Below are 57,671 nucleotides of genomic sequence, written 5' to 3'. Positions count from 1 at the left end.
GGCACGCGCGGAGCTCAGCTCCCGACGCAGGTTCAGCTTGTCCACAGATACCTCCACTAGGGTCTACTCATGGCTGACTTCGACCCTGTGACGAAAGCCGTCGTGCCCGCCGCGGGTCTGGGCACCCGGTTTCTTCCGGCGACCAAGGCGACACCGAAGGAGATGTTGCCCATCGTCGACAAGCCCGCGATCCAGTATGTCGTCGAGGAGGCCGCGTCCGCGGGGCTCCTCGATGTGCTCATGGTCACCGGCAAGAATAAACGGTCCATCGAAGATCATTTTGACCGCGCATTCGAGCTGGAAGAGGCCCTCGAGGCCAAGGGCGACGAACACCGGCTGTCCCAGGTGCGCGAGCCGGCTTCGCTGGCGACCCTTCACTACGTACGGCAGGGCGAGCCCAAGGGGCTCGGCCACGCGGTGCTCTGCGCCAAGCAGCACGTCGGCGACCACCCCTTCGCCTGCCTGCTCGGCGACGACCTGATCGACGGCCGCGACCAGCTGCTCAAGCGCATGATCGAGGTGCGTGACACGTTCGGGGGGAGCGTGATCGCGCTGATGGAGGTGCCCAAGGAGCAGGTCTCCCTGTACGGCGTCGCGACGATCGAGGCCACGGCCGAGGACGACGTCGTACGCGTGACCGACCTGGTGGAGAAGCCGCCGGCCGACGAGGCGCCGTCCAACTGGGCGATCATCGGGCGTTATGTGATCGATCCCGCGGTGTTCGAGGTGCTGGAGAACACACCGCCGGGGCGCGGGGGCGAGATCCAGCTCACCGACGCGCTACGCACGCTCGCCGCGCGCGGCTCTGCGGAGGGCGGGCCGGTGCACGGGGTGCTGTTCAGAGGGCGCAGATACGACACCGGCGACAAGCTCGACTATCTGCGGACGGTGGTGAAGTTCGCGGCGGATCGGGAGGATCTGGCGCCGGATTTCGTGCCGTGGCTGCGGGAGTTCCTCGATGAAATCGGTTGACGAGCATCTGGCCGAGATCCTGGCCACTGTTCGTCCGCTGGCGCCGATCGAGCTGGAGCTGGAGCAGGCGCTGGGGGCGACGCTGGCCGAGGAGGTCTCGTCGCCGGTGCCTCTGCCGCCGTTCGACAACTCGGCCATGGACGGATATGCCGTACGCGCCGCCGATGTCGCGGACGTCCCGGTTACCTTGCCGGTGATCGACGATGTGGCGGCCGGATCCGTGGAGCTGCGGGCCGTGGGCCCCGGGCACTCCGTGCGGATCATGACCGGCGCTCCCATGCCTGCCGGGGCCGATGCCGTGGTGCCGGTGGAGTGGACGGATGGGGGGACGGTCTCCGTACGGATCACGCGTTCTGCAACCGCCGGCAACGCGATCCGGCGGGCAGGGGAGGACGTGGAGGCCGGTGAGGTCGTGCTCAAGGCCGGCACGGTGATCGGGCCCGCCCAGCTCGGGATCATCGCGGGGGTGGGGCGGCGGCGGGTCTGGGCGCGGCCCAGGCCTCGAGTCGTCGTCATCTCGACGGGCGCGGAGCTGGTCGAGCCGGGCAGCCCGCTGCTCCCCGGGCAGATCTGGGAGTCCAACAGCTTCACGCTGACCGCGGCCGTGCGGGAGTCGGGAGGCGAGGGGTTCCGGGCAGGGGCTGTCGGGGACGATCCGGCGGTGCTGCTCGATCGGCTCGACACACATCTCGTGCGGGCCGACGCGATCATCACCAGCGGTGGGGTGTCCATGGGGGCGTACGAGCCGGTCAAGGAGGCTCTGTCGCCGCTGGGGACGGTTCGGTTCGAGAAGGTGGCGATGCAGCCGGGGATGCCGCAGGGGTTCGGCGTGCTGGGGGAGGATCGGGTGCCGATCTTCGCGCTTCCCGGCAACCCGGTGTCGTCTTTCGTGTCTTTCATGCTGTTCGTACGCCCGGCGCTCGACAGGATGCGTGGGCTTCCCGCGGGCATGCCCGAGCCGGTCACCGCTCGCGTCACCGGGCCGTTGCGGTCGCCGGCGGGGCGCCGGTCGTTCCTGCGCGGTGTGCTGGCCTCCGACGGCACGGTGTCGCCGGTGCACGGGCAGGGGTCGCACCAACTCGCCGCCCTGGCCTCGGCGAACGCGCTGATCGTGGTGGACGAGGACGTGACCGAGGTGCCCGAGGGGACGTCGGTGGAGGTGATCCCGCTGTGAGTGAACAGGGTGGGCTGACCCATGTCGATGAGACCGGGGCGGCTCGCATGGTCGACGTTTCCGCCAAGGACGTGTCGGCCCGGACCGCCACGGCAACGGGGCGGGTGCTGCTGTCCAGCGACGTCGTGTCGCTGCTGCGCTCCGGCGAGGTGCCCAAGGGTGACGCGCTGGGGGTGGCGCGGATCGCGGGGATCATGGGGGCGAAGCGGACGCCCGATCTGATCCCGCTCTGCCATCCGATCGCGCTGCATGGGGTGAAGGTCACGCTGGACGTCGAGGACTGGGGCGTGGCGATCACCTGCCGGGTGAAGACGGCCGACCGCACCGGGGTCGAGATGGAGGCGTTGACGGCGGTCTCGGTGGCGGCCCTGGCGCTGTTCGACATGGTCAAGGCGGTGGATCCGGGCGCGTTGATCACCGATGTACGGGTGGAGGAGAAGCTGGGCGGCAAGACCGGCCACTGGACCAGGGACGCGGAGTGATGCGAGCACTCGTGATCACGGTGTCGAACCGGGCGTCAGCCGGGATTTATGCCGACAAATCCGGTCCACTCCTCGCTGACCTGCTGCGTCGCGAGGCGGGCTGCGAGGTCGTTGACGGCCCCCTGGTGGTGCCCGACGGGGAGGCGGTCGAAGGCGCCCTTCGAGACGGGTTGGCGGAAGGGTACGACGTCATCGTGACCACCGGGGGGACCGGGCTGACGCCCATGGACCTGACGCCGGAAATGACGGCCCGGGTAATCTCCCGGGAAATTCCCGGGATAGCCGAGGCCATACGGCTGGCGAATCGGGAAAAGGTTCCTGCCTCGGTGTTGTCCAGAGGTCTGGCAGGCCAGGCAGGCGACACGTTGATCGTTAATTTGCCCGGATCGTCCGGTGGCGTACGCGATGGCGTCGCCGTACTCGCGCCGATTCTCCAGCACGCGGTCGATCAGATCCGAGGCGGCGATCACCCGCGCTGACCTCGATTCCGTGATCCGTGGCGACATCATGCCCGATGGGGGGATGATGAGGGTGTGGATCGACTTCGTGGCTGGCCGGCGACACTGAACGACGGTCCGGTAGGCCTCCGGCCGCTGCGGCTCGGCGACGTGCGGGTGTGGCGCGAGACCCGGCTGCGCAATGCCGACTGGCTACGTCCCTGGGAGCCGAGCAATCCTGAGACACCGCTGTTCAGGACCGGCCTCGGCCCCTACATCTCCATGGTCGGCACCCTCCGCCGCGAGGCCAGGCAGGGCCTGGCGATGCCCTGGGTGATCACGTACGGAGGGCGCTTCGCGGGACAGCTGACCGTGGGCGCGATCGTGTGGGGATCTGCCCGTTCCGCTCAGGTCGGTTACTGGATCGACGGCGCGCTGGCCGGACAGGGCATCACCCCCACCGCCCTCGCCATGGCCGTCGACCACTGCTTTTTCACCACGGGGCTGCATCGGCTGGAAGCGAACATCCGCCCCGAGAACCAGGCCAGCCGTAGGGTGGTTGAGAAGCTCGGATTCCGGGAAGAAGGCATTCGGCGGCGCCAACTCCACATCGACGGGGCCTGGCGCGACCACATCTGCTACGCGTTGACCGTCGAGGACGTTCCCGGCGGGCTGCTCGTGCAGTGGCGTCGCGCGCGTGAGTCAGCCGCTCATGGAGGGTCTCCCGTCGAAGAGGTTTGACGATCTCGCGACACACCGCACCGAATGCTCGTCAATTAGTGACACGCGGTCTTACGGTGCGTGACGTGAGCACATTGAAGGCGCGACGAGCACACTCGCGTCTTTGTGCTGCCCGGAGGTGGTCGTGAGCAGCGTCCTCCTCTATCTGGCGATCGTCGTGATGTGGCTCTGCGTCCTGATCCCGATGTGGCTGCGCAGGGACAAGACGAACCTCGCCGAGCTGGCCGAACTCGAAGAGCACTACACCGGCGAGCACCAGCTTCCCGACCTCGACAACCTGGACCCTTCGGACGCGGACGAGGACGACGGGGCCGAGGTGGAGAAGGTCGACGTGCGCCAGTTCCGGTTCCGGCGCCGCGCCATCATCGTGGCCCGCCGGCGTCGGCTCCTGTTCTTCACGGCCCTGCTGGTCCTGGCCTCGATGGTGACGGCCGCGGTCGAGATGATCCCGTGGTGGGGCGTGGCTCCCTCCGTGGTCATCATGTTCTCTTACACGGCCTTTCTCCGCATCGCCGTACAAGTGGACAGGGAACGCCGCGAACGAGCCCGCAGGATGCGTGCGGAGCGCCTGCGGCGAGCCCGGGAACAGCAGCGGGCCGCGGAGGATGCCGCCCAGGCCGAGATCATCGATCTCACGTCGCTGCAGACGGACGTCCTGTTCGATCAGTACGCCGAGCCGCCCAAGCGGGCGGTGGGCGACTGAAGGGTGGCGCGAGGACCCTCCGGAGTTTGCTAATCTGGTCGAGTCCTTGGGGATGTAGCGCAGTCCGGTAGCGCACTTCGTTCGCATCGAAGGGGTCAGGGGTTCGAATCCCCTCATCTCCACAAGGGGCCGTTCTTGAAACGGCTGGACTGAAGTTGACGGGATCCCGTCTGATCATCGCGATCAGGCGGGATCCTGCCGTTTCAGGGGTTTCCGAATCGGGTTCGTCCTGGTTTGGGGGCCGCGGAGCGGGTGTCCGGTGAGGCCCGGGTGGTGTCAGGCCACTGGTGGAGGAGCGAGATCCGGCCGTTGGGCATGGCGAAGCCGGCGGTGGGTGGGGTGCTGCGACGGGGTGGTGGGTTTTGCGGCTTATGGGGTGGGTGGTGGCCTGCTCTGGCCTGCGGGTGGTGTGCCGTCGAAGGTCCCGGCTGGAGTCTGCGGAGTGTCGGCGAGTGTGAGGGGCTCGTCTGCGGGCTCGTGGATGCGGCGCCATTGGTCGAGGAAGTGGTCGTTGGCGACGGTGACGAGCAGCGCGACCAGGATGGTCTGGGCGACGCGTCCGTGGGCGAGCCGGGTTTTGGGGTCGCCCAGATCGAGGTCGTGTCCCTTGAGTCCGTCGTTGAGGCCCTCGGTGTTGGCCCGGACGGACTTGTAGGTTCCGATCCAGGCGGGACTGAGGTAGGGCACGTCCTGGCGGAACTTGTCGAGGTGGCCGAGGTCGTCCTTGCGGACGGTGATGGTGTGCTGGTGGCAGATTTTCGGCAGTTCGTCGGCCTTCAGGTCGGGCTGTGGGGGAAGAACGCGAGGTTTGGCCGCCGAGTGAGCGGCTCGTTGCCGGGCGTCGGTGAGGTCGACCGCGGTGGGCCGGCTGGGTTCGCGCTGGTGGAGGCGGTCGAAGCGGGGGCAGGTCAGCGAAGGGGAGGTGCCTGCTGCCGGGCACTGGAAGCGGACGGTGCCGTCGGTGTTCGGGCTCTGTTTGAGGCGCAGCAAGTACGGCTCTCGCGCGCTGATGAGCGCGGTGAGTTCGTCCGAGGGAGTGCGGATAGAGCTGTCGTCCAGACCGGTGGTGGCCTGCGCGAGCCGGTCGGGCATCAGCGGGCAGGCCAGGGAGCCGTCGATGTGCAGGGCGCCGTGGGCGCTGCCCTGCACTCCCCGCTGATCCACTTTGTAATCGAGAGCGAGCTTGTAGCCGAGTTCGCGTGCGGGTTTGGCGAAGTGGCCGGGTTGTTGGTCGGTGTAGGCGCGGTCGACGACGGCGAAGGCGGCGGGCAGGCCGAGCCCGGCCAGTGGGCGCAGAGTGGTGATGGCGTTGGCGCCGATGCGTTTGTGTGGGGTGTCGAGGACCAGGCCGAGCGCCAGTTGCGGGAAGGAGCCGAGCGCCGGGCGGGTGCGGGCGGCGACGGTGAGGGTGGCACTGTAGCCGTACTCGGGTGGGCCGTTTCCGGCCGAGTGATGCCAGCCTGCGGTGATCTCGGTGGAGGCGATGAGTTCTCCGGTGGAGCGGCGGGCGTGGGGTGGGCGGGCGAAGACTGGGGCCGCGGTGGTGTCGATGCCGACGTTGCCGCGGAAGTGACGGAGGTAGCCCCGGCCTTTGGCCCAGCGCACCGGAGTGAGCACCAGCGCGGTGACGATGTCCTGCAGCAGTTCCCGCTTATGCGAGTGTGCGGGGTCGTCATCCTCCCACGCGGCGGCCAGGGCGTCGGCCTGATGCTGGGGCAGACGGGCGCGCCGATCGTGGCGGGCCGGATCCAGCACGGTGGTCAGCCGGTCGAAGGCCCGGTAGAAGCGGCGGGAGGAGGCGAGCACCTGGTGGATATCTTCGGGGTTGATGTCGGGCAGGCAGAGCCGGTGGCGTGCGGTGGCGGTCAGACAGAACGCGGCGATCCGCCAGGCCTCGACGAGAGTGGCCTTGCCGGTGTGGTTGATGGACAGCAGCAGGCAGGTCAGCACCGCGGCGATGGGCAGCCCGGGCGGGCCAGGTCTCGGGCCGAGTTCGGCGTCGATCAGCGGCATGATGCCGGAGTCGTCCAGCATCCGGGCGTAGTGGCTGTGACGGCGTCGGGGATCTGTGCCGTCTGCTTGGCAGGTGGCCGGGGTCGGGTGGCTCGGGCTCGGGTGGTGCGCGGCGGCCAGGCGCGTGGCTTCGCCGTACTCAATTGGCGCGGCCGCGCAGCAGCGCGACCGCGGTAGGCTCGTCCAAGGCGGGGACGAAATGTTGGTAGCGGGCCAGTGCCGAGGCGCTCATCCCGGCCGCGGCGGCCACTACGCCCAGGTCGATGCGGGCACTCAGCAGTTCGACGAGCCAGGAGGAGCGCAACCGGCGCACCGACAGGGCTGGCAGGCCGCCGGTCGGCTGGTGACGGGCTGTCCAGGAGCTGAACAGGTTCTTGGCGTGCCGGGCGGCGCGCCGGGGCCGGAAGATGAAGGCGTCGTCGGGCTGGTCGGCGGCGTGGGCCAGGACGTTCTCCCAGGAAGCGCGGCAGACGATCAACCGGTCTGTGCCGGGGACGGCGACCACGACTGCGCCGCAGGACAGGCGGCGCAGATGCCCGGTGCGGACGGCGGCCACCTCCCCAGAGGTCAGCCCGCAACCGAAGGCGAGCGCCATCAACGCCAGCGCGTCGCCTCTGGCCTGGCCGGGCAGGCGTTCGGCCCAGCCGCGAAGGCGGCCGAGCTGCGCCGGCGAGTACGGCGGGCTGACCGTCTTGGGCGCCTTCATCGGCGGCGGCACCTGTTCGCCACGTTCCAGCCAGGCCAGCGTGGCGCGCATGTGCCGCAGCCAGCTGCGGTAGGTCTGCACCGAACTCGGTGCCAGATCGGTGCAGCCGGTCAGGACGAACGCGTCGATCGTCTCATGCCGCAACCACACTTCCGGGTCATCCGGCAGGCCGGAGCGGTGACACCACACGGCCAGCCGGGTGGTCGCGGTGAGCAGCCGTTGCACCCGGTAGGGGGAGCGGTCGGCGCTGGCGGCGACCAACATCCGCACGTGCCCGGCGATCTGTTCCCATTCCGGCGGGGCCTGTTGTGGCCGGTAGCTGGTGATCGTGGCGGAGGTTTCCGCGTCGAGGGTCACACCCCATCCATAGCGGCAGAACAATCTGCCGTTACGGAGGGCGACGACATCTACCGAAAGGAGCCGTTTGTCATGGTCGGAGGACGTGGACGTTCCCGCTCTCCCCGGGAGTTGGCCGACGACCCGGAGAACTGGCCCCACGCGGACCTGTCCGGCCATCCGGCCACCGCCGTCGTCCAGGCCATCGCCGCGGCTCTGCAAGGAGTGATGGCCGAGCGAGGGCTGAGCTTCCGCCGTCTGGCCGAAGTTAGTGGGGTGAACCGGCAGACCGTCAACGACGTGGTCGTCGGGCGTTGCTGGCCGGATGTGGCCACCATCGCCCAACTGGAGGTCGGCCTGGCCGTCCGGCTGTGGCCCACTTCGCCCACCGGGACCGGTGGAAGCTGACCCGCGCCGGATCCCTTCTCGCCCTGGTGAGGGCATCGTCGATCCTTCCCCGCCCCTGCCCTGCCGATCGCAGGGCAGGCGAAATCCAGGCTCGACGCCTCCCCAAGAGGCTCCATTCGAGTTACTCTCGGGAGTGCGCGAGCCACTGTCAGTTAGAACCTGGAGGGTGCTCACGCAACCTCGGGTGCCGCCGAGGGCCTAATCTCGGCGGCACCCTGCTCGTCCGGTCCCGGCGCCCACGACCGTCGTTGAGCGTCTGACCTGCGATGTGTCTCTTGCTCTATGCCTCGTCGTTGGCGACTCCCCCCAGTGCGTGGCCATTGATGCCCGGGGCGATGGAGAACAGGCCCGGCTCGTGCTGGGTCAGCCAGCCCAGCGCCGTCAGCCGCTTGAGCCGTGCTCGGGTGGTCTCCACTCGCCCCCGCACGTCGGGCTCGCCCAGCGCTTGAGCCACTTCCTTGGCACGCATCGTCCGCCCGGAACTCGCCATGATCACAACGACCTGCTTGTCGAGCCCGGCGACCGGTTTCGGCGCCGGCGCGGCCTTCTCCGGCGAGGCGTGCGTCGGGGCGTCAGGCGTTCCGCCAGAAGGCGCTTGCTCGGGCCGGGAACGCCCGGCCAGCATCGGCGCAACCACCCTTCGGGCGGTGGCCAGGTCGCTCAGTCGCTCTTCCAGGGCCGCCACCTGCTCACGCAACGACTCAAGTTGCCCGCGGACGGACTCCTCGTCCGCAGTCAGCTGCTCTAGCAGCGATGCTTCGCCCAACGTCATGCCCGACCTCCACGTACTGGCGCCGTGCGCAACCCGCAGAAACCTGTGATTGCAAAGAGTCACGTAGTGCCTGCAAACCGTAACTGTAGATGGCTTTGCGGCTCACGTGAAGAGACACATCTGCAGCGGCCCCTCACAGCCGAGCACAGCTCTCCCTTTGCGACTACAGAGCCGCCGGGTGGCTGCCGTTGACGTCGGCTTGTAAGCCTTTGATCGCTTCAAACCAAGTATGGGTGTAGATCGACGAAGGGAGCATGGCCGGTGCGTCGCAAACAGGCGGAGTTCGCCACAGACTCCGTGGCGTTCGAAGCCTTCTACCGGCGGCACGTCGAGGGAGTCACGCGATTCCTCGCCCGCCGGGTCGATGACCCCCATGCGGTCGCGGACCTGGTGGCGGATGTGTTCCTTGCGGTGATGGAGTCCGCTCACACCTACCGGCCGGGACGGGGCAGCGAGGTCGCGTGGCTGTACGGCGTAGCACGCAACACGCTCTCGGCCGAGCGGCGCCGGGCCTTGAGGGAGTCCCAGCTGACCGACCGAGTAAGCAGGCGGCGGCCGCTGGACGGCGACGACATCGCCCGGCTGGAGGAGCGGATCGACGCGGAGCAGCCCGCTCGGCGGGCCTTCCAGGCCATGGCCGACTTACCTGAGGGGGAACGCGCCGTACTGGAGTTGGTCGTCCTCGACCAGCTCACCGTTACCGAAGCCGCGAGCTCCCTCGGTATCCGGTCAGGGACCGCCATGGTCCGGCTGCATCGCGCGCGCCGAACGCTCAAGGAAGTGCCCTTCGTCATGGAAGGAAACGGCAAATGAGTTTCGAGGAGCAGTTGCTGATGGATCTGAAAGTCGAATTCGCCGCGCGGGCCGAACGCCGTCGCCGGACCGTTCGTCGTATTTTCGTGGCAGCGGCGATGGCCGGCCTCGCCGCCGCGGCGGCCGTCGCCGTACCGCTGGTGACCGGCACGGAGAGCCCGGCGTACGCGGTGAGCAAGAAGGCGGACGGCACGGTGGGGGTCGAGATCCGTGAGTTCAAAGACGCCGATCAACTGGAGCGGGACCTGCAGGCGGCGGGCGTCAAAGCGGACGTCACGTACCTCGAGTCCGGCCAGCAGTGCGAAAAGAACAGAGGAATGAGCTCTCTTCTGCCAGAAGGGGCCATTCACATGCGGGAGGGCGGACTGGACATCGATCCCCAACTGCTCGACAAGGACAAGACGCTGGTCCTGGAGTTCGCCGGGAACGAAGAGGAAGTTTCCGCAGCGGAGCCGCCGAAGACGGGTAAGACCTGGTGGGTGCTCACGACGCTGATGATCCCCGGCAAGGTCGGTCCGTGCGTCGTCGTCGACAAAACGGACTGGGACGACGTTGATGGCCCGCAGGGCCAACCTCCAGCGGGAAGCTAGCACTCCGATACGGCGACGCCCGCGCTACCGTCCAGTCCGGCACCACGACCCAGGGCGCGGGCTTGCTCAGAGGCGGCGACAGTGGCCCGGCCTGCGAGCGGACCGCGCAGCGCGCGGGTACGAGGATCGTCACCCGGCCGTGGCCGCGGCCAGGCGACGAGGGTGCCCCTCCTCTGCCACACGCGTGAAGTCTTCCACCCTGGGGAAAGCGGTGCGACCGAAGATTGCTAGGGGCTGGGTGGACATTCACCGTATGAGCCGTCTGGGAAGCGATCATCGTCGTGTTGGGAAGCGATCTTGACAAGCCTGTCTTATCGCAGGCCAGGCACACTCGTGAACACCCCTTGCAGGAGCGTCGTCACATGCTTTCGCCAAGGGTTGGAGCAGCTGATGAGAAGTACCACGCGCAGCGCCCCTTGCCTCGAGCGCGTCAAGCGCGGTCACGGCCTCTAAGCCGTAACCGCGCCTAGCATGCTGGGCCGCCCATTCGACGAGGGGTACATGTCGATGAACATCGCCTCGGGAAACAACGCCTGCCGATGTTCGGCCAAGAACGCGAACACGCTGCCCTCAGGGATCAACGCCCGGCAGGTCTGCCACACATCCGGCCCGACCGGCTCACCGGCCGCCATGCCCTGCATAGCACCGAGTCTGACCCCATCACCGCCAAAGCGGAACCAGCACTCAACATCTTCAGCGCACTTCTAGTGTCCTGAGTCAGTAATTCGCCGACAATATGAGGCGAGGGCGTCGAGGATCTCTTCGGCGGTCTTGGCCCAGACGAAAGGCTTGGGGTCGTCATTCCAGGAGGCGATCCAGGTGCGGATGTCTTTCTCCAGCGCTTGGACCGTCTTGTGGACGCCGCGTCGTAGCTGCTTGGTCGTCAGTTCGGCGAACCAGCGTTCCACCAGGTTCAGCCAGGATGAGCCGGTCGGGGTGAAGTGCAGGTGGAAGCGCGGGTGTGCCAGCAACCAGCGTTTGATCGCGGGCGTCTTGTGCGTGGCGTAGTTGTCGCAGATCAGGTGGACCTCAAGCTCGGTCGGGACCTCCTTGTCCACCTTGATCAGGAACTTCTTGAACTCCACTGCGCGATGCCTGCGGTGCAGGGAGCCGATCACCTTGCCGGAGATCACGTCCAGAGCCGCGAACAACGTGGTGGTGCCAGCCCGGACATAGTCATGGGTGGCTCGCTCGGGCACGCCGGGCATCATCGGCAGCACCGGCTGAGATCGATCCAGCGCCTGGATCTGCGACTTCTCATCCACGCATAAGACCAGCGCCCGCTCCGGCGGATCTAGGTACAGACCGACCACGTCATGCACCTTCTCCACAAAGAACGGATCGGCTGACAGCTTGAACGTCTCCGACCGATGCGGCTGCAGGCCAAAGGCCCGCCAGACACGCGACACCGTCGACTGCGACAGGCCCACCTGCTTGGCCATGGACCGCGTCGACCAGTGCGTGGCGTTGGCGGGCTTGGTCTCCAAGGTGCGCGCGATCAGCTCCGCCACCTGCTCATCGCTCACCGTCCGCGGCCGCCCCGGACGCGGCTCGTCGGCCAAGCCCGCCAGCCGCTCCGCCAGGAAGCGCCGACGCCACTTCGAGACCGTCTCGCGCGATACCCCGACCTCCTCCGCCACCACTTTGGTGGACACGGGCAAGCCGTCCTCACCGATCGCATCACACGCCAGGATCAGCCGGGCCCGCAACGCCATGTCCTGGGCGCCCTTGCGCCGCCGTACCCACCGCTCAAGCTCAGCCCGCTCGCCATCGGTCAGATGCAGCGGCTCGACCTTCGGTCCCGGACGTCCCATAGCCAAGAACCATAGACGAATTACTGACTCAGGACACTAGTCGATTGCGGCTTCCTCGTACGGAGTACGTGCCTCAACGGGTGGCAGCAGGTCGCGCAGTCCCTGATTGTCGGCAGGGTTGATCCACAGGCTCGTCCTCAGGACTGTTGCGGCGTTGTCAAAGTCGCCGAGTCGCCACCACGCGAGCGCGAGGCCGAGGCGGGCACGCATGAAGGGACGATTCTCGATCCGTGACCAGGGCAGGACGCCCGCCAAGCGGGTCGGCAGGCTCAACTCGCCAACGGCGACCCCGGTTTGGTAGTAGCCCAAGGCCTCCCCGGTCGCGTCGGAGCGTCGGCGTTTGGCCGTGGGAGAGGTGCCGGTGAAGGCCTCCGCGCGTTCGAGCGCTTCGTTGCCGGAGTGCGCCCAGGCGTCGATGTCCCGGTAGTTGGCGTTGCGGATTCGCTTCAGAGCCATCCGGTATGCGGCCTCGTCGCCGGTACGGCCGCGCTCGTCCAAGGCCAGATCCAGCGGGACACCGCTGTCAGCTCCGACGTACGGCTCCGGCATCCGCCAGGTCTCGCGCACGCCGGCGGCCTTCACGCGCTTCCACCAGGACCACTGCTGCGCCTCCCGGACGAGTGCCTCGTCATACTCTTCCGGGTCCAGGTCCCAGCCGTCCGTCAGCGGGTTGTAGCCGTCGTCTGGCGACCGCCGGGCCGGCATCTCTCCGGCATTGCTGACACGGATGATAACCATGCGCGTCTCCGCCGAGGCGTAGTGCGCTGTCATCTCGTGAAGCCACACATACCGCGCCGCCGGATCGGCCTCCGCGGGAGCCCCGACAGTGATCACCCGGGTCATGTCCTCAATGATCCGGCGCACGACATCTTCGGCCTCGTCATCCTGTAGAGGACAGGAGAACCGTCTCTGGATGCGGGGTCCCGCGACGTGCATGAACAGTGTGTCGTGGTTAAGCCCTGTGCGCTCGGCCAGCACAGCGATCAGCTGGTCATCCGCTGTGATCATGAAGCCGCTCCCTTCCGGCGCAGCCGCTGTTGGTGGCGAGCCTACGGGCCTGGAGGGCGTGACCGGCATCGAACTCACGATGAGGTCGTGGGTTCTGGCGGTACCTCTACTGCCCAGCCTGAGCTGAGCCCTAGGATGGGCGGCGGCAAGCCGCGCACGCCCCCGGGCCGTCGTCGAGGTCCCACGCCTTCGCCGACACCGATTCCCGGTTTCAAGGGCTTTCGAGTCCCGCGTCAGTTTGACGCTGCTCGGATTCGGTCCTGACGATCCGGCGGTCGGCGTGGGGGACCGCCGGGGACGTGAGCCGATCATGCCCAAGAACCAGTCCACCGCTGCGCAGCGCGCCCGTCGGCTGCAAGCCGCCCAGGGCGGCAGGTACACCGACCTCTTGCACGGGCTCGCCGCCCCGGCCAGCGCGAGTGCGGCGCTGCGCGCGGACGCCTGGCTGCAGACCCTCCTGCAGCACCTGCAGGAGCTGGGCTGGCCAGCCTCCCCGCTTGATCTGCAATTCGGCCAGTACCACGCTTACTGCGGCCCAGTGCAGCTGCAGGTCGGACGCGAGGTTGATGATATCGACGCCGAGGCGGACGATGCCGACCCCGACGATCCCCGGTGGGCGCAGGCACCTTTGTGGCTGGGTGTGCTCGCGCCGGATGAGGCCACCGTCGATGACCTCGAGACAGGGGCTCGCGCCGACGCCGAGACCCCGCATCAGATCGCCGCGCGCGTGGACGCCGAACTGGCCGAAGCACGCTGGCGGCGAGTCCAGGCCGCGGAGCCGTACTCGACGACGTCGTGCCCCATCTGCGGCGACCGCTACGTCGATCACCATCTGCTGGCCACCAGCGCCGAGGGGGAATACGGTCTGTCCAGCGTGCGTGTGGGACGCCGATCAACAGTGGAAGGCCGACCTGCCGTATCTGGCAGTGCAGATCGACCGGCTGCTGCGGGAGGATCTGTCCGCACCGGCCGGTTGGGCCGCGGTTGCTGCGGTGCTCGCCCTGACGTGCGGGGCGAACCTAGGCCGTCGGCTGGAGCGCGAATTGCAGCGGCGCCGCGGCTGGCCGCTGGTCATGGAGTGGTGGGACCAGCCGCTGGAGCGGTCCTGGATTTGGCTGCCGCCACACGAGCGGAGGCACCCGGCCTTCGCCCGCCTGGGTGCTGGGGCGAGCCTGGCCGCGATCATCGAAGCGCTGCAGCGCCACGACCCTACCTTGCCCCAGCAGGCCCAGCGGTTGTGCCGGGACGCGCAGGTGCGCTGGCGTCCAGCCCTGTGGCCCGCAGCCATCGCCTACGCCGCGGCGTTCACCACCCAGGCCGCCGAACGGGACCGGCACCGCAAACCCGTCCACGTCGTCGACTCCACCAGCGACGGCCTATCCCAGATCCGTCCGCCGTTCGCGGTCACCGGCGACGCGATCAACGTCGAGGGCGGGCTCCAAGAACTCCTGGAATACCTGCTGTTCCCGCTGCTGCTCGGCCACGGCCTGCGCGACGAACCACGAGAGCCGCGCTGCATCTACGGCATCGAGCCCGATGATGACCGCCCCGAGCGGTCCCGGTCGGACGCCCGCATCACACACGAGGTGGACCGGGCCAATCAGATCGCCGTTGTGCTCGGCCAGATCCCCGGTGTCCCGAACGCGCAGATGATCTGGGACGGCGCGGCCCCACCGGCCCGCAACGGCGCACCCCTGGGCGCGACCGCCCCGGTCCACGCAGGCATCAGCGAGATCCGACAGGCGGCGCGGATCCAGGTTGCCGGGCAGATGTACGACGAAGCCGGGCCGATCGCCATGATCGCCGACGAGGCCTGGGAGAGGGCTGGATGGTGGATTCCGTCTGATGACCCGGCCTACGCCGTCCGCCAAGCCCACGCCTTCCTCCGGGGCCGCCCGCTCGTCAACGTGCTCTGGGCCGGCCACCGCGGCATGTACCCCGAACCGACCTGGATCCCCGTGCGGGTGATCGCAGTCAACGAACACGGCACCGGCTTCGGAGACGTGCCAGGACTGCACGTGCTCAACGGCGAATCTCTCCTCAGCATGCGACTGTCCGACATCGCCCTGGTCCGCCGCGCCGACCCCACCCCGATCAACGCCGGATCAGCGCCGGCCGCCGCCGAAGAAGGCACCCGATACGACACCGCGTACGTGATCGATCCGACCGCCGAGCAGGCCTGGCGGCTGGTCGGCCACAAAATCCACCAGCTCGCCCACGATGATCCCCAGGCATGGCGGGCCTTGGACCACTTGGCCTCCAAGTGCCGCGAACGCATGTGGACGCTGCCCACCGAACACGGCCAGGACGTCACCGTAGCGCTGTGGCTGCGGCTGAGCGACACCGAGGTCGCCTGCGACGACCCATCCTGCCAAGCCCGCATCATGTACCTGACCGACGACGGCACGAGCGATGGCGGGCACCCGGCCTCCGGACCCCTGCCCGAGTTCGCCCGCAACAACGGCCTGGCCTACTTCACGTTCACTACCCACCCACACGAAGACGCCTGGGCGGCGTCGAAAGACCCTGCAGCCTGCGCCTGGATGTACACCGCCCTCGCCCTGTACGGCGGATTCATGCGCGTCGACTGGATGGACTTCTCCGCTTCCGATGCGGTCTCCATGGGCCGCGCCGCTTGGGAAGTGCGCGACTACCAGGAGACGGAGATCCGCCGCGTCGTGATCACGAGCAGACCTGACGGCCTCAGCCAGACCGAAACCGGCGACCCCGACTACGCCTGGCCGCCGCTGCCGCCGGAGATCGCCGCCGAGCTCGAGCAGAAATCACGAGCACGACAGGCCCGCTAGCCTGCCCGCCGCGGTTAGGACGCCCGCCCAAGCTCACCGATGCCGAATTCCTTACTCTGGCGGTGGCCCAGGCCCTGCTTCGGCATCCACTCCGAGGCCCGCTGGCTCCGCTACGTGCCCAAGCACCTGCCCGGCGCCTTCCCCTATCTGCCCGGCCAATCCGGCTATAACAAGTGCCTGCACAAGGCCCTGCCGCTGCTCAAACGGGCGATCCGGGCCCTGGCCTGCGACACCGACCTGTGGCACGACCCACTCTGGGTCGTCGACTCCACCCCCGTTGAATGCGGCCGCTCCCGCCCTACCACCCGCCGCTCGGAACTGGCCGGCTGGGCCGGCTACGGCTACTGCCGTTCCCACGCCCGCTCGTGCGGCCGAGGCTGGCCAGGTGCTGGTGGCGGCTCTTGGCCTGGAGTTCGGGCGCGCTACGGCCGGCCTCGGGGAGGTGCTGCAGGGCAATGTGGCGGAGCTGGGGCAGGGTCCAGCTGTCACTGTAGGGATCGAGTTCGGTGGAGGCGGTCTTGAACAGGTGCTCGGCGCGGGGATAGGACAGGCGGCCGCGCCTTGCGACGAGGCAGATGGCGGCGGCGGGCGCGGGGCAGCCGGAGGTGGGAGCGCGCCCGCCGGCCAGGAAGACGGGGCCGGCCTGGCGGCCTTGGCGCAGGCGGGGCAGCAGGCGGGCGGTGGCGGTGGCCCAGTGCATGTATTCGAGGGCGCCGCCCGTGGATGTGACGCGGGCGCGTCCCGAGGGCTAAGCCGGGATGAGGGTCTAATCCTTGTAGCGCCAGTCCAGGCGGCCTTTCTCCACGCCGGGCTGCCAGCCGCGCACCGGCTCGCCCCGTTCCAGGGCCCGGGCGGTGACCTTGAGCAGGGCCAGGTAGGAGGGCCAGATGTCGCCTTCGTCCGTGTGCAGGCCGTCTTCGCTGTGGAAGCTGCCGGTGCGGCCGGTGTCCGGGTCGACGAACAGGTTGCCGCCGGTGATGTCGTAGCCGAAGGGGATCAGGCGGCCGTGCCACCAGTACGGGCTCAGCTCCGGGTCCTCGAGTGTGATGTCGCAGTTCCCCTGCCAGTCGCGCTGCATGCCGCGTACCGACATGGCGTTGTAGATCGGCGGGAAGGAGAAGCCCCAGTCACTCGCCCCGTCGTGGCGTAGCAGCGAGGCCCGCAGGTCGTCGGGGAAGCGCGCGCCCATGGCGGCCTCGGCCCGCGCGATCGCCAGGGGCGTGGCCGGCGGGCGCAGGCTCTTGTACGTGCCGGGCGCGTGCCGGGCGAGCCAGCGCTCGATGCGCCGCCAGGTGGCGTTCACCTCGGCGGTGACGGCGGCTCGCGGGGTGCGCAGGACGGGGGCGCGGCGGGCGGGCAGGCAGCCGGTGGCGCGCTTCTCCGCGTTCGTGGGCGGCTGCGGGGTCGGTGTGGGGGTGGGGGTGGGGGTGGGGGTCGGACGCGGCCCGCCCGCGCACCCGCCCGGCAGCGGCGCGGGCTCCGCGGCCCAGCGCAGCTCGCAGCTCCCGCTCACCGTCGCGTACGACCCGCCGATCGCGGCGCCGCCCTCCAGCGCGGCGGCCAGCGCCTCCAGCATTGCGGCGTGCGACGGGAAGCCCATCGGGCCGTCGTAGCGGAGCCGCTCGCCGAAGGCGGCCTCCCCCACCCGGCCGGTGCGGGGCTCGACGAACAGCTCGCGTCCTGAGGCGTCGCTGCCGGTCGGCAGCAGGCTGCCGTGCCAGATGCCGTGCTCGGGGTCGGCGTCCGCCAGGTCACCCGCGATGACGAGGCTCTGGCAGTTGCCCGTGTTGATGTAGTCGATGTCGTTGACCTCCAGCAGGCCGTACCCGCCGGGGAGCCGGAAGCCGTCGCCCAGGTTGCCGTCCGCGCCGTCGTGGCGCAGGTAGGAGGCGTACAGGTCGTCGGGCAGGCGGTGGCCCGCGTAGTGCTCCCACTGGGCCAGGCGCTCCGGCTCGGCGCCGAAGCGCAGCTTGCGCAACGTGGCCGACGCGTGCGCGCCGAGCCAGCGCTCGATCCGGTCCCACGCCGCGCTGACGCGGGCGGCGAGCGCCGGGTCGGGGGTGCGGACGGCGAAGCTGGTCGGCTCGGGCTCCGGCAGCACCTCCCCGGCCTCCCGCTCCCGCTGCCGCTGCCCGACGTAGAGCGGCGGGCAGCCGACGGAACGCGCCTCCTCGGGCGTGAGCATGGCGGCCGCGATGGCGGCGTCCCGCTCCGGCGAGCCGCAGGACATCGTGTCATCGACGAAACCGCAGAAATAGCTCTCATCGTCGAGATGCGCATCGGAGGCCAGGCAGCCCAGCAGCAGGGCGGCCGCGAGCCCAAGGGCGAGAGGCCGAGGTAAGCCGATCATGAACGCGTACGATACGGCAGCGCGCCGACAGATCGCCGGGGCGCGGCCTCTGGTCTTGGTCCATGGCCTTCGTCGTAGCCACAGGCGCCACCGGCAAGCTTGGCGGGCAGCGCCGGGCGGCGAGCGGGGCGGCCTCGCCGCGCAGGCCGCGCAGCCACCAGAACCAGGACAAGGTCGCGAGCAGCCGCGACGCCGGCAGCGGGTCGGCGGTGACGGCCCAGCCCAGTGCGGCCAGCAGGTTGCCATGCTCCGCGCCCAGCCGGGCGAGCCAGTTCAGCTGGTCGGGCCCTCGCAGGTGGTGGTCGGCGGCTTCGGCCAGCGCGGTGAAGCACTCCGCGTGCGCCCGCAGGCATTCCGCCCGCTCCCCGATCTCGGCGAGCCGCTCCGCGCAGTACTCACGCACCGTCTCCAGCATCCGGTACCGGCCGTCGTGTGCCTCGACCAGCGACTTGTCGACCAGGCCGGCCAGCACACCCGCCACATCGTCGTACCCGACCGGCCCGTCCAGGCCGCAGACCTGCTCGGCGTCTGTCAGGGTGGCGCCGCCAGCGAACACGGTGAGCCGGCGCGCGAGCGCCTGCTCATGCGCGTCGAGCAACCCCCAGCTCCAGTCGACCACCGCGCGCAGCGTCTGATGCCGCGGCGCCGCGGTGCGCTCGCCGCGGGACAGCAGTTTCGCGGCTCAGCCCGGATCTCGCCCTGTTCGTCGCGCCGCAGCACGTGCGCACCTCGTGCCCGTACGCACAGGGCGCCTTCCTCGTCCCAGGAGAAGGCGCAGGTGATGCCGGCGAAGGTGGCGTCGACCAGCTTCCGTACCCGCCACGGCCGGAGGCGCAGATCGCCGCCGTCGGGGTCTTGCCAGCCGAACCCCATGCTCCCGGCGGAGGCACACGCGGCGACGACCGGCTCCCAGTTCACGATCAGTCCGACCGCATCCGCTCCCACGGTCGAGATTGTACGAACACCGGGGCCCTATCCTCACCGGCAACTATGAGCGGCGGATGCCGGATCGGAGGCCGTCAGAAGAATCCGGCAGGGCCGCCGGTGCGGGCCCTGCCGGATGCCTTCCATCAGTCTCTGCAGGGACTCGAGGACCAGCTGATGTAGCCGGCGAGCCTGCCCCAGGTCGAGACCTCACCGTCGCAGAATTCCGTCTTGACCCCCACCAAGTTGGTGCGCGCGGCGTCGGAGAAGTACTGAGTGTTGCACTCGTAGCCGGCCGGGCAGCGAGGGGCGGCCTGCGCGGCGGACGGTACGGTGGCGAGCGTGGCGGCGGCCAAGACCGTGACGGCCAGTACGCGACGGATCATGAATTGTCCTTCCTGATCGCGGGAAACGGCGGGGAATCAGCTGCAGGGGGTTTCGGACCAGTCCTTGTATATGGTGCGCACGCCCCATGCGTAATAGGAGCCGTCGCAACCCTCGACGCTGCCGCCGACGACCTGGGTGCCGATGCCGTCGGAGTAGTACGTGGTGACGCATGCGGAGCCGAGCGCGCAGGCCCTGGCCTGCGCGGGACCGGCGGGGAGGGCGACGAGGGCCGTCGCGGCCAGGGCCGCGGCGACGAGTGCACGACGGATCATCAAGAGTCCTTCCCGAACGTGGAACAGGGGGTGCCCCGACCCTCGTGACGCGGCAGGCAAACCTGCGCGGTCGGCCGGGGAGCGGACAGACGAATGTGGGTGGCTGGAGGAGCAGGCGGGGCCCATGGAGAAAGCCTTGCCGGAGGCAGACGGATGCTCGGTCAGAACGGAGAAGGTCTGGCAGGGACCGCGCATGCCCGAGTTACGGGTGATCCAGCGACTTCATGAGCGGCCCAGCCGATGATCGAAATGATGCGGCCTGTAGGACGAAAACGCAAGGGGGGCTCATATTCCACCACGCCCTGTAGAACAACGATCACGTTTATTGCATAAGCCAGGCGACTCGCCACGCGTCCCTGATTTTCGGAACACTAAATAGTGGTTTTCGGACCCGCTGGGCTGGTGATCGCCTGCCCAGCGTCAAGCCTCGCAGGGCAACGGACTGATCAAGCAGGGTCACCTGGGCCTTTCCGCAGGACACCGTGGCATGGCACGCGCGCCGATTGCGGCCTCCAAAATAGCCACTTTCTCAACGCCTCGTCGTCAACTCGCTGATTGACACCGCCATTGGCTGATTAGCTGAAGTTCGTCGTCCTTTTGCGGTAAAGCATGTTGCAAGACCGACATCTTCGCAGAGAGCACAAATGCGGCAGGCCGACCATGCTTTTTGTGGCGTATTGACCACTCGTCTTGACGAGGCCTATATTCCAGCCACTGCAAAGCAACTTGGCCGTGCCCGTCACGAGTCCGTGGCCTGCCGGGCGCGGAGAGCCCGGAGCTTGTGGCGGTTGCCGCAGCGCTCCATCGCGCACCAGCGCCGGGCGCCGGGGCGGGACGTGTCGACGAACACCAGCGGGCAGTTGTCGCTCGCGCACTCGCGGATGCGCTCGGAGAGCGGCCCGGAAAGCAGTTCGATCATCTCGCGCGCCAGCAAAGCGGATAAATGGGAGGAAGCGGCATCTTGTGGTTGATCCGGATGGGCTTCAGGTGATGGTCATGGTCACCCCGGCCGACACCCCCGACCGGGACTGCGCCCGCGAACTGCTGTTCCGGCTGCGCCTGACCCACCCCGAGATCACCCTGGTCTGGACCGACTCCGCCTATGCTGGATCGCTGATCGAGTGGGCCCGCACCTTCTTGGACCTCACCGTCAAGGTGGTCTCCCGGCCGCGCGGCGCCCAGGGCTTTGTCGTGCTGGCCAAGCGCTGGGTAGTCGAACGCAGCCTGTCATGGGTGCTACGCGCCCGCCGCAACATCCGCGACCACGAGCGACTGCCGCAGCACAGCGAAATCATGATCACCTGGTCGGCGATCAGCCAGATGACACGCCGCCTCACTCGCAGCGCCCGCGCCAGGAGGTCCTGGAGCAAGGTTTCGTGACCGCGCGATTGCGGGCTAGCCTGCCTCGGAACCCAGCAAACGAGACAGGCCGATCCGCAGCCATATGGCCACGAAACCCCTTAGTGAGCGCCCCTCATGGGATCTCGAACCGAGCAATGCCTGAACTGCGAAGCACCGCTGTCCTCGCCCACCGGCCGCGGCGGGCGGCCCCGCACCTACTGCTCCGACGCCTGCTGGTGGGACTTCGGCAGGACCCGCGCCAGGCGCTGGCGCCCGATCACCCAGCGCCACCAACGCCAAGACGACACCCGCAAGCAGCGCCGTCATCTCCGTAACCAGGCTGAACACCTCGCTCAGGCAGCCGGGAAGCTGGCCCTCGACCTGCACGCGGAAGACCTCGCCCTGCCCACCCAGCAGACTGGCTGGAAATCCGGGCCGATCGCCGGCTACGCCGCGGCCGCGCTGCCCCTGCTCGCTCAGGCCCGCGCCGTCCTGGCCGCGGCCGTCGCCGCCGATCGGGCGGCCGGCGCCACCTGGGACGAGATCGGCGCAGTTCTGGATGTCAGCCCTGACACCGCCGCCCGACGCTACCGCACCTGACGGCGAGCTGGCACCTCATCGAGCGGCGCTCACGCACTGATCGAGAAAGCCTTGGCGCGTACAGCCGTCGGGATGGTGAGATGGCACGATGATCAACCACGACGAGGCGGCTGTCCGACCGTTGACATTGGCTTGGGTGAGCCGGCACCTGGAGGTCGGCGAACGGATAGTCAAAACCGAGGCGCTACGCGGCGGCATCACTGCTGACATGCGGAGGCTGACCATCGGCACGCAGGACGGAAGCACGCGCGACCTAGTGCTGCGGAGCTTCGTCGACCCGTTCTACGTGGGGGCCGCCGAGGACTGGCTGAACAGGGAAACGGGCGCCCTGTCCCTGCTCACGAGGACCGGCGTGCCGGCTCCCGAACTGGTCGCGGTTGATCCAACCGCCGCGCATTGCGAGTATCCGTCGCTCTTGATGACACATCTAACGGGCCGGACAGTCCTCGACGATGAGGGAGTGGAGACGCGCGTCCCACTGCTGGCCCGTCAACTCGTGGCCATCCACGCGCTGCGGCCCGCCGAGCGGCCCCGGAAGTATGTGACGCTTACGACCGCCGACACCGTCGTGGTTCCGAAGGGCGCCGACGCGGCGGTATGGGCCGCGGCGATCGACGTGATCCGCAGGCCCACGCCGCCCTATGAAGGGCGATTCCTGCACCGGGACTTCCAGCCCGGCAACGTGCTGTTCGCCATGTCGCCCCCAAGCCCGGCAGGTGCCCGGATCACCGGCGTCGTCGACTGGGCCGCGACCTCATGGGGCCCGGCAGACCTCGATGTCGCGCACTGCTCCACCAATCTCGCGCTGCTGCACGGACCGGCGTGGGGTCTGCGGTTCGCTGAGGCGTATGAGGAAGCCGGCGGGGTACTGGCTGCAACCACGAGCGAGCGGCTGTACTGGCAGGTGCGGGACGCGCTGGCCTGCTCAGAAGAAGTGCAGTCGGTGTCGCAGCCATGGCGGGAGGCAGGCAGAACAGAGCTAACGACGCGATCCGTGGAGGAGCGGCTGGACGCCTATGTCATCGCCCTGATGGACGCGCTGGGCTGAGCCCTGGCGGTCCGGGTGCAGCCCGACCCCATCGGAGGTTCGAAAACAACCTCTAAGGAGCTTTTGAATATTTCTGTACTAAATAAGGGTTTTGTCCTGGTTGGGTGGCCGATAGAAACCGGCGCATGGCCACGCCTCTCCACCAGCACAAACACGCCCGCACGCGCCTCCGTGGCCCGATCGATCCGGAACTGGCCAAGAGCGTGGACAGCTTCCCCTCAGGCAAGCCCGGCCAGTGGGCCTACGAACCCAAGCTGGACGGGTTCCGCGCGCTCGCGGTCATCGACAGCGACCGCGGAGTGTATGTGCAGTCAAGGCGGGGCGCCCGCTTCAACGAGATCTTCCCTGAGGTGGTGTGGGCCGTCTACCAGCACGTCCCCGAGCGGACCATCCTGGACGGCGAGATCGTCCGATGGAACTCCGCGGGTAGGCTCGACTTCGGCGCGCTGCACCGTCGGAACGTAGCCGGGCGCCGCCGAGCCGCGGCCCTCGCCAGTTCTGAGCCGTGCCACTACGCCGTGTTCGACCTGCTGCGCCTGCACGGGCAGGACGTGACGGGTCTGTCGCTGCGCGAGCGCCGCGCTCTGCTGGAGGAACTGTTTGCGCTCATCCCGGCGGCCGGCGTTCTCGCTCTGGGCATGCAGACGCTCGTCGAGGCTGAAGCGCGAACCTGGTACGAGTCGATGCACGTGGCGGGAGTCGAGGGGCTGGTCATCAAGCCGACCGGATCCCGGTATGAGAGCGGGGTGAGAGGGTGGTTGAAACTCAAGCGCAGAGCCAGCGCGGAGGCCGTGGTAGGGGGTTACATCGGCCGTGTAAAGCGGCCGAGCGGCCTGCTGCTCGGCCGGTACGACAGCGCCGGACGGCTACGCGTGGTGGGCCGGACCACCCAGCTCACCGCGAGGGCAGCCGCCGAGATCGCCCCTCTGCTCAGCCCAGCGGCTGGTGCGCATCCGTGGCCGACGACACTGCCTCCCGGCTGGGCTGGCAGCCCCTACGGCCAGACAGACCCCATCACCTACACCCAGGTGGAGCCCGACCTCGTGGTGGAAGTCCTCGCCGATACGGCCAAGGAAGGTCACCGGCACCGACACCCCGTCAAGTACCTGCGACCTCGCACCGACCTTGATCCTTTGCAGGTGATCGAGGAGCGCGACGTCGGGGCATAAGGTGCCGCGTGGGTCATCCCTGAAGCCGGAAGAGCAGACCACCCGACGCATACGCTTCCAGCCGAGAACAGAGACGAGCCCGACCGGCATCCACACCCGGCTCTCCACAAGTCGCGAAGGTCGTGGTGACGTGTCCCCATCCCGTGGCGGCCCAAGGAGTCGGAAATGGCTGCACCCCGGAGCGGTAGCGCGTGGTGCATAGATCACATTCGCGTCGAAGATTCCCCCGCGCCGTGTTCTGTCTGGGATGACACCGTACGGGCGTGACACCGGCGATGGGCCGGGGCCGGACGTTTCGGTTCCGGCCATGGTCCTCAGCAGCAGATCTGATAGCTGCTCGGGATCCGCGCCGGTATCGTCCTGTTCAACGGTGATCCAGGAGGCGTGAGCCGCCGCGCCCAGGACTCACACGGAGGAGGCCACGATGGCCGACCTGTACACCAGGTTCCTGCGGAATGCGGTGTTTGTGCCGCAGGCCGGCGCAGGAGCGGATGTTCGCTGAGTCGACGGCCAGGCCGTCCCCGCAAAAGCCGCGCACTCCCACGCCCCTGGCTCAGAGCCCTCCACTCGCCGAGTAGGAGGCTCCCCGCTCGGGTCCGCGTCACCAGCCGCAAAGTAACGCATTGTGACTGCGGCTTTGCGGTTTGACCCTGGCTTCCCTCGTGAGCCTAGGCCGCAAAGTAGCAAAACGTTATGTGTCGGGCACATTGCGTCGCCATCACGGGTGAGACATACCGGTGGGTAGCCGAGCAGTTACAAACCATGTTTCTCCTGACCTTCGTCGAGGTCCAGGAGAAAGGGTGCGGGACATGCGGCGCGACTGGGAGTTAGAGGACCTGATCGAGTGCTGGACGCTGGATGAGGAGGAGTTCGCGCTGCTGGCGAACAAATCCGGGGCGACGCGGCTCGGGTTCGGTCTCATGCTGAAGTTCTTCGAGCTGGAAGCCAGGTTCCCTCGCCGGGAGGACATACCTCGCACGGCGGTGGAGTTCATGGCGGGACAGGTCAAGGTGGACGCGGAGCTGTTCGCCTCCTACGACTGGTCCGGGCGCACGATCGAGTACCACCGAGCGCAGATCAGAAAGTTCCACGACTTCCGCGAGCCGACGGTCGGCGATGAGGACAAACTCGCCGACTGGCTGGCCACCAAGATCTGCCCGGTGGAGATGTCAAGGGATCGGCTGCGCGGAGCGCTGCTGACACGCTGCCGCGAAGACCGGATCGAGCCGCCGAAGACGACCCGGATCGAACGCGTGCTGGGCGCGGCCGAGGCGATGTTCGAGCGGAACTTCACCGCCACGACCGTGCAGCGCTTGTCGTTCGAGTCGGTCGGCAAGCTGGAAGAGCTGATCGTTGCCGAAGCTGTCCCGGCCGGCGTCCCGGCCGGCGGACAGGACTCTCCGGAAGGAGACGTCCCGCAAGGGGACGGGCAGACTCCGGTCGCCAGCAGCGGCCGGCGCGCGTTCTTGCAGGAACTGAAGGAGGACCCGGGGCCGCTGCACCTGGAGACGCTGCTGGCCGAGATCGTGAAGCTGGAGCGGGTCAAGGCGATCGGTCTGCCGGCCGCGTTGTTCGAGGGGGTCTCGGAGAAGGTCGTGGCGGGCTGGCGGGCCCGGGCGATGAAGATGTACCCCTCCGATTTCGAGGCGGCGGCGCCGCCGGTGCGCCTCACCCTGCTGGCCGCGTTGTGCCAGGTGCGGCAGGCGGAGCTGATCGACGGGCTGGTGGAACTGCTGATCCAGCTCGTGCACAAGATCAGCGTTCGGGCGGAGAAGAAGGTCGAAGGCGAGCTCAACGCCGAGTTCCGGCGGGTGCAGGGCAAGAACGGGATCTTGGTGAAGCTCGCCACGGCGGCACTGGAGCTGCCGGAGGAGACCGTCCGCAAGGCCCTGTATCCGGTGGTCGGTGAGCGGACGCTGGAAGACATCATCGCCGAGGCCAAGGCGAATGAGAAGGAGCTGTGCACCCGGGTGCGGACCAAGCTGCGCGGCTCCTACTCCCACCACTACCGGCGCGGCCTGCCCAAGCTGCTCAAAGCGGTGCGGTTCCGCTCCAGCAACGACACCTTCAAGCCGGTGATGGACGCCCTGGACCTGCTGCAGCGCTACGACGGCTCCGACGCCGACTTCTACGCCGCCGCCGAGGTGGTACCGCTGGAGCATGTGGCGCCCGAGGACTGGCGTGACGCGGTCCTGGACCCCGACAGCGGTCTGGTGGAGCGGATCCCGTACGAGCTGTGCGTGCTGGTGGCGCTACGCAAGGCGATCCGGCGTCGCGAGATCTGGGTGGAGGGCGCCAACACCTGGCGCAATCCCGATGAGGATCTGCCCGCCGACTTCGAGGACAACCGGGACGTGCACTACGAGGCGCTGGCCAAGCCCCGTGACCCGGCCGACTTCATCGCCGATCTGCAGAAGCGGCACGTGGCGGCGCTGGACCGGCTGAACAAGGCCCTGAAGAAGGCCACCACGGGCGGGGTGAGCATCACCAGGAGGAAGGGCGAGCCGTGGATCAGCGTCCCGCCCCTAGGCAAGCAGATCGAGCCGGAGAACCTGGAGGCGCTGAAGGAGGAGATCGCCCGCCGGTGGGGCGTGATCGATCTGCTGGACCTGATCAAGAACGTCGACCACGCCACGAAGTTCACCGGCGAGTTCACCTCGGTGGCCTCGCGGACGGTGACGGATGCGAAGGTGCTGCGCCGCCGGCTGCTGCTGTGCACCTTCGGGCTGGGCACGAATATGGGGATCAAACGGGTCGCCGACGGCACCGCGGCGATCGAAGGGATGGAGGCCGACACCGAGGCTGCGCTGCGCCGGACCCGCCGGCTGTTCGTCAACCGCGACAACCTGCGCGCCGCGATCCGCACCGTGGTCAACAAGACGCTGGAGGTGCGAGATGTCTCGCTGTGGGGGCCGGGCACGGCGTGCGCGTCGGACTCGCGCAAGTTCGGTTCCTGGTCGGCGAACTTCATGACCGAATGGCACCAGCGCTACGGCGGTGCCGGGATCATGGTGTATTGGCACGTCGAACGCAAGAACGTGTGCATCTACAGCCAGGTGCGATCCACTACCGACTCCGAGGTGGCCTCGATGATCGAGGGCCTGCTCCGTCATCTGACCAGCGCGGAGATCGATCGCCAGTACACCGATACCCACGGAGCTTCGATCGTGGGTTTTGCGTTCTCGCACTTGCTGGACTTCAAGTTGCTGCCCCGGCTGAAGAACATCGGGTCGGCCCGCCTGTACCGGCCAGGCCTGACCGAGGGCGAGGCCTGGCCGCAGCTGGAAGGCGTCCTGTCGGGCAAGAGCATCGACTGGGAGCTGATCGCCAACCAGTACGACCAGATGATCAAGTACGCGACGGCGCTGCGGCTGGGCACCGCCGAGGCCCATCAGATGCTGCGCCGCTTCACCCGCGGCGGCCCAAAGCACCCCACCTACCGGGCCATCGAGGAACTCGGCCGGGTGATCCGCACCGTCTTCATCTGCGACTACCTGGCTGAGGAGGAACTGCGCCGCGAGATCCACGAGGGCCTGAACGTGGTGGAGAACTGGAATTCGGCCAACAAGGACATCTTCTACGGCAAGGCCGGTGATCTGACCGGAGACGACCGTGAGCATGTCGAGGTCTCCGCGCTGGCCCTTCACCTGGTCCAGGCCGCGATCGTCTACCTGAACACCAGGATGGTACAGATCGTCCTCGCCGAACCGAAGTGGCGAAAGAAGCTCACCGACGCCGACCGGCGCGCCCTGTCGGCTCTGTTCTGGTCCCATCTGAACCTGTACGGCAGGTTCGAGCTCGACATGAGCAAACAGCTCGACCTCGGGCCGGTGCCGGGCGCTGACGGCCTGCAGTCAGACGGTCCGCTCTGAGTGGCGAACGATCTCGGGGGCGGCCCTGCGCCAGGCGGGCCACCCTCGTCGGAACACCACGATGTTCGCCCTTTTGGCCCGGTCAGGCGCCGCCAGCCGAGCCGTTCGTAGAACCTGATCGCGTCAGCCGCTTGCGGGGCGGTCAGCAGCCAGCAAGAGTTGGTGCGGCCGCACAGGAGGTCGAGGATTCGTCCCGCGAGGCCTGTCTGCGCGCGTGTGGGCTCACCGCCAGTTCATCCACCTCCAGCGCTCCAACCAGCTGCGTTTCCACCGCGTCACCGAGTTCGGCACGGACGAGGTCGTAGGCGCGGCCCGTGGGGAAGGGCCTTGGGGTGCGCCATGCCGTACCGAAACCAGCGGGTTCGCCGTTGTCGCTGGCCAGCACCGCCGCGAATCCGGGGCGATGCGCGTCTGCGGTCAGGCGTTCGGCGAAGGCATCGGCGGCGCGCTCGTCCTCGTGCCATGGCGGGCCGCCGAACGCGGCCCGGTAGATCTCCGCCAGGTGAGAGGTGCGGGCCAGGGTCTCCTGACCGGTGAGACGTTCGAGGTTCACGCGGTCACCCGCACCTTTCCGATGCTCGGGGTGCATGTCAGTGTTCCTTGACCGGACGGAGGATGGTGCTGCGCAGGCGGGCTATGGGCACGAGCATGAGCAGGCCGAGCGCGCCCAGCACGCTGAAGGCGAGAGTGAAGTCGCCCGTGGCGTCGCGCAGTGCGCCCACCAGAAGGGGGGCCAGCGCGGCGCAGCCGTAGCCGACGAAGAACGCCATCGCGCTGATCCGTCCAGCCTCGCCGGGGTCGCGGCCGGCCAGCACGGGCAGGGTCAGCACGAGCGTGAACAGCCCGCCGTGCCCTACGCCCAGCGCCGCGATCCACACCCACGTCACCGGCACCCCTACGAGGCGACCCCCTCGTAGCACCCTTCCTGCGGCACCCGCAGCGCGATCATGGCGACGTCGTCCTCCCCCGTCACCGGCATCCCGGTGAGCAGTTCGTCGCAGAACCGGCCCAGGGGTTCGCGGGCGAGCCGCTCCGCGCACCGCCGCAGCCGTTCGAGCCCGTCGCCGAGGTCCTCTCCCCGCCGCTCGACGAGGCCGTCGGTGTAGAGCAGCAGGGTGCTGTGCGGCGGCAACGGCTCAACGGCGCTGATCCACGGCTGCTCGTGGAGGAGGCCGAGAAGGGGGTTGTCCGCGTCCTGGAGGAAGCGGGCCTCCCCCTCGCCGGTCACCAGCAACGGCGGCGGGTGCCCGGCCACCGAGTACGCCAGCCGCCACACGCCCTCGTCATCCCTTTCCAGGCGGGTCAGGACGCAGGTGGCCGTGCTCTCGCCGTTCAGGGTCTCCATAGCGGTGTTCAGCCGCCGCAGGACGTCACCGGGGGACTCGTCGCGGTCGACGGCGAGGGCCCGCAGCATGTTGCGCACCTGGCTCATGCATACGGCGGCGGCCAGGTCGTGCCCGGCCACGTCGCCGATGACCAGCTTGACGGCGCCGCAGGACAGCAGGAACGCGTCGTACCAGTCTCCGCCGATCTCGGCGGCGGTCGGGCTCGCCTGGTAGCGCGCGGCGAGTTCCAGGCCGGGGACGTGGGGCGGCTCGGCCAGCAGGCTGTGCTGCAGGGCCAGCGCCACCCGCTGGGTGCGCCGGAACCGCAGGGCGTTGCTGATGGCGTCGTGCGTGTGGTCGAGGATCTGCCCCATCAGATCGATGTCGGCCGGACTGATCGGCGGCCGGTCCCCGCAGATGCAGGCCGTGACCACAGCCCCAACCTCGCCTTCGACGACGATCGGGAGGATGACCACGTTGTGCGCCCCGATCTCGGCGATCCACGTCCTGACCGCCTCCGGGTAGAGGAACGGAGGATGTCCGCGGGGGAAGGATATGTGGGCGGGGCGGCGCTGCCCTACCGCTTGCCGCAGCACCTCGGCGGAGTGGTGCTCCTGCAGCATCGGCAGCCTTGGCAATCCCTCACGTACGGCGCAGGCGAGGCGCTCGGCGACGACGGTGCGTGCGTGCGGAAGGCCGCCGTTCGGCTCGGGAAGCAGGTGGACATCGCAGGTGTCGGCGAGCTCGGGCACGACCACCTCGGCGAGCGCCTGGCACATCTCCTCCAGGTTGGTGATGTCGCTCGCCGCGGCCGCGGCGCGGTCCAGCAGCCAGCGGCGGCGCTCCTCCTGCCACTCCTGCTCGACGTCGGTGGAGGCGCCCACCCACTCCACCACCGCGCCGTTCTCGCGCACCGGCACGGCCCGGAACCGGATGTGCCGGTAGACGCCGTCGCGGGTGCGGACGCGGTAGGTCACCTCGTGGAGCGAGACCGCCTGTTCGGCGGCCTTGTCCCACCACTCCTCGGCGTGCACGCGGTCCTCGGGGTGCAGTGCCCGCATCCAGCCGCGGCCGAGACTCTCCTCCGGCGTCTGTCCCGTCAGCCGCTGCCAGCCCTGGCTCTCTCTGGACTCGCCGTGCGGGCCGGTCACCCACACCCCGTGCACGCCCGCCCACACGATGCTTTGGTAACGGCGCAGGAGGCGGTCCCGCTCCTTCGTCAGGGCGCGGACCCGCCGGGTGGCGACCTGATCCATGATCTCCTGGACCACTGCCAGCAGCCCGCTCTCACCGTGAGGAAGGGGAATCCTCGAGAGGCTGATCCGGAAAACGCGCTCGTGTCGTCCGCCGCTTCGATCCCCGGCTCCGGAGACCTCGTCGAGGCGTACGGTCTCTCCCGTCTCGCGGACCTCGTCGAGCACGGGAAGGGAGTCCTGCCCGAGCACGTCGCGGAAGACCTCCCGGACCGGCGCTCCGATCGGCCGGTCCCCGAACATCGCCCGGAAGGCGTCGTTCGCGTAGAGCAGCCGATGGTCTTCCCCGCGGGTCGCCAGGACTCCGACGGGCGCCCTGTCGAACACGTCCAGCGCCACCTGGCTGGACTCACGTTCTTGGCCGACTTGCACTGCATCTTCCCCCTGTGGAGCCGAACGCACGCGATCGGTGGGTCCCCCGCATACGCGCCCCTCGATTCGCTTACCTGAAGAGTACACACGTTTGACCAGGTCAAAGCAGGACCTGAGGCCCTCGTGCGATCGGCGCCGCGCGCGCCGCCCAGTGCGTACTTGAAGTCGATGCGACAGCGCACGGCCTCGGTGGCATCGCGGTCGGAAAGGTCCAGCACGAATTGCAGCACGCTCACCGTGGCCAGCTGAGCAGGTGAGAGTCCCGGCCGTCGCGGGGATACCACTGCGCGAAGTCCTCATCGCTCCGTAACCCGTCCAGCCGGTCGCGGATCCACATGGCCGGGGTGCCACGGGGATTACTCGCTCGTGCTACCTGGGCGGTGAGCTCCGGGACCTCCAGCGCGGACCGGGGACGAACCGGTAGAGACACCTGACCACCTCGGGGGGAATGACCGACTTCGCCGACCCCAGAAGCCTCACAGTTACTGATCAGTCGCCCTTCGGGACATGCCGGATGTTTTCAAGATTCCCGACAGAGTCAAGCTTAGGCGTTCGTCGGGGTCGTCGCCGGCCCATACGTGCCGGGACCCCAGACGGTCGTCGCTCGGCGCCGGTACTTGCGAGCAAAGCCACGCAGCACGATGAACCGTGGAATGGCTGGGAGCAGGTGGATGACGACCTGGTACCGGACGGGATCGATGCCGTCGATCACCCAATGGGCCTCCTCACCGAGCTGCATGAGCGGCTTCGGCTTGATGTTGTGCTCCTGGTCCCAGGCATCCCACTCGGCGGCAGTGATGCTGGCAGACACGACCGGCATGGCTTCGTCCTCCTCGCGACGCAGGTGCGGTAGCACCACTTCGCACAGGTTGTCCAGGGCGGCGAGCAGCTCGGTCCGGGCGGGCGCAGCGTCGTCACTGGCATACGCGGCGGCAGCCGTGGTGACCGTCTCCATTGCGGGCGCGATGCGTGCGTGGTCGGCGTCCATCGCCTCGAGGATTGCGGCGGAGTCCGGATTACGCCGGAGCACCAGCGGCCACAGCCCGTTGTCCTCGCCGGTGTGGTGGTCATGAAGGAGCCGCATCAGCCAGGCCACGTGCTCGGCGATCGCTTTGCGGCGAGGTCCGTTCGGGTACGGCGGGGTGGCTAAGGCGTGCCGAGCGCGCTCGAAGTCACGGCGGTACGCGTCGTGGACGACGCCCATCATGGTGGTGCCGGCGGGTCGTTGCGGATCCGGTTTCATCGTGGTGCTCCGATCGGTCGGGTCAAGGAATGGTGGACGGTAGTCGGCGCGGACCCCTGGCGGTCAGGGCAGTCAGGGCGTGACTTCAGTCCGTTTCCATCTCCCCTTGTCGCGTTCGCCAGTCGAGGAGATATCTAGCTTTTTCAGAAATTCTTTTAAATATTTGTCGCCAATGTACGATTTCCGCCCTCACGCGACCAGGCCGTCGAGGATCTGTCCGAGCGAAGTCAAATCAGACTCAGAGGATGAGCGCGGCAGGCAGACAGTATGCCTTCGTGATCCAGACCAGGGGCCGCCTCGACAGGTCGTGGTCATGGATCCCTAGTAACGGCAACGCGGACAGCCCCTGGCGGGACGCGGCGTGGAGGGCGACCCCCAGTTGCCCCGCACGACGCGGTCGAGTACTTCCTGTTGTGGGCCGCGGCGAGGATCCCCTCCTCTGCGGCCCACATCATCAGATGGATCTTCCGGCCGGGTGCGACGTGCCGGTTGCGGCCGAGGCGAGTGTAGGTCGCGGACAGTTGTGGACATCGCTCCTTGCCGCGGAGACGACGACATCGGCGATCCCCGGGGCACTGACGTGGATCGCGTTGACGAGCAATCCTGCCGAGGACCCCGGTACCGGCTTTTGCTCGTTAAGGGTGATCGTCGCTGTGCCGACCCGGATGACACTGTTCGGCCCCACCGTGGTGACGGGCTGGGCAATGCCGCCGATGGTCAGCGATTCAACGGTCACAGCCCCTGTCGCCGTCGCCGTGAACGGACCGACCTGGCAGGTGCTCTGCGAGGTGGCCCGCACGTTGGTGGCGCGGATGACCGGAAGACCGGGGGCACCGATCGTCACGGCCCCGGTGGTGGCCTTCCCCGTGGACGCCCCCGCTCCTGTGGTGACACTCGCGCTGAGCGCGGACGAGGAGACGATCCCGAGGGACACGGAGGCAGCCGACTTCTCATTGACCGACTTCGCCGCCGTTGAGACCTCGCCGGTGTCGCTCACGACACTGGGCGGGAGCAGAGCGATCTTAGCCGAGAGGCCGTACGACCTGCCGGCGTAGGAGAGCACCTTGACCGTGGTGGATGCGCCGGCCGGAAAGAAGAAGTCGTCGCCGGCGAAGGCCACTTGGACACCGACGCTGGTCGCGGTGCCGGGCTGGGCCACATTCGGAATGGTGCACTGGACGTGACCGTCGGCGTCCGTGGTTCCGCTGCATGTCTGTGCCGACGAACCGCTTCCCAGGGTGAAGGTGACGGTCCGGTTCTCAAGCGGAAGGCTCCTGGCCTCCTGGGTCAGAGTCGCCTGGAACGTCGCCGGGAAGTCGTTGGCGATGTGGGACGGCCCTCTGTAGCCGACGGATGCTTTTCCTTTCAGGGCTTCCACTGTGGAGTTCACGTTCGACGCAACGTAGAAGTCGTTACCCTCGAAGGCCACTCGCATCGCGGTCTGCCCGGCGGGCTGCAGCACGCGCGAGATCTCGCACCGGGCGATGCCTGCCGGGTCCGTGTTCCCGCCGCACGTCTGTGCCGTCGCTCCCGCCCCTAAGGTGAAGGACACCGGCTGGCCCTCGATCTGGGCGCCGTCGTTCTCTGCGAGGGTGGCCTGGAACGTGACGGCCGAGCCGTTCGTCACCTTGGACGGACCGGTGTACTGGACAACCGTCTTCCGCTTGTTGATCGTGAACGTCTTCGAAGTGGTCTGCGCGTTGTAGACCAGGTTACCGGCATACGAGGCCTCGACGGAGTAGGTGCCGGGAACCTGGTCGAGGATGATCTGGCAGGATGCCCGCCCGGATGCGTCAGTGCTGCTGAAACAGCTCTGCGTGCCGAGTGACAGCGTGACCGGGGCGTAGGGGATCGGGGCGCCGGGCTCCACCGTCAGATCGGCGGTCAGCGTGAGCTGGTCGTGGTAGTCGCCGCTGGTGGGGCCGGAGTAGGCGAGTTTCGCGTTGATCTTGCAGGAGCCGAGCGTCACGACGCCTGTGGATGCCGGGGTCGGGTCGATGGAGTTGACCGCCACATAAGCCTTCTGCGCGGCGTCCGCGTAGACCCTTCCCGCGGTCATCCCGCCTGCGGCGTCCACCCAGTACGAGATGTTGTCCTTGCCCTTCAGGTGCAGGACGAACACGTCTTGGGGAATGCCTTGGTCCCAGGCCGACTTCGACCGCAGCTCGACGGTGTAGTAATCGCTGGTGGTCGTCGACGTGGTCTGTCCGCTGGCGTCCGCCGCGTTCGGAATGGTCACGCTCGCCGGGATCCGCAGCTCCAGGGGGCCGCCGGCCTCGGGATGGTTCAGGGCGGCCACGGTGTAGGTCTGCTGCCGGCATTGGCTGTTGTCGAAGGTCGTCACCCGGTTCGGCGGCAGCCATTGCGCGACGTCGAGCATGACCGCGTTCAGCCCCGGCCCGCCATCTCCTTGGTAGGAATAATTGGGGGTTCTGTAGCAGCGGAAACAGCTCATCACGTCGTACATATCGTTGTAGTCCGAGGTGGACGTGGAGAGCTTGCGGGAGTGATCCAGCCCGAACGAGTGCCCGGTCTCGTGCAGGATGCCGGAGAGTGCCTGGTCCTCTTCCGCGGCCATTCTGCCGAGCGCGGGGTACGTCTTCCCGCCGATCCGCGTGGGCGGCGCGCCTCCGAACAGAGGCCCGTTCAGGTTGGTGTGGTTGGTGAGGACCACCACGCCCGCGAAGTCCTCGAATGCGATGTCAGGATCGGCCTTGGAAGCGCACACGTCTATCTGGCTGACCCGGTCCAGCACGTTGAACTCGGCCGCGGTCTTGTCCGCCGTGTACCAGCCCTTCACGACGGTGCCGGTGAGGTCCAGGTTGCCGTACGAGACGTCCTTCCAGTAGTCGAACACGCCTTTTTTCCCCGCTCCGCTCTGGGAGAACATGTCCTCGTAGTAGGCCGCGTCGTGGGGCTCGGCCTGCTGGTCGGTGAATTTGCACAGCACCACGGCCAGCGGGCGGTTGCCGGAGATGGCGCGGGCGGGGGATGGCACCGCCCATATCGCCGCCAGGGTGAGGATGACGACCGCTAAAGCGGACGGTTTCGCCAAGGGTCTGCGCACGGGATCCCTCCTTTGTGATGACTATGGACGTGCGGCGAATCAGACGGCAACCGTCGCCACGACGGCGAGGCCGGTAAGCGATCGCGAAACTGCGCCACGCATGGGTTTCCCTTCGCCGATGCGGCATCCCTCATCGGGCGCGCCTGTCCTTTTCGGTTTGCGAAACATTGCGGGAAGCACGATGGTGGTGATCGCCCTACACCTCGTGCCAGGCGAATCCGATGCCCGTCAGTTCGGGGAGACGTAGATGTTGGTCCAGGCGGGGTTTCCGGCGGTGCACTGGATCGACGGCTCGGGCCCCGGGCCTTCGGCGCACACCTTCATCTCGACCTTGAAGACCCGGTGGTAGGAGAAGGAGAACCTCCTCGGGATGCGGTAGGTGCAGGTGCGGACGTGGTGACGCTGCCAGGTCACGTTGTTGCCGTCCGGAGTGACGGTGGCGATGCCGAACACCGCCCATCCGCAGGTGGACAGGGATCGGGTCAGGTCGGCGACTGTGCCGGAGACCGTCAGCCTGGCGGCGGAGGGGATCACCTCGTGGTCCTCGCCGGTAGCGGTGACCATACCGGCCGCCCTGGCCCGTCGGGCGCTGGGCGAGTAGAACGGGCCCCAGGACTGCGGCGCGGCGGTGGCCTGATTCGTTTGCGAGCGTCGCGTAGCGGCATGGGCGGTGGCCGGCAGGGCGGCCGCCGCGAGGAGCGCCGCCGCGGTGATCCCGATCACCTTGCGTGAGACGGTGTTCATCTGCTTTCTCCAGGTGTGAAGGGCTGTCAGAAAATGCGCGTGGTGGAGCAGAGGGGAGGTGTGGTGAGGCTCAGGCGACGATGGAGACGACCTTGGCGGCTGTGCCGACGGCCTTGAGCACCGAGTCGACCAGGCCTGAGACGCTGATCCTGACGCTGTCCTGGCAGCTCCACTTGTAGCCCTGGGAGGACTGCCGGACCGAAGCGAGCGCGGGCAGGGAGCCGCTCTTGTTCCAGTCGTGGTTGCGCGAGCCGGACTCGAGCGTGCCGTGGAGCCTGCCGGAGGTCTGGAAGACGAACGCCGTGCCGGAGGAGAAGCGCACGATGCAGACGCTGCTGTGGTTGTAGCTGGGGGCGCCGGAGTCGCGCACGTGTCCGGACCACTTGTAGGTGCCGTTGCTGTTCAGGGTCAGCGACGCCCAGCCTCCCACCGGGATGCCGCCGTTGAACCGGACGTCGCGGTTTATGACAATCGGCGGGCGGATGGCGCTAGAGGCACGGCGGCCTGCGGCGGCGGCATTGTCGGCGCGCGCCTGCGTGCGCATGGCGGGGGTGACGCAGACGTCGTCGCCGGGGAACGCTTCGCGCCACACGTACCCCTGGATGCAGGTGTGCGGGCCGAACGGGCCGGAGACCCAGCGGGAGGCCTTCACCCGGTTGTCCCGGTCGACCTGGTCGCGGACCTCGGGGGTGACGCACACGTGGTCGGAGGGTCGGGCCTCGCGCCAGACGTAGCCCGTCACGCAGGTGTCGGGCCCGTAGGCCGTACCGGTGTCGGCTGAGGCTGGGGTGGCCGTGACGGAGAGGGTGGCCGCGAGTGCCGCCATGCCCAGGGTCAGGTGCTTCACGATCTTCTCCTTGTGGTGTTCGCGGTCGATGGTTCGCCGGTCGGTATGGGCGTCAACGTGCGGTGGCGTGGCGCACAACCGGGATGGGCGCACGGCCGGGAGGGTTCCCGGCCCATCTGGCAGCCTGCGCCCAGAAGGTCTGGGAGCCCTCGTTGCTCCACCATCGGCTCCGGTGCAGTCCCGGCGACAGAGACGGTCGTCCCGGCCGGACGGGATTCGAGCGGCGGCCGGCCAACGCCTGTGGAGGCTTGCACGCAACTCGTGGCCACGGCATCACAGCACACGCGCCTGAGCCACCTCCGCCGGCGGATCCCGGCGGGCCGGGACGGTCGCCTCTGGTTCCGGGACCACGCGGGGCCCGACGGTGGAGACCGCGGTCGCGGGCGCGGCCGCCGGTCTGGTGATGGGAGGAAGACCATGGTGTCGTCGAGGGCCCGGGTGGCGGTCGGCGTGGCCGTACTGCTGGCGAGTTCCGTGGCGCAGCTGCTGCAGTTCGCGCTCACGCCGATGCTTCTGTCGGCCGGGGACGCGGGTGCGCAGGTGGAAGCGGTCGTGGGGCACGAGCCGGCCATGAGGCTGGCCATCTGGCTGGATGTGCCGATCCTGCTGCTGATCCCGGCCGTCTTGTACGTCGGGTATGTGGCTGGGGCCCGTACCTCGCGGCTGGCCGCCTCCGGTGTGGTGGCGGCGTTCACGACCGCGCTGGGCGCCGGCTACCTGTTGGGCACGGACGTGCTGGTCTATCTCGCCGCACAGGCGTCTGACCGAGCCGGGGCGCTGGAACTGCTGTCGGCGTACGAGTCGGACGAAGTGGTTGTACTCATGCTCGTGCTTTCGGTACTCGGCGGGCTGGCCGGGTTCGTGCTGCTGGGCGCGGCCCTGATGCGGGCGGGCACGGTGTCGGTCTGGGCGGGCGCGGCCGTGGCCGCCTCACCGGTGCTGGAGATCATCGGCAACGCGACAGGCCTCGTACCGGTGGGCGTCGCGGGATTTGCGCTGCGGGCGGCGGGCTTTGCGGCCTGCGCGGCCGCTCTTGTACGGCTCGGCCGGGCCGCGGCGGCCGAGCAGCAAAAGATCGCAGCTTGAGCACCCTAGGGTTGACGCGGAAGATGAGCGATAATCGCGGCACCGTGGATGCCAATCCCGTCGACGCCGCCACGACCGCCGCCTGTGGGACGGCGGTCGTGCTCACGCTGGCCTGCGCCGCGACGGCCATCGTCTACCCGGTCACGGCCTGGTCGATCGTCTTGCCGGTGGTCGCGGTCATGTACGTGTCGGTGCCGGTCGTGGGGGCGGCCATGGCACGGTCGCAACCGCGCAACCCGGTCGGCTGGATCCTCGTGGCCAGCGGCGTCAGCTTCCCGCTCGCCTGTACCGGCTACCTCCTGGCCGAGGCCGCCTACACCGCCGGAGCGGACATCCCCGTCGCGGCATGGGCAGGATGGCTGGATGGATGGCCCTGGGTGCCGGCACTGGGACTCGTACCGACAGTCGGGCTGTTGCTGTTCCCCGACGGGCGGCCGCCGTCGCCGCGGTGGCGTCTCTTCTTGTGGTTGTGTTGTGCGCAGGCCGTCGCGCTCTTCCTTGGCCTGCTGCTGTCTCCGACACTGATGGACTTCCCCGAACAGGACAATCCGACCGGGCTGACGGGAGGGTGGGGGGCGGCGGCGGCCGAGCTGTCCGCTGTGATCGTGCTCATGGCGCCGCTGTCCACGGCCGCGGCCTGGTCGGTGCACCGCAGGAGGGCCCGTACCACGGATCCGCGCCGGCTGGCCGCGCTGAACCTGGTGCAGCCCGCCGCCTGGCTGCTGGCGGCGTCCTGGTGGGGATGCATCGCGCTCATCGCCTTCGGGGGAGCCTCGGTGGGCGCCATGCCCGCCGAGGTTGCGGGCATGTTGACGCTCGCCGGCACGGCGTGGGTCGCGATCCGGCGGTACGGGTTGTTCGACGGCCGCCGGGTGCTCAGCGCGACGATGGCCTACGGCCTGCTCACCGTGCTGGTGTTCACGCTATATCTGGGTGTCGCGGCCGTCGTAAGGCTGCTGACGTCCGAGGCCGTCAGCCAGGCACTGGCCGTCGTCGGCGCGACGCTGGTGGCGCTTCCGCTGCGCGACATCCTGCAACGCGCCGTCAACCGGATCGTCTACGGCTACCGGGACGACCCGGCCGGGGCGCTCGTCCGGCTCAGCCGTCGCCTGGAGGCCGCCGCTCTCCCCGAGGAGGTGCTGCCCAGCGTCGCCCGCACGGTGCAGGCCGCGCTGCGCGTCCCGTACGTGGAAGTCCGACTCGGCCAAGCTATCAGGGCACGCGCGGGCGCTCCGTCCGGTGATCCGCCGGAGGAGTTCCCGCTGGTGTTCGCGGGCGAGACAGTCGGCACGCTGGCCGTGGCCCGGCGCGATCCCGGCGGGGCCTTCACGCCTGCGGAGCAGCGGCTACTGTCAGGCCTGGCCGGCCAGATCGCCGCCGCCGGCCACGCCGTGTCGCTCACCGCCGATCTGCTGCGCTCACGCGAACGGCTGGTGTCCGCGCTGGAGGAGGAACGGCGACGACTGCGCCGGGACCTGCACGATGGGCTCGGGCCGGCGCTGGCCGGAACAGTGCTCGGGCTCCAGCGGGCGCGTTCGCGGTTGGCCACCGACGCCGACGCCGTGGCCGGGCAGCTGGACGAGCTCACCGCTCACCTCCAGGAGGCCGTCGCCGAGATCCGCAGGCTCGTGTACGGCCTGCGGCCGCCCGCCCTGGACGAGTTGGGACTGATCGGCGCCCTGCACGAGCAGGCCAGGACGCTCGGGCCATTCGTGGTCGAGGGGCCTCGGGAAGAGCCTGTCCTGCCCGCCGCCGTTGAGGTCGCCGCCTACAGGATCGCCCTGGAGGCCATGACCAATGCCGTCCGCCACGCACACGCCGACCGCGGCACTGTACGAATCAGCGCCGACACCGCCCTACATCTGGAGATCACCGACGACGGCATCGGCCTGCCGGACGGCTACCGCGCCGGCGTGGGCATCACCTCGATGCGCGAACGCGCCGCCGAACTGGGCGGCACCTGCCTCATCGAACGGGCTACCCCGAACGGCACCACGATCCGCGCGACCCTCCCCCTCGGCCCGGTACGAACTCCCGCGGAGACGCCATGACCGATATCCGTCCGATCAGCGTCGTGGTGGCTGACGACCACCCGATCTTCCGCTCCGGCCTGCGCCAACTGGTCGAGGACAGCCCGCTGCTGGAGTTCGCCGGCGAGGCCGCCGACGGGGAGCAGGCTGTCGAGCTCTGCCGTGAGCGGCAGCCGGACGTCGTCCTCATGGACATCCACATGCCGGGCACGAACGGCATCAGTGCCACCCGCCGCATCCTCGCCGACCTGCCCTCGACCGGTATCCTCGTGCTCACCATGCTCGAGGACGACACCTCGATCTTCGCGGCCTTGCGCGCCGGAGCCCGCGGCTACGTCGTCAAGGGCTCAGGACCCGACGACATCATCCGGGCCATCACCGCGGTAGCCGCGGGCCAGGCCCTGTTCGACGCCACCGCCGCCGCCCGCATCGCCTCCTTCCTCCAGCCCGACGCGCGCAACCCCGACCACCCGTTCCCGTCGCTGTCAACACGCGAACGCGACATCCTCGACCTCATGGCCGCCGGCAGGTCCAACGCCGCCATCGCCGAGGCTCTGGCCCTCAGCGAGAAAACCGTCCGCAACAACGTCTCCAACATCTTCACCAAGCTCCAGGTGACCAGCAGATCGGACGCCATCGTCAAGGCGCGCCGTGCCGGACTGGGCGAGCCCGCCACCCCCAGCCGTAGCCGACCCGAAGGACATCCCGGCCACCGCCAAGCCGATTCCTCTCAATCCTCCAAGCACGCCTGAAAACGCGAGCTCGCCGACGCGGCCCTGGGCCACCCGACGACCCGGTCCGCCAGGTCATTTTCCGGCCGTCAGCGGTGGCGAGCAGACGCTGCGTGACCTGGTGCACGAGTTCAAGACCAAGGGGCCCGGCCTACCGCACCACGGTGCAGACCACGCTGCGTGGGTCTGTCCGGGGACGAAGGTTCCGGTGCCGGTGGTGCCTGTGGCCAGCGCCGCCATGGCGCTGCTGTGCGCCACCATGGTCGCGCGTTCGTTCCGTAAGGGGATCCCTCACCGGAACACCGGTTCATCCCAGATGCCTTCTGATGCTCTGGGTCGCGCGTCTCCAGGGCCCCGCTGTTTGAAGGGGTGGGACCGGAATACGCCAGAAACCTGCCGCGGGCCTCGGTAGCGGGACATGACGAGCATCCGAACGAAAAGTCCCGCTAGCAGAGCAGCGTTGAGCGGCTTGCCGTGACTTTCCGTTCAAATGCGTCTCGCCGAAGGGTTTTCGCAGGTCATGACGGATGCAGTCGGGTGGCCTGAACGGCTGTGACACGGGCGGTGTCCACGCGGTGCGCCTTGCGCTCGGTCGGGCTGGCATCGGCGAGGGCAGCGCTCTGTTCCAGCGCGGCGCGGTGGAGTGCGAGCGGGGCCGTGATGCGGACCGAGTAGCCGTGGCCGCGGCGGATGGTCTGCCCGGAGGCGAGGGCCTGGCGGACGGTTTCATCACCAGTGGTACGCAGGTGATCGGCGAGCAGCCCCGGCAGCACGTGCTCGGTCCCATCGGTGACCTCAGCGCGCGCACCGCCGTACGGGTCCAGGAACACCGCATCGCCGAAACCGGCGAGGCGATCGCGGTCACCGCACCCGACCAGCTCCTGGCCATCGCCGCACTCGACGGCGGCGCCGCGGTGGCCGTTCACGTGCACGACGGCGAGACCGCCCGCCCACATACCCGGCTGGGGATCTCCGGCACGGCCGGCAAGCTCATGTTGCTGTCCACACCCGAGAGCGAGCCGCAGCTGGCGCAGTTGCAGATCGGCCCGCTCGACCTGTGGCAGGACATTGGCGGCAATCAAGGCAGTGGCAGTGTGCATGGAGCGGACCGGGTCGGCTACCACCGCACTGCGCGCCACGCAGCAGTCGGGCCAGGCTCATCCAGGCTCATGTCATCGGACTCGGCCCGGACGATGGCCTCAGCGATGGAGGTGCTGATAGCCGTCCCGGAGGCGGCCGACGCTTCGAAGTCCAGCGCCGGCTCCCGGCCCTACCGCGACCGATCACAAGCACTGCCGGGTGATGCATGCACCCTCACACCAGTACTGCACCCCCGGCAATGTCAACAATGACACCAGTGATCCAGCTCGATTCATCGGATGCGAGGAACAACGCAGCCCGGGCGACGTCTTCAGGGGTACCAAGTCGCCGCAGGGGGTGTGAGTCGGCGAGCGAGCGCTGGACGTCGTCCGGTATCCATTGCTTGTTCGTCTCGGTGAGTACCGTCTCGGGTGCAAGGCAGTTGGCGCGGATGCCGAAGGGGCCGACTTGGGCGGCCAGATCCTGTGTAAAGATCTGCACACCTGCCTTCGCCGCAGCGTAAGCGACAATCGTCCGTTCGCTCGGCTTGCGGCCGGCTGCGGAGGAGAGAGTGATGATGTTGCCGGTACGGCGTTGCTTCATGTCGGGCAGGAAACACTTCACGGTCAGGAAGGTGCCGGTCAGGTTCCGATCGATATCAGCTCGCCAGTTTTCCTCTGCGATGTCTTCGATGGGCATGGGGCGGCTTTCCGAGCTGCCGGCATTGGCGACCAGAACGTCGACGTGACCGTACCGTTCGAGGATCTGCTCACGCATCCGGGCCAGGTCGTCGGCAATGGTAACGTCGCCGGTCACGCAGATGACCTCGCCTCCGAGGTCGTGAATACGAGCTTGAACCGTAGCGAGCGCGGTTTCGTCCCGGCCGTGCAGTGCGACACGGGCGCCCGCCTGTGCGAACGTGATCGCGATGGCCGCGCCGATCCCCCGCGAACTGCCGGTGACCAGTGCCACCCGATCCTTGAGCATGCTCATCAGTTGTCATCTCTCTAGTGCCGGAAAGGCGCGCCCACCGCGCCCGCCCCCATTCAAGGCGACCGCGCGGCTCGAGTCTCGCACGTCACTGTTTCATTTCGGCTTCACCGGCCTGCGCGAGGGAAAACCCCTCCAACGGCCGACCTCAGTGGCTCATGGAGTACCGCGGCCCCTGCCGGCCACCCCTGACCCGGCGGGCTGGACGCGATTCGCACGTTCTCCAACGAGATGCGGCTGCATGAGGGGTATCGGGTACGTCACGCCCGACGAGCATCACGGCGCCCGCCTCCGACCCTTGGCGGGTGTCAGCCGCGTCATAGGCCGGGCACGGCACATCACCCCGGGCAGCGACCATGCATGCACACGTGACACGAAGACAGCCCTTGGTCATATGGTCTTCTTCCTTCGACAGGAAGAATGATCGACCAAGGGCTGTCAACTGGTCACTCGTATCGCCTCCCGGAGCCGGGATTACATATCGCTAGGGGAAGCAAGCGCCCATTGAGAACGTTCCGCCGACAATGGCGCCGGCGAGGACGAGAGACCCTCCACCGGTCTCCGGTGCGAGGCCGATGCCGATAGCGCCTGGTATGGCCGCCGAAGCGCATCCAAGGGTGGTTTTCCAGTACTCATGGTCCATGGGGGTGGTCATCATGCGGCTGACGAGGTTGCCGGCCCAGCCACCGACGCGGGTCTGGACACCGCCCCGGTTGTACATGGTGTGGTTTATGTGGTCGGCTTCCGATTCGAGCCTCCAGTCTGCGAATTCTGGAAGTTTGAGATACGTGCTTTCCTTGACGACCATCCCCTCGACGACTGTGGTGACTTTCTTCCTGTACCCATCGTCGGTGACCACGGTGACGGTTCCTGTGGGCGCGCCACCCACATGTCCGATTGGACCGCCCGCGCCATTCCAATCGTGCTGCTTCGCTCGGCTTTGCCTTTGATCCCCATTCGGCCCGAGGTTCATACAGTATTCCCAGCCTCCCTCACAGTGGCCTCCGAAGTCCTTCATGTGCGCGATCGACGTCGGTCGCGGCGCCGGTCGGTTGACCTTGGACGCCCTCCTGAGCGCGTTATAAATCCGCTTCTTCGTGCTCAGATTCCGCAGCGCCTTTATTATCCTCGGCCTGTGCGGCTTCGCCTTGGGCCTCGACGGCGTGGGCTTGTGCGGGGGGCGAACCGTCTTGCGGCCATAGTCGCCTTCCACGTACATCTCCCCGTCGGGGTCGCTCATGGTGGCGGGGCTGTTGTTGCTGTAGGCGTAGGCGTTCATCTGCTGCGGGTCGAGCGGGTCGATGATCGGGTCGACCGAGATGAACCTTCCCATCGCCGGATCGTATTCACGGGCCCCCAGCCGGGTCAGACCGGTGTCCGGGTTGACCGCGCCGCCGACGAAGCCGCGGTTGCCGGCCGGCCATGCGGGGGCGGCGCCGCGCGGGTTGCCGAACGGGTCGAATCGGCGGGTGGTGACTGCCAGGCTGGTGGCGTTGACGGCGACCTGCGAGGTGCCGTGGTGGTCGGTGAGCGTCCAGGTGAAGCCGTCACTCGTACGGGTGCCGAGCCCCTCGTAGTACCGGGTGCCGGTGGTGGAGCCTGTCGCGGTGTTGAGGCGGAGCTCGCCCCTGCCGACGAACAGGGTCACCGAGCCGGGGTCGCGGCGGATGAGCTGCTCACCATTGGCGTCGTAGACGTACGAGGTGGTCTTGCCGCCTGCGGTGATCGAGGTGAGCAGGCCTTCGTCATCCCAGGTCAGCGTCTGAGCGCCGGCGGGTCCTGGGCGGGCGGTGGTGTTGCCGGCCACGTCGTAGCCGTAGGCGGCGGTGGCCGAGCCTGTGGTGGTGGCGGTCACCGCATGGGGCCTGACGACGCCGTCTCCGGGGTTCGGGTAGGAGTAGGTGGTCGTGACGTCGGGGGTGCCCACGCCCTTGACCGTCATGGTGCGGCGGTTGCCGATCACGTCGTAGGTGTACTCCTGCCAGTAGGGGGCCGGGCCGCCGATGACGGACGCCGACGGCGTGGTGCTGCAAGTGTCGGTGTTCTGGGTCCAGGCGGCGGTGATGCGGCGCAGGTAGTCGGTGGCGAAGCACTGGGTGTCCCTGGCTGATCCGGCGGTGCGGTCGGTGATGCGGGTGACGTTGCCGGCCGGGTCATAGCCGTAGGTGAGGTCGTTCACCATGACGCCGCCGGACTGTTCGCGTTCGGTGAGCGTCTCGCTGACCCTGCGGGTGCCGTCCTCGTAGTAGGTGGTGCGCCACAGCCGTTTGTCGTTGGTGCCGAGCTCGAGCTGGGCGGTCTCGCCGAGGGCGGTGTACGTGGTCTGGGCGACGTAGGTCTGGGCACCCTTGGCCGTGTCGAGTTGGCCGAGGGAGGTGTAATCGTAGGTGATGGTCTCCTGTGCGAGGGTGCCCAACCTGGGCAGGGTCTCACTGGCGAGACTGTCGTCGGCGGCGTACGTCTGGGTCGTGGTGTAGGTTCCGGCGAGCTGCTGTTCCACCTCGGGGATGGTGACCGAGGAGCCTTCCGGGCGTCCGGCCTCGTCGTAGCCGGTGACTTCCTTGACGTAGGCGTTCCCGTTGACGTAGCGGGTGGCGGAGGTCAGGGCCCCCTTGGCCAGCGTGTCGTAGACGGTCTTCGTCAGCAGGGGGCCGGTCTCCGTGTCCAGGTGTGTCTCGACCTGGCGGCCGAGATCGTCGTACACCGACGCGATGGTCTTGCCGCGTGCGTCGGTGCTGGTCAGCAGCCGGCCGGCGTCGTCGTACGTCATCGTCGCCGCGCCCTTGTCCGGGTCGTCGGCCTTGGTCTTCCTGCCGAGCACGTCGTAGGTGTAGCGCCACACGTTGCCGGCCGGGTCGGTGATCTTGTTCAGATGGCCGGACTTGGTGTAGCCGTAGCGGGTGACGTCCGACGGGCTGGTGAGGGTGCGGCCGCGGTACTGCGCCAGCGCGGTGACGCGGTCGCGGGCGTCGATCCACTTGGTGGTCACGGTCCCGCCCTGCGGAGGGATCTCGCTGACGAGGTCGGCGCTGTAGGACGTGGTGGTGCGCCACTTCTCGGTCAGGACGCCGTCCGGACCGGGCATGAGGAAGATCTCCGCGATCTTGCGTTCCACGCCGTCATACTTGGTGACGGTGGAGGCCGTCGCGCTGCCGGAGGCGAGCACGAACAGCGCCGTCCCGGGCGCGTCGTCGGCGTGGTACGGCTGCCGGGTCACGCTGACGAGCCCGCGCGAGTCGTACATGGTGTCGGTCACCATCCGCCCGCCCGTGGGGCTGGGCGCCTGCGTCTGCCGGGGCCTCAGGAAGCCGTCGTAGAGCGTGTACGTCACGACGTGGTTGCCGTTGGCCCGCAGCGTGCTGGTGCTCACCCAGTTGGGGCCGCCGCTGCGGCGCACGCCGTAGTCGTAGCGCAGGTGCGGGCTGTCGCCCGCCGCCTCGCTGCGGCCCGGCTTGTACACCTTCACCAGGCGACCGAGGGCGTCATAGGTGGTCGAGGTCTTGCGGTTGTCTGCGTCCTGTTCCTCGACCGGGATGCCCCAGGCGGGGTCCAGGGTCGTGGTCACGACGTGGCCGAGCGGGTTGGTCACCGTGGTCGCGGTGGTCAGGCCGTTGGTGTCGGTGTACGCCGTGGTCGTGAGCTTGCTGAGCGCGTCCCGGGACTCCCGGACCCGGCCGTAGTCGTCGTATGCCGAGGTCTCGCTGACCATGTAGGTGGCCGTGCTGCCGGTGTACGCCTTGGCGGCCTCCTTCTTCGTCACGTCCCCGTGGATCGGCGGGGCGTCGAACTGCTGGCCGTCGTAGGACAGCCGGGTGTCGGTGATGGCGTCGTCGGGGTAGGCCGGGGTCACGCCGCAGGCCACGCCGACGGTCTTGGTCGTGCTCGGGAACTCGGCCAGCATTTGAGCCGTGTTGTGCACGTACGTGGTGGTGGTGCACTGGTCGTCGTCGGCGGAGGCGATGTCGCCGAAGTCGTTGACCTGGGTCTCGTTGCCGTACTCGTCGTAGGTCGTCGCCACCCGGGTGACCCGGTAGGTCCCGTCGGTACGCCGCTCCCGGGACTCGGTCTGCGCGACCTCGACCTGGTAGGACTTCAAGCTGCCCTGGGTGGCGGTCAGGCGGGTCCACGGGTCGTTGAGCTCCGTGGTGAGCGCGGTGGCGCCGTCGTAGGTGATCTGTTCGCGTACGAAGCCGGCCAGCGGCTCGACGTCGGCCAGTTTCGTGCCGGTGGAGTCGATGATGTCGGCGGTCTTGGTGCCTCCGGCGGGGTTGAGCCGGTCGCCGTGCATGCCGCGGAAGTACAGGTATTGGGTCTTGGTCTCGGGCTTGTTCTCGTCGTTGGCCGGGTCGCCCTCGCGGACCAGGACCTTCTCGTACCCGCGCCAGTCGGACCAGGTCCGCTTCTTCTCGTCGATCAGTGGGTCGTCGACGTAGGCCCAGGCGCCACCCTTGACAGCGTCGTACTCGTACGTGGTCACCATGTCCTTGGCGTCGGTCACCAGGTCGTCCTGGACCACCTTGGCCACCGCGTACTTGTGGAACCAGTCGTTGACCGGCTCGGTGGCGGGCGGCATCGCCCACCGCTGCGGGAAACAGCGCTTGGTGTTGCTCTCCGCCGTCGGCAGGGCGCCAGGGGCGCAGTCCGGCGGCGCGTACGTGACGTTGATCGCTCCGCCGGATTCCGTGGTGATCGTGGTGAGGCGGGGCTTGTTCAACGCCGGCAGCCCGTCGGCCGCGGAGTTGACCCGGTTGGGCAGCATCGTGGCGTCGAACGTCACGGCCGGCTCGGTGATCGGGGTGGCGCCGGCCAGGCCGGTGTGGGTGATGCCGTTCAGCCACAACGCCTTGTCCGTGGTGCCGTCGCCGGCCGCCGGGTAGGTGTGGTCGAAGTCCCACGCGTCGACGCCGCGATAGTTCCCGCCGCCGGTGGAGAGCTGGGTGGTGACCTTCGCCAGGCGCTTGGTGGACCAGAACGTGGGCGAGTACTTGTCCCCGCACGTCGAGGCGCAGTCGGTGTCCCACGGGACGTCCGGCCAACTGGTGAGGTTGTGGGTGGCGCAGTTCTGTCCCGGCGCGCAGCGGTCGGCCCGGTCGAATACGACGCGGGCGGGTGCCGGACCTGAGTATTCGGCGCCGGCGCGGGTGCCGTACTCGATGCGGGCCAGCGTGCCGCCGCGGACGTAGGTCGCCGTGGTCGCGCCCAGGTTCTGGGCGTAGCGGTTGGTCTCCTGGTCGTAGAAGTAGCTCATCGAGTTGCCGTGCGCGTCGACGACGTAGTCGAGGTTCCAGCGGTAGGCCTGTATGCAAGCCGAGGCGGCGAAGGTGGCCTTGTTGCACGGCTCGCCTGCGTCGTTGCCGTAGACAGGGACCGTCCAGGCCGACTGGGTGGTGGCGCGTCCCGCCGTCCAGCCGGGCAGCCGGTTCAGGCCGAAGAAGTACTGCGTGCCGTCACTCCTGGTGACCTTCCAGTACTCGCCGTCGTCGTCGCCGTTGATGTCCTGGCCGCTGCGGAACAGGTGCTCGACCCGGGTGCCGTCGTCGCCCTTCGGCCGCCACACGCCGCCCTGGTTGACCATCCGGCCGGACTGCTCACCGAAGGACAGGGTGGCGTTGTCGGTCTCCCAGCACAGGTCGCCGGTCTTGGTCTGGCCGTTGTTCCCGCCTAGGTCTTCCATGCACCCCTTGTAGGAGCGTTCGATGAACCCGGGCGACAGGTTCCAGCCCTCGCCCACCCAGGACGGCTGGTTGTTGGTGGCCACGGTGCGCCCGTCCACCGCGGCCGAGGAGTACGAGAGCGCCAGGCTCGGGCCGAGCTCCCCGGGCACGGGCGGCATGCGCATCGGGTACTGCCAGGCGAAGTCCCCGGTCTGGGCGGAGACCTGCCACGTGCTGGACGGCGCCAGCGAGGTGGCCTTGTAGTCACCCTTCGGCCCGTCGGCCGCCGCCGCCAGCGCCAAGGTGCCGGCGGTGGCGCCGACCGACACCTCGGCGGACACGGTGGCCGCCTTGAAGTCGTTGCGTACGGCGGTGACCGGTGTCCGGTCGCCTGCGACAGGCACCAACCGCAGGCGAGAGGCCCAGTCACCGCCGTACGCGTCCTGGAAGGCCGAATACTCCACGGTGATCGTCACCGGGGCGGGTTGGGCCTTGCCATCGGCGCGCCGTACTGACAGCAGGATCCCGGCCACCGCCGCACGTTCGGTGGCCGTCCGATCCAGCACCTCGACCTTCACCCGCTCCGGGCCCGGCTGTCTGGCAGCGGCCACCCAGACGGGCAGCGAGCCGGCCCGTACTTCGGCCGCCGCCGCGGAGCGGCCGGCCGAGGCGGCGGGCAGGGCGATCTCCGCGGCGCCCGCGGCGGGCCAGTCCGCCTTGGGCGCACGCTTGCGGGCGGGCGTCGCCTCGGGGTCGGGCCGGGCGGCGGGAGGCTCGAAGTCCTCGCCGGGCACCGGCTCGACCTCCTCGGGGGCGCTCGGCTTCACGGGCGCCTGCGCGTTCACGGCGTCCACGACCATGGCCGGCGTGGCCCCGGCCGGGGTGCTCGCCAGCAGCATGATGAATAAGCATCCAAGGGCCGCGGTCGGCCACAGGCGCCATCGGTTACGGCGCATGAGAGTGAATCCCCTTCCCTGATCAGAGTCCGGTTACGAGGAAGCCGAGTGAGTGGTCGTACTCCTGGCCCTCACAGTTGCGGTCGCGCGAGTCGAACAGGTCGCCCCCGCGCGCCCGGCAGCGGAACAGCTCGCCGCTGATCGCGTCCGGCGCTCCGGGCACGTCCTGCGGGGGGCTGGTCCAGATGTAGCCGAGCCTGCGTACGACCGTCTTGTCCTCGCAGGCTGGGTCGGTGGAGGTGAAGACGTCGTTGTCGTCGTCATTGCGGCAGCTCATCAAGGCTGTGGTGCCGGGCAGCGGGACCATCGACAGGGTCCCCACGTTGCCCTCCGGGCGGTAGTTCGCCTCGATCCGGCCGATGGCGCTGGCGTGATCGTAGGGGTATCCGGTGGTCACGTGCCTGATCAGGTGGGCGTAGGCGCGGGTGTAGCCGAGCGAGCCCTCCGTCACCTTGTTCTCGCAGTCGGGGTCGGTGGAGGCGAAGTGTTCGACGTTGGGGACCTGGCACCGGTAGATCTGGAGCGTCGGCACTCCTGACGGGGGCGTGGTGTAGAAGCGTCCGACGCTGCCCAGGTTGGCGTAGGAGCCGCAGTCGTAGGCGAGGAAGTAGTCGGTCGTGCCGTTGCGGCAGGAGTACACCGGCAGGGTGTTCGGTGCGTCCTCCGGGGCCGGCAGGCCGAGGGAGCCTTCGAAGTGCGATCCTGGCGGCACCTGCCCGGTGGTCACGATGTGCCGGCCGTTGAGGTTGGCGAAGCGGCCGAGCTGTCCCCCGTACAGGTTGGTCTGCCTGGTGAGCGGCTTGTCCCGGTATTCCGCCTGTATCTGGTCGGTGGTGCGCACGCCGGTCCACGCGTGCACGTCGTCGATGACTCCGGCGAACGGCGTCGCCGGAGCGCCGTTCTGCCTGCCTCGCCCGATCTGGAAGGCGCCGGTGGCGTTCACCGTGGCCGTGGCCTCCTTCTCGGCCACCAATGCGCTGTCCACGTAGAGCCGGATCCGACCGGCCGCCGCGTCGTAGACGCCGGCCAGGTGCGTCCACTCCCCGGCTTGCGCGGTCGTGGGCGAGTCGACGCTGAGCGTCTGCTGCGTGGCGTCGCTCTCGGATTGCGGCAGCGCGAACGACCACGTGCGGGTGTCGCCCCGGTAACGCAGTTGGAAGCCGCTGACCTGGCCGCTGTCCTGGCTGAGGATCGTACGCGTTTGGGCGTCGGCGGTATCCAACCTGACCCAGGCGCTCACGGTGAAGCTCACGTCGGTTCGCAGCGCGGGGCCGGCCGTCGACAGAGTCGAGGTGCCGCCGTTGAGGCGCACCGCGCCGGTGCCCACCTTGCCCGTGGTCCAGGATCCGGCGCTGCCGAGCGTGCCGAGCCGGTAGTTGCCGGACACCTCCTGCGCCGTCGTGCCCGTCCCCTCGTCGAGCGGCAGGAACAGCTCCTCGCTCGCGGGCGCGCCGGCCAGGTCGTGGATCTCCTGGATCGACAGGGCGCGACTGTAGATGCGGACCTCGTCCAGCGAGCCCGGCCAGTAGTCGGCCGGGGCGGCGTTGTACCGGGCCCGGCCCAGCTGCACCGAACCGGCCGCCTTCCACGGCGTGGTGTGGGCGGCGGGCGTGCCGGCCACACCATCGACGTAGATCTTGATCTGCCCGGCGGCGGCGTCGTACATGCCGACGAGATGGGTCCACCGTCCCGCGACCGCTGGCGTCGCAGATTCGGCAATGTGCCGTGGGGCGTCGTTGGCGTCGGCCGCCGGCATCATGAAGTTGAACTTCTTGGTGTTCGGGTTGTACTGCAGGAAGAATCCGCTGATCTGGTTGCCGTCCTGGCTGACCGCGGTCCGCCAGGTGGTCTCCAGCCGATCCAGCTTCACCCAGGCCGCGACGGTGAACGTCTTGTCCGTCGGCACGGTGGGGCCGCCCGCGGTGCCGGCGTACCCGGCGCTGCCGTCCAGCCAGAGCGCGTCACCGTGCCGGCCGATCTGCCAGCGCGCCGGGCCCGTCGGGCCGGTGACGATGGTTGCGTTGTGCCCGTAGGGCGAATCGTCGACGACCTTCGTCTCGGTGAACCCCTCGAGCTTCCACTGCCCCTTCGGCGGCGAGCCGGGACCGACCCAGAAGTGGTAGCGGTATTGCGCACCCGGGTTGCCCGCGCGGTCGATGCTGCGGGCGTACAGGTCCATGGGGCCGTCATCGGGCGGTGTGACCAGGGCGTTGGCGCTGCCGGCCGAGTTGGCGGCGGCGTTGGAGACACCCTCGCGCCCGTACAGGTAGTACTCGAACCCCGCCACATCCCCGACGCCATTGGCGCCGAGGGTGAATCCGCCCGTGTAGCCCACTGCCCCGCCTGTCGGGCAGGGGTCGTAGTCCGGCGGCGGGCACTCGGGGTAGGTGACGGAGCTGACCTGCGGCGCCTTGGCCGGGCCCGTTCTGTCGATGGTGACATCGCACCACGGCCCCCACGGCCCGGCGTCGACACCGTCGGTTCCGCGTACGCGATAGGCCAGCTTGGCCCCGTCGGCGGCGTTCGCCGACGGCACGTCGACGGTGAAGGTGGAGCCGGATGCCTTGGCCCCCATGGTGGCGGCTCCGAGCCGGGCGCCGGACCTCACATACCACTCGAACTCGGCGGACACCAGGCCGCCATCGGGGTCGGAGACGACCGCCGACAGCTTCGGCCCACGCGGCCCCAGATTGGGGTCGTTGTCGATGTAGGGGTTGACGTAGGGCTCGTTCGGCTGCACGCCGCAGGCCTTGTTCTCCACCGTCTGGCCGGTCGGCGCGTTGGGGTAGCTGTTGTAGGTGATGGACAGGCCGGGGTTGGTGTCGAACTTCTTCCAGGCGAGTCGCTCGCCCTCGTTGGCCGCCTTCAGCATGATCGCGGTGAGGCCGTTGCTGGACGCCACTGCCTTGTTGACCGCGCCGGTCGCGTCGAATCCGACCCAGGCGCCCGGGCAAGTGGAGTTGTAACCGTGGGCGACGTTCTGCATCCCCAGGCTCACCGGGCTTCCGCCGGGGAAGGGCTGGCTGTTCCACGTCGTTCCGTTGCTGATGGGGTTCGTCCCCCATGCTTCGACCGGCTGAGACGCGCACGAGGGGGCATGGTTCTCGAACGCGTTGAACTCCGCGTGGAGAATGTGCCTGCCGACCACGAACGACGCGTCGTACTGGAAATACGAACGCGCGACCCCGATACCGTCGCACCCCAACCAGTCGCAATACCCGACCTTGGCCACGTGCTGGTCATCACCGCCCGGGTAGGCCACAGTCGGATGGCCGGACAGCACCATGACGAACGCCGAGCCCGTGGAGAAGTCCGGATCGATGTACAACGGGAACGTCGCCGCGGGATCGGCCGGCAGTTTCTGATCGGGTCGCAGGGTCAGCGTGTCCTTGCCCAGTTCGAGTTCCCCCACCGCGCTCTTCGCGGCCGACGGCGTCGAGTCCCAGGCCATCGGTGCACCGGAGGCGAAGACGAGCTTCCCCTTCTCGTCGTAGGCGCCGATGTTGCCGTGCCCGTCGTCGCGCAGCTTCACTCCCTCGGCGGCCACGCCGAAGCTCAGCTCCGCGAGCCTGGGATCGGTTGCCGCGGCCTTGTTCTTGACCACCAGCACTTCCCGGAAGCCTTGCGCGGTCGCGGTCATCCGCAGATCGACGCCGGGCATGACCTCGGGGTAGGTCGCACTGTCGCGGCTCAGCATCGGTTGCGGCAAGGGTGCCGGCCAGCGGAGCTCGATCCAGGCATTGCCCTGCTGGAGGCGTACCAGGGGCTGGTCCCCGCCTCCGGAGAAGACGACGGGGCTCGTGGTCGCGCCGGGTTCGATGCCGCCGTCGGCGCGCCGCCGCAGCGTCGTGTCCACCGCCACCCAGCCCGTGCCCCGCTTGACCCGGACCGGGTCGGTCCACAGGTCGGCTGTGAAGGAGCCGTCCGGGTTGGCGTACACGTCCTGGCGCTCGGCCTGCTCCGACGTCACCGCCACCCGTTTGCCGGACCGTTTCGCCTCCCCGAGCGCCCAGGGCGCCGAGCCCAGGGGGTCTGATTCAACGGAAGCCGCCGCCGACGCGGCGGACGCATCCGCTGTCGGGGTTGTCGATAACCCGGAGAGCGCGGTGGTCAATACCACCACCAGGGCACTCAGACGTCGCCACACTTTACCTCCAAGAGATCGGGCAGGCAGCATGGGGCGGCCCGCGTACCGTTCATTGGGTGGATCGCCGTACGTGCCGCGCTGATCTGCGCCTTCCTGCCCTGACGCGGTGGCGGGGCGACATCTGAGGCACGGCTGCTACGGATAGTCCTCGCATCTAGGCCGAGCTCAGTGTGGGTCTCCGAAGCGGCATGATCCAGGACGCCAGACGGACATTTTCCGGACATTGTGCCGCTCGGAGGATCATGCTGCCGGCGAGTGTTCCGCTGACTCCGAATTCGCGCACCGCGCCCGGGCGGAACCCAGGCCGATGTCCGCAGAATGTCCGGCTGACGACCTGGCCCGGCGCGCCCCTCAGGTGAAAAGTCAAGGGGCATGGAAGCGAGTCGGAACAGTCGTCCAGATGCGATGTCGCCCCGGCATGCTCATGTCACTCCGAGAACGGCCGCCACGGACCCCCGTTCATGAGCAGCCGTCTCAGCGTGGCGCTCCTGGGGCCGCTGGAGGTCTGGCGGGACGACGCCGGAGGGCTACCGGCTGGAGGTGGAGCCCGACCATGTGGACGCGCTGCGCTTTCGCCGGCTGCTGGCAGAGGCGGCGCAAGAGCGGGACACCGACGCGCAGCGGAAGATCATGGAGGAGGCGCTCGCGCTGTGGCGAGGCACGCCCTTCGACGGAGTCAAATCCGCCGCACTACGGGCGTGCAAGGGCTCAAACCTGGAGGAGCGGCGTGTCCAGGCCCTGGAGCGATGAATCGACCTGGGCCTGGCCGAGGGCCGCCACGACGAGATAGCCGCCGAGGTGCGTGAGCTGGCGGCCGGCAATCCGCTGCGGGAGCCGCTGTGGGGGCGCCTGCTTCTCACGCTGGACCGCTGCGGGAGGCAGGCCGAGGCGCCGGCCATGTATGGGCGGCTCAGGCGCCGCCTCGCCGAAGACCTGGGCGTCGATCCATCCTCTGAGCTGCTGCGCATCTACGCGGCACTGCTCGACTGCACGATCGGACCGTGGCGATCAACGCCCCAGCGATCGACCTGCTCTGCGGTACGTCGTCCCACGAGGATCGCACCGGCCGGCGCCATCTCGCCGAGCGTCAGTCCGCCCGGCCGGGGCTGACGGATCTCCCCGTCCGGCGTGCGGTCCGATTCGTGGAGACGCATGAAGCCGTCGCCGCCCGGGTTGCCCCGTTTGTCGTTCGGACCCGCGATGTACCCGTCCAACGACACCGACGTGTCAAGTACCGAACGCAATCCCTACGACGAAAAGGACATCAACGTGCGAACCGTCATCTCACAGCCGTCGAGGCGCTGAGGTGTTCCCATGCATCCAGGGCCTGCCGCTGACTGTCGAGCTTTTCGCGGATCGCCTGGACCGCCTCTGTGCCCAGGGCCAGGCGTAGTGGAGGTTCTGGAGAGGCAACCGCCTCGATGATGGCGGCCGCGACCCGGAACGGGTCGTTGGGCTGGCGCCCCGACAGCCCTTCAAACCACTCCAGGGCCTTGCCGACGCTGTCGGCGTAATCGCCGCTGCGAGGTGTCCGGGCGATCGCGCCTGCGGCGAAGTCGGTGCGAAGCGGGCCCGGTTCCACGATGGTGACCTTGATTCCGAGGTGCGCGACCTCTTTCGCCAGCCCTTCGGCGAGGCCTTCCACGGCGAACTTGGTGCCTGCGTAGGCGGTCTCGCCTGCCGCTATGGGCGCGATGCCTTCCAGCGAGGAGATCTGCACGATGTGGCCGCTGCGCTGCCGGCGCAGCTGGGGCAGGACGGCGCGGGTCACGTTCAGCGCACCGAAGACGTTGGTCTCGAACTCACAGCGAAGCTCCTCTTCGGGTAGCTCCTCCAGAGCACCGAACAACCCGTAGCCAGCGTTGTTGACCACGACGTCGAGACGGCCGAACGCAGCCAGCCCATCGCCTACGGCCGCGCTTGCCTCATCTGGATCCGTCACATCCAGGCGGGTCGCGATGGCCTGGCCGGGGTAGCGGCCGGTGAGATCGTCGAGCCGCTGGGGATCGCGGGCGGTAGCGACCACCTGCCCGCCGTGGTCAAGGACCGCTTCGGCCAGCGCCAGTCCGAGTCCCGACGACGCACCCGTGATCAGCCATACCCGGGATTCATCGCCTGACAGTGCCATTGTGTTGCCCTCCTTTGGTGCTCGATCTTCCCCGGCTACCCGCCCGGCCGGATGGCACACCGGACAAGGGCCGGCTCGTACTCGCGAACACGCGCTTTCGCGCTCCGGCCCAGGCTTCCTCGACCGGAGCCCGCCTGATGCCCCACCTGGCACCAGCCCTCCTGGCTGCGGGCAAACGACCATGTGGAGCACGCATCAGTGACCGTGTGTGGTGACGGCGATATCGGCGACTAGTGATAGACCTTGATCTGGGCGAACTGGATGCGTGACGGCCCACGGCTGGACCGGCCAGGGTTAGAGCTCTCGACTTTGACGCAGCGCGCTTGAACGGGCGAGAACCCGAAAGTTCGACGGTTTGCGCCGGGATTCGGGAGGTTGGACTCGCTGGTCACGGTCGTCCACGCCGAGCAGGACGCGTCCGAGGCCACCTGGATAGCAAAGTCCGATGGGAAATCCTGGCCGTCCTTCTCCGGGTAGAGGTCGACTCGGCTGATGGTGTGCGGGGTCCGCAGGTCGACCTTCACCGACCCTCCCCCGGAGGTCGCCTGACTCATCGAGCCGGCCGAATCAGCGGTCGTGACCGCCGCCGACGCAGCGACATCGGCAGCGCTGTACGCCTGCAGCTCGGTCAGCTGCAAGTAATGGTTGGTGTCATTGCTAGGGGCGCAGCCGACCTGGAGTTTCGTCGCGTAGACCCGAAGGTGACGGTAGGTGCCGGACACGTCGAAGGATCGAGCCGTGGCGGGTCTGGGGAGCGGCTTGCCGTCATTGTAGTTCTTCTCGACGACGAGATCCGTCCAAGGCCCGTTCGGAGCCACGCTGCCCTGGATCGCGAAGTCGACGGGAAAACCGTAGCCTTCGCAATCCTTGTCGTCGCGGGGCCACAACTTCACCTGGCTGAGGGCGAACTTGTCGCCAAGGTCCACTTGGACCCACTCGGTGTGGTCTGCTTCCGGGTAACCCTGACTGGCGAAGCCGCTGACCGCTTCTCCCGCATCGGCTCGGGTGAACGTGTGGTTGAGCCCGTCGGTGAGGGCGCGCTTGGACCAGGTCCACTGTTCAAGAGACGAACTCGCCGTCACGGCCTTGCCGAAGGCGAGGTTCCGCGAGGCGAAGGGGATCGCCACCGGCGGTGCCTGTGCCGCCTCGGCGGCGTGTGGAGGAGCGGGTTCCAGCACGTATGCCACGACGCTGTTGGCCGGGAGATTCAGCGTGGGGGAGAAGCTCCACGCCGGCGAAATGACGCGGCTTTCGACCGGGTTGAGGTTTTCGTTCGGGCCGACATCCCAGCCTTGCAGACCGGCGGCGAAGTCGCCGTAGTAGTTGGCGTGCGTGGCGTCGATCACGTATTGCGTGACCTTGACATTCTCGCCGCGCGAGAAATAGGGCAACCCGATGACGCTCAGCATGAGGTCAGTGGCGGTCGGCTGGTCGTTCCAGGCCAGCGCGATGACCTTTCTGCTGGTGGCGTTCTTCGTAGTGATCGCGCCCACCGCGCCGTCGCCGGTACCAGGGCCGGACGACGTCGTCGAGAGAAGGGTGGGCTGCATCATGTTGTAGAGCTTGAATGTGTTGAAGGCGGCTTTCTTGTGGTTGTCGACGGTGACCATTCCGAGGTCGCCGTTGAAGAGCCGGGAGGGCGTCAGCCCTTCCTTGGGCGAGAAGAAGAAGATCTTCGACAGGCCCGGTTGTGCCACTGCGCGGGCGATCTGGCGGGCCGCGTAAGATGCGCCGGCGTTGGTGTCCGTAACCGTCCCGGGGCCGTTGTTCATGACGAAGGTGCTGTTCCACTCCGTGATGAAGATCGGCTTGTTGCCCAGGCCCGCCTGCTGCAGAGCCGCCTGGGCGTGGGAGATGTCGAAGGTGCCGCCGTACTCGTGGAAGCTCAGGAAGTCCAGCGGCACTGTCGGGTTGGCCTGGAGGTACCGCACGAATGAAGCGAGGAACTCGGTGTTGGGACTATGTGTCGCCGGTCCGCCGATCTTCGCGGTCGGATCGGCCGCCTTCACTCCTTCGGCCGTCGCCCGGTACATGAGGTTGTAGTCCTCCTGGGAGCCTGCCCAGAACTGGCTCAAGCTGGGTTCGTTCCACACCTCCCAGTGCCAGCCGGTATATCCAAGGTCCTTGTAGTGCTGGACCATGTTGCGGACGATTTCCCGCCAGTACGTGTTGTTGTTCGGCTTGGCGGGGCTGTAGCCGGAGTCACGGTCGGCTCCGCCGAGAACGTGCGGGGTGAAGGCCAGCCCCATGACCGGGGTCAGTCCCTTCTCCACCAGGGG

The 57,671-nt window shown here is 68.4% G+C and carries 45 protein-coding genes, 1 tRNA gene and 3 pseudogenes (2 of these 49 cut by a window edge); 21 read left to right on the top strand and 28 right to left on the bottom strand.

What is annotated here, in order from left to right; translation table 11 throughout:
- Positions 1–45, bottom strand: the 5' portion of a protein-coding gene (locus ACQPWU_RS54240; RefSeq protein ID WP_433434929.1) for a 5-formyltetrahydrofolate cyclo-ligase. It extends 525 nt beyond the left edge of the window; only the first 45 of its 570 coding nucleotides appear in the window; its start codon is at positions 43–45; its stop codon lies off the left edge, out of view.
- Between the two features lie 24 nt (positions 46–69).
- On the opposite strand from ACQPWU_RS54240, the gene galU reads away from it, so the two are divergent.
- From galU to ACQPWU_RS54205, 7 genes are all read left to right on the top strand, one after another.
- On the top strand, positions 70–972 hold the full coding sequence (gene galU / locus ACQPWU_RS54235) for a UTP--glucose-1-phosphate uridylyltransferase GalU (protein WP_433434928.1): 903 nt from the start codon (positions 70–72) through the stop codon (positions 970–972).
- The gene (glp, locus tag ACQPWU_RS54230; RefSeq protein ID WP_433434927.1) at positions 959–2,146 is read left to right on the top strand and encodes a molybdotransferase-like divisome protein Glp; all 1,188 of its coding nucleotides are present in this window, start codon (positions 959–961) and stop codon (positions 2,144–2,146) included. Before galU ends, glp begins: the two co-directional genes overlap by 14 nt.
- A complete protein-coding gene (gene moaC, locus ACQPWU_RS54225) occupies positions 2,143–2,628 on the top strand; it encodes a cyclic pyranopterin monophosphate synthase MoaC (protein WP_433434926.1) in 486 nt (161 codons plus the stop codon). The genes glp and moaC overlap by 4 nt, the downstream gene beginning before the upstream one ends.
- Positions 2,628–3,107, top strand: coding sequence for a MogA/MoaB family molybdenum cofactor biosynthesis protein (locus tag ACQPWU_RS54220; protein WP_433434925.1), 480 nt, complete (start codon positions 2,628–2,630; stop codon positions 3,105–3,107). Before moaC ends, ACQPWU_RS54220 begins: the two co-directional genes overlap by 1 nt.
- Positions 3,108–3,161: 54 nt before the next feature.
- Entirely contained in the window at positions 3,162–3,806 is a 645-nt protein-coding gene (locus ACQPWU_RS54215; RefSeq protein WP_433434924.1) for a GNAT family N-acetyltransferase, read from the top strand.
- A gap of 124 nt (positions 3,807–3,930) precedes the next feature.
- On the top strand, positions 3,931–4,509 hold the full coding sequence (sepX, locus tag ACQPWU_RS54210; RefSeq protein ID WP_433434923.1) for a divisome protein SepX/GlpR: 579 nt from the start codon (positions 3,931–3,933) through the stop codon (positions 4,507–4,509).
- A 48-nt stretch (positions 4,510–4,557) separates the two neighbouring features.
- Positions 4,558–4,631: transfer RNA gene (locus ACQPWU_RS54205), tRNA-Ala, on the top strand.
- A gap of 247 nt (positions 4,632–4,878) precedes the next feature.
- Here ACQPWU_RS54205 and ACQPWU_RS54200 read toward each other — a convergent pair.
- Both ACQPWU_RS54200 and ACQPWU_RS54195 read right to left on the bottom strand, forming a co-directional pair.
- Complete coding sequence (locus tag ACQPWU_RS54200; RefSeq protein ID WP_433434922.1) at positions 4,879–6,543, bottom strand: hypothetical protein; 1,665 nt, start codon at positions 6,541–6,543, stop codon at positions 4,879–4,881.
- A gap of 118 nt (positions 6,544–6,661) precedes the next feature.
- Positions 6,662–7,585 (bottom strand): hypothetical protein, encoded by a 924-nt coding sequence (locus tag ACQPWU_RS54195; protein WP_433434920.1) that lies wholly within the window; start codon positions 7,583–7,585, stop codon positions 6,662–6,664.
- Positions 7,586–7,657: 72 nt separating this feature from the next.
- Between ACQPWU_RS54195 and ACQPWU_RS54190 the strand changes: the two genes are divergently transcribed.
- Entirely contained in the window at positions 7,658–7,972 is a 315-nt protein-coding gene (locus ACQPWU_RS54190) for a hypothetical protein (protein ID WP_433434918.1), read from the top strand.
- A 280-nt stretch (positions 7,973–8,252) separates the two neighbouring features.
- Here ACQPWU_RS54190 and ACQPWU_RS54185 read toward each other — a convergent pair whose 3' ends face one another.
- Positions 8,253–8,744 (bottom strand): hypothetical protein, encoded by a 492-nt coding sequence (locus tag ACQPWU_RS54185; RefSeq protein WP_433434916.1) that lies wholly within the window; start codon positions 8,742–8,744, stop codon positions 8,253–8,255.
- Between the two features lie 261 nt (positions 8,745–9,005).
- Here ACQPWU_RS54185 and ACQPWU_RS54180 point away from each other — a divergent pair, with 261 nt between their 5' ends.
- Complete coding sequence (locus ACQPWU_RS54180; RefSeq protein ID WP_433434915.1) at positions 9,006–9,557, top strand: RNA polymerase sigma factor; 552 nt, start codon at positions 9,006–9,008, stop codon at positions 9,555–9,557.
- A complete protein-coding gene (locus tag ACQPWU_RS54175; protein WP_433434913.1) occupies positions 9,554–10,147 on the top strand; it encodes a hypothetical protein in 594 nt (197 codons plus the stop codon). Before ACQPWU_RS54180 ends, ACQPWU_RS54175 begins: the two co-directional genes overlap by 4 nt.
- A 449-nt stretch (positions 10,148–10,596) precedes the next feature.
- Here the strand turns inward: ACQPWU_RS54175 and ACQPWU_RS54170 are convergent, their stop codons facing one another.
- The 4 genes from ACQPWU_RS54170 to ACQPWU_RS54155 form a co-directional block, all read right to left on the bottom strand.
- Positions 10,597–10,788, bottom strand: a complete 192-nt coding sequence (locus tag ACQPWU_RS54170) for a hypothetical protein (RefSeq protein WP_433434911.1) — start codon at positions 10,786–10,788, stop codon at positions 10,597–10,599.
- Between the two features lie 63 nt (positions 10,789–10,851).
- The gene (locus ACQPWU_RS54165) at positions 10,852–11,961 is read right to left on the bottom strand and encodes an IS630 family transposase (RefSeq protein ID WP_433431364.1); all 1,110 of its coding nucleotides are present in this window, start codon (positions 11,959–11,961) and stop codon (positions 10,852–10,854) included.
- Positions 11,962–11,997: 36 nt separating this feature from the next.
- Positions 11,998–12,969 carry a hypothetical protein gene (locus tag ACQPWU_RS54160; protein WP_433434909.1) on the bottom strand — a complete coding sequence of 324 codons (972 nt, stop codon included), beginning with the start codon at positions 12,967–12,969 and terminating at the stop codon, positions 11,998–12,000.
- A gap of 211 nt (positions 12,970–13,180) precedes the next feature.
- Positions 13,181–13,801: a hypothetical protein gene (locus ACQPWU_RS54155; RefSeq protein ID WP_433434907.1), complete on the bottom strand. Its 621-nt coding sequence runs from the start codon at positions 13,799–13,801 to the stop codon at positions 13,181–13,183.
- A gap of 46 nt (positions 13,802–13,847) precedes the next feature.
- Between ACQPWU_RS54155 and ACQPWU_RS54150 the strand changes: the two genes are divergently transcribed.
- Together ACQPWU_RS54150 and ACQPWU_RS54145 are read left to right on the top strand one after the other, a co-directional pair.
- Positions 13,848–15,776, top strand: coding sequence for a hypothetical protein (locus tag ACQPWU_RS54150; RefSeq protein WP_433434905.1), 1,929 nt, complete (start codon positions 13,848–13,850; stop codon positions 15,774–15,776).
- Positions 15,752–16,139, top strand: a pseudogene (locus ACQPWU_RS54145) (IS982 family transposase); the annotation flags it as partial. The gene ACQPWU_RS54150 and the pseudogene ACQPWU_RS54145, both read left to right, overlap by 25 nt.
- Here the strand turns inward: ACQPWU_RS54145 and ACQPWU_RS54140 are convergent.
- The 6 genes from ACQPWU_RS54140 to ACQPWU_RS54115 all read right to left on the bottom strand — a co-directional run bounded on the left by ACQPWU_RS54140 (position 16,075) and on the right by ACQPWU_RS54115 (position 20,628).
- Positions 16,075–16,476, bottom strand: a complete 402-nt coding sequence (locus ACQPWU_RS54140) for a hypothetical protein (protein WP_433434903.1) — start codon at positions 16,474–16,476, stop codon at positions 16,075–16,077. The pseudogene ACQPWU_RS54145 and the gene ACQPWU_RS54140 sit on opposite strands and share 65 nt — an antisense overlap.
- 66 nt (positions 16,477–16,542) lie before the next feature.
- Positions 16,543–18,126 (bottom strand): SMI1/KNR4 family protein, encoded by a 1,584-nt coding sequence (locus ACQPWU_RS54135; RefSeq protein WP_433434901.1) that lies wholly within the window; start codon positions 18,124–18,126, stop codon positions 16,543–16,545.
- Positions 18,038–18,745, bottom strand: a complete 708-nt coding sequence (locus tag ACQPWU_RS54130; RefSeq protein WP_433434899.1) for a hypothetical protein — start codon at positions 18,743–18,745, stop codon at positions 18,038–18,040. Before ACQPWU_RS54130 ends, ACQPWU_RS54135 begins: the two co-directional genes overlap by 89 nt.
- Before the next feature lie 451 nt (positions 18,746–19,196).
- Complete coding sequence (locus ACQPWU_RS54125; protein WP_433434897.1) at positions 19,197–19,436, bottom strand: DUF6289 family protein; 240 nt, start codon at positions 19,434–19,436, stop codon at positions 19,197–19,199.
- Positions 19,437–19,472: 36 nt separating this feature from the next.
- Positions 19,473–19,709: a DUF6289 family protein gene (locus ACQPWU_RS54120; RefSeq protein ID WP_433434895.1), complete on the bottom strand. Its 237-nt coding sequence runs from the start codon at positions 19,707–19,709 to the stop codon at positions 19,473–19,475.
- 739 nt (positions 19,710–20,448) lie between these two features.
- Positions 20,449–20,628: a CGNR zinc finger domain-containing protein gene (locus ACQPWU_RS54115; RefSeq protein WP_433434893.1), complete on the bottom strand. Its 180-nt coding sequence runs from the start codon at positions 20,626–20,628 to the stop codon at positions 20,449–20,451.
- Here ACQPWU_RS54115 and ACQPWU_RS54110 point away from each other — a divergent pair.
- From ACQPWU_RS54110 to ACQPWU_RS54090, 5 genes and pseudogenes are all read left to right on the top strand, one after another.
- Positions 20,601–21,080: pseudogene (locus ACQPWU_RS54110) on the top strand (transposase); the annotation flags it as partial. The gene ACQPWU_RS54115 and the pseudogene ACQPWU_RS54110 overlap by 28 nt on opposite strands.
- 105 nt (positions 21,081–21,185) lie before the next feature.
- Positions 21,186–21,650, top strand: a complete 465-nt coding sequence (locus ACQPWU_RS54105) for a hypothetical protein (RefSeq protein WP_433434891.1) — start codon at positions 21,186–21,188, stop codon at positions 21,648–21,650.
- Between the two features lie 88 nt (positions 21,651–21,738).
- Positions 21,739–22,698: a phosphotransferase family protein gene (locus ACQPWU_RS54100; protein WP_433434889.1), complete on the top strand. Its 960-nt coding sequence runs from the start codon at positions 21,739–21,741 to the stop codon at positions 22,696–22,698.
- Between the two features lie 125 nt (positions 22,699–22,823).
- Entirely contained in the window at positions 22,824–23,867 is a 1,044-nt protein-coding gene (locus ACQPWU_RS54095; protein WP_433434887.1) for an RNA ligase family protein, read from the top strand.
- Between the two features lie 809 nt (positions 23,868–24,676).
- On the top strand, positions 24,677–27,739 hold the full coding sequence (locus ACQPWU_RS54090) for a Tn3 family transposase (protein ID WP_433434885.1): 3,063 nt from the start codon (positions 24,677–24,679) through the stop codon (positions 27,737–27,739).
- 142 nt (positions 27,740–27,881) lie between these two features.
- On the opposite strand, the gene ACQPWU_RS54085 is transcribed toward ACQPWU_RS54090, so the two are convergent.
- The 8 genes from ACQPWU_RS54085 to ACQPWU_RS54050 all read right to left on the bottom strand — a co-directional run bounded on the left by ACQPWU_RS54085 (position 27,882) and on the right by ACQPWU_RS54050 (position 36,590).
- Positions 27,882–28,328, bottom strand: a complete 447-nt coding sequence (locus tag ACQPWU_RS54085) for a hypothetical protein (protein ID WP_433434883.1) — start codon at positions 28,326–28,328, stop codon at positions 27,882–27,884.
- A gap of 1 nt (position 28,329) precedes the next feature.
- Positions 28,330–28,626, bottom strand: a complete 297-nt coding sequence (locus tag ACQPWU_RS54080) for a hypothetical protein (protein ID WP_433434881.1) — start codon at positions 28,624–28,626, stop codon at positions 28,330–28,332.
- Between the two features lie 8 nt (positions 28,627–28,634).
- A complete protein-coding gene (locus tag ACQPWU_RS54075; RefSeq protein WP_433434879.1) occupies positions 28,635–30,689 on the bottom strand; it encodes a SpoIIE family protein phosphatase in 2,055 nt (684 codons plus the stop codon).
- 232 nt (positions 30,690–30,921) lie between these two features.
- Positions 30,922–31,119, bottom strand: coding sequence for a hypothetical protein (locus ACQPWU_RS54070; protein ID WP_433434877.1), 198 nt, complete (start codon positions 31,117–31,119; stop codon positions 30,922–30,924).
- Between the two features lie 114 nt (positions 31,120–31,233).
- Complete coding sequence (locus ACQPWU_RS54065) at positions 31,234–31,896, bottom strand: hemerythrin domain-containing protein (protein WP_433434875.1); 663 nt, start codon at positions 31,894–31,896, stop codon at positions 31,234–31,236.
- Positions 31,897–32,386: 490 nt separating this feature from the next.
- Positions 32,387–34,999 (bottom strand): choice-of-anchor P family protein, encoded by a 2,613-nt coding sequence (locus ACQPWU_RS54060; protein WP_433434873.1) that lies wholly within the window; start codon positions 34,997–34,999, stop codon positions 32,387–32,389.
- 228 nt (positions 35,000–35,227) lie between these two features.
- Positions 35,228–35,743 (bottom strand): hypothetical protein, encoded by a 516-nt coding sequence (locus tag ACQPWU_RS54055; protein WP_433434871.1) that lies wholly within the window; start codon positions 35,741–35,743, stop codon positions 35,228–35,230.
- A gap of 70 nt (positions 35,744–35,813) precedes the next feature.
- Entirely contained in the window at positions 35,814–36,590 is a 777-nt protein-coding gene (locus ACQPWU_RS54050) for a hypothetical protein (RefSeq protein WP_433434869.1), read from the bottom strand.
- 417 nt (positions 36,591–37,007) lie between these two features.
- On the opposite strand from ACQPWU_RS54050, the gene ACQPWU_RS54045 reads away from it, so the two are divergent.
- Genes ACQPWU_RS54045 through ACQPWU_RS54035 form a run of 3 tightly spaced genes read left to right on the top strand, consistent with a single transcriptional unit; the run spans position 37,008 to position 40,458 of the window.
- Positions 37,008–37,676 (top strand): hypothetical protein, encoded by a 669-nt coding sequence (locus ACQPWU_RS54045; protein ID WP_433434867.1) that lies wholly within the window; start codon positions 37,008–37,010, stop codon positions 37,674–37,676.
- A gap of 23 nt (positions 37,677–37,699) precedes the next feature.
- Positions 37,700–39,727 (top strand): GAF domain-containing sensor histidine kinase, encoded by a 2,028-nt coding sequence (locus ACQPWU_RS54040; protein ID WP_433434865.1) that lies wholly within the window; start codon positions 37,700–37,702, stop codon positions 39,725–39,727.
- Entirely contained in the window at positions 39,724–40,458 is a 735-nt protein-coding gene (locus tag ACQPWU_RS54035; protein WP_433434863.1) for a response regulator, read from the top strand. Before ACQPWU_RS54040 ends, ACQPWU_RS54035 begins: the two co-directional genes overlap by 4 nt.
- 497 nt (positions 40,459–40,955) lie before the next feature.
- On the opposite strand, the gene ACQPWU_RS54030 is transcribed toward ACQPWU_RS54035, so the two are convergent.
- The 4 genes from ACQPWU_RS54030 to ACQPWU_RS54015 all read right to left on the bottom strand — a co-directional run bounded on the left by ACQPWU_RS54030 (position 40,956) and on the right by ACQPWU_RS54015 (position 53,087).
- Entirely contained in the window at positions 40,956–41,537 is a 582-nt protein-coding gene (locus tag ACQPWU_RS54030) for a hypothetical protein (protein ID WP_433434861.1), read from the bottom strand.
- 214 nt (positions 41,538–41,751) lie between these two features.
- The gene (locus tag ACQPWU_RS54025) at positions 41,752–42,510 is read right to left on the bottom strand and encodes an SDR family NAD(P)-dependent oxidoreductase (RefSeq protein ID WP_433434859.1); all 759 of its coding nucleotides are present in this window, start codon (positions 42,508–42,510) and stop codon (positions 41,752–41,754) included.
- A 481-nt stretch (positions 42,511–42,991) separates the two neighbouring features.
- On the bottom strand, positions 42,992–49,060 hold the full coding sequence (locus ACQPWU_RS54020) for an RHS repeat-associated core domain-containing protein (protein WP_433434857.1): 6,069 nt from the start codon (positions 49,058–49,060) through the stop codon (positions 42,992–42,994).
- A gap of 79 nt (positions 49,061–49,139) precedes the next feature.
- Positions 49,140–53,087, bottom strand: coding sequence for a LamG-like jellyroll fold domain-containing protein (locus ACQPWU_RS54015; RefSeq protein ID WP_433434855.1), 3,948 nt, complete (start codon positions 53,085–53,087; stop codon positions 49,140–49,142).
- Between the two features lie 717 nt (positions 53,088–53,804).
- Here ACQPWU_RS54015 and ACQPWU_RS54010 point away from each other — a divergent pair.
- A pseudogene (locus tag ACQPWU_RS54010) lies at positions 53,805–54,374 on the top strand (AfsR/SARP family transcriptional regulator).
- Positions 54,375–54,543: 169 nt separating this feature from the next.
- Here ACQPWU_RS54010 and ACQPWU_RS54005 read toward each other — a convergent pair.
- Both ACQPWU_RS54005 and ACQPWU_RS54000 read right to left on the bottom strand, forming a co-directional pair.
- Entirely contained in the window at positions 54,544–55,392 is an 849-nt protein-coding gene (locus ACQPWU_RS54005; protein WP_433434853.1) for an oxidoreductase, read from the bottom strand.
- A 230-nt stretch (positions 55,393–55,622) separates the two neighbouring features.
- A protein-coding gene (locus tag ACQPWU_RS54000; RefSeq protein ID WP_433434851.1) for a GH39 family glycosyl hydrolase crosses the window boundary here: on the bottom strand, positions 55,623–57,671 show its 3' portion. It continues 414 nt past the right edge of the window; the window shows 2,049 of its 2,463 coding nt (coding positions 415–2,463); its start codon lies off the right edge, out of view; its stop codon occupies positions 55,623–55,625.

It is taken from the genome of Nonomuraea sp. CA-141351, assembly GCF_050944675.1.
GTDB lineage: Bacteria > Actinomycetota > Actinomycetes > Streptosporangiales > Streptosporangiaceae > Nonomuraea.
Note: the sequence above shows the minus strand (reverse complement) of the source record. Positions and strands in the feature narration are given on the sequence as shown.

Excerpts from the sequence above, each read along its gene's own strand:
- ACQPWU_RS54185 (WP_433434916.1), bottom strand. The coding sequence starts at position 8,744 with ATGACGTTGGGCGAAGCATCGCTGCTAGAGCAGCTGACTGCGGACGAG.
- ACQPWU_RS54115 (WP_433434893.1), bottom strand. The coding sequence starts at position 20,628 with ATGATCGAACTGCTTTCCGGGCCGCTCTCCGAGCGCATCCGCGAGTGC.
- ACQPWU_RS54200 (WP_433434922.1), bottom strand. The coding sequence starts at position 6,543 with ATGCTGGACGACTCCGGCATCATGCCGCTGATCGACGCCGAACTCGGC.
- ACQPWU_RS54040 (WP_433434865.1), top strand. The coding sequence starts at position 37,700 with ATGAGCGATAATCGCGGCACCGTGGATGCCAATCCCGTCGACGCCGCC.
- ACQPWU_RS54065 (WP_433434875.1), bottom strand. The coding sequence starts at position 31,896 with ATGATGGGCGTCGTCCACGACGCGTACCGCCGTGACTTCGAGCGCGCT.
- ACQPWU_RS54020 (WP_433434857.1), bottom strand. The coding sequence starts at position 49,060 with ATGCTGCTGGCGAGCACCCCGGCCGGGGCCACGCCGGCCATGGTCGTG.
- ACQPWU_RS54155 (WP_433434907.1), bottom strand. The coding sequence starts at position 13,801 with ATGGTGATCGACGTAGCGGTCGCCGCAGATGGGGCACGACGTCGTCGA.
- ACQPWU_RS54085 (WP_433434883.1), bottom strand. The coding sequence starts at position 28,328 with ATGCACCCCGAGCATCGGAAAGGTGCGGGTGACCGCGTGAACCTCGAA.
- ACQPWU_RS54135 (WP_433434901.1), bottom strand. The coding sequence starts at position 18,126 with ATGATCGGCTTACCTCGGCCTCTCGCCCTTGGGCTCGCGGCCGCCCTG.
- ACQPWU_RS54035 (WP_433434863.1), top strand. The coding sequence starts at position 39,724 with ATGACCGATATCCGTCCGATCAGCGTCGTGGTGGCTGACGACCACCCG.
- ACQPWU_RS54190 (WP_433434918.1), top strand. The coding sequence starts at position 7,658 with ATGGTCGGAGGACGTGGACGTTCCCGCTCTCCCCGGGAGTTGGCCGAC.
- ACQPWU_RS54090 (WP_433434885.1), top strand. The coding sequence starts at position 24,677 with ATGCGGCGCGACTGGGAGTTAGAGGACCTGATCGAGTGCTGGACGCTG.
- ACQPWU_RS54005 (WP_433434853.1), bottom strand. The coding sequence starts at position 55,392 with ATGGCACTGTCAGGCGATGAATCCCGGGTATGGCTGATCACGGGTGCG.
- ACQPWU_RS54025 (WP_433434859.1), bottom strand. The coding sequence starts at position 42,510 with ATGAGCATGCTCAAGGATCGGGTGGCACTGGTCACCGGCAGTTCGCGG.
- ACQPWU_RS54165 (WP_433431364.1), bottom strand. The coding sequence starts at position 11,961 with ATGGGACGTCCGGGACCGAAGGTCGAGCCGCTGCATCTGACCGATGGC.
- ACQPWU_RS54175 (WP_433434913.1), top strand. The coding sequence starts at position 9,554 with ATGAGTTTCGAGGAGCAGTTGCTGATGGATCTGAAAGTCGAATTCGCC.
- ACQPWU_RS54100 (WP_433434889.1), top strand. The coding sequence starts at position 21,739 with ATGATCAACCACGACGAGGCGGCTGTCCGACCGTTGACATTGGCTTGG.
- glp (WP_433434927.1), top strand. The coding sequence starts at position 959 with ATGAAATCGGTTGACGAGCATCTGGCCGAGATCCTGGCCACTGTTCGT.
- ACQPWU_RS54170 (WP_433434911.1), bottom strand. The coding sequence starts at position 10,788 with ATGCAGGGCATGGCGGCCGGTGAGCCGGTCGGGCCGGATGTGTGGCAG.
- ACQPWU_RS54030 (WP_433434861.1), bottom strand. The coding sequence starts at position 41,537 with ATGCACACTGCCACTGCCTTGATTGCCGCCAATGTCCTGCCACAGGTC.
- ACQPWU_RS54125 (WP_433434897.1), bottom strand. The coding sequence starts at position 19,436 with ATGATCCGTCGCGTACTGGCCGTCACGGTCTTGGCCGCCGCCACGCTC.
- ACQPWU_RS54120 (WP_433434895.1), bottom strand. The coding sequence starts at position 19,709 with ATGATCCGTCGTGCACTCGTCGCCGCGGCCCTGGCCGCGACGGCCCTC.
- ACQPWU_RS54045 (WP_433434867.1), top strand. The coding sequence starts at position 37,008 with ATGGTGTCGTCGAGGGCCCGGGTGGCGGTCGGCGTGGCCGTACTGCTG.
- ACQPWU_RS54140 (WP_433434903.1), bottom strand. The coding sequence starts at position 16,476 with ATGCACTGGGCCACCGCCACCGCCCGCCTGCTGCCCCGCCTGCGCCAA.
- ACQPWU_RS54055 (WP_433434871.1), bottom strand. The coding sequence starts at position 35,743 with ATGAACACCGTCTCACGCAAGGTGATCGGGATCACCGCGGCGGCGCTC.
- ACQPWU_RS54220 (WP_433434925.1), top strand. The coding sequence starts at position 2,628 with ATGCGAGCACTCGTGATCACGGTGTCGAACCGGGCGTCAGCCGGGATT.
- ACQPWU_RS54160 (WP_433434909.1), bottom strand. The coding sequence starts at position 12,969 with ATGATCACAGCGGATGACCAGCTGATCGCTGTGCTGGCCGAGCGCACA.
- ACQPWU_RS54105 (WP_433434891.1), top strand. The coding sequence starts at position 21,186 with ATGGGATCTCGAACCGAGCAATGCCTGAACTGCGAAGCACCGCTGTCC.
- ACQPWU_RS54095 (WP_433434887.1), top strand. The coding sequence starts at position 22,824 with ATGGCCACGCCTCTCCACCAGCACAAACACGCCCGCACGCGCCTCCGT.
- galU (WP_433434928.1), top strand. The coding sequence starts at position 70 with ATGGCTGACTTCGACCCTGTGACGAAAGCCGTCGTGCCCGCCGCGGGT.